The organism is Corallococcus sp. CA053C (genome assembly GCF_003611675.1).
Lineage (GTDB): Bacteria > Myxococcota > Myxococcia > Myxococcales > Myxococcaceae > Corallococcus.
In genome coordinates this window covers 1-57671 of record NZ_RAWA01000017.1, presented here as the reverse complement: position 1 = coordinate 57671, position 57671 = coordinate 1, and the positions used below count along the sequence as shown (strand labels likewise).

Sequence of the window (57671 nt, the reverse complement as noted above, 5' to 3'; positions counted from 1 at the left end):
GCCCCTCCGACAGGATGAGCGTCAGGTCCGACAGCGTGGTGCCCCACTGCACCGGCGTGCCGGGCACCTCTACGATGGAGGTGCGCACGCCCATCGTGTCCTGCGAGTCGACGCTGGAGACAGCGTTGCTGTGGTAGACGAAGACGGTGTCGGCCATGCGGTCGCGGCCGATGTCCTTGCCCGGGACGAGCTGCTCCACCAGGTACTCGAACGGCACGTCCGGGCGCGCCTGCGCGTCCGCCACTTCCTGGCGCACGCGCTCCAGCAGCTCACGGAAGGTCGGGTCGCCCGCGAGGCTGGTGCGGAACGCCGCCGAGTGCGCCACGTAGCCGATGAGCGACAGCAGCTCCGGCCGCGTGCGGTTGGCGATGGGCGTCCCGACGATGATGTCCGTCTGCCCCGTGTAGCGGTGCAGGAGCACGTTCCATGCGGCGAGCACCGTCATGTAGCCGGTGAAGCCCTCGCGCTTGCCGAAGGACACCAGCTCCCGGGCGAGCGCCTGCGGGAACGCCACGCTCATGCGCTCCGACGTCAGCGGGCACTTCTCCGGACGCGGCCGGTCCGTGGGCACGCCCAGCTGGCGCGGCATGCCCGCGAGCCGGGTGCGCCACCACTGCTCCTGCTCCGGCACCAGGTGCTCGGCGATGGTGCGGCGCTGCCACGCGCCGAAGTCCGCGTACTGCACCGTCAGCGGCGCCAGCGGCGAAGGCTTGCCCTGGCGGAAGGCGCCATAGAGCTGGCTCAGCTCGTGGATGAAGATGGCGATGGACAGCGTGTCGCAGACGACGTGGTGGATGCAGACGAGCAGCAGGTGCACGTTCTCCGCCTGCCGCAGCAGCGTCGTGCGCAGCACGGGTCCGTTCACCAGATCGAAGGGCCGCGCCGCGTCCTCACGGGCCAGTCGCAGGGCTTCGGCTTCGCGCTCCTCGGGCGTGCCGGTGAGCTCCACGCGCTCCAGCGGGATGCGCACGTGCGCGTGGAATCGCTGCACGGGGCGACCGTCCACGAGGTCGTAGGTGGTCCGCAGCGCTTCGTGGCGGCGGACGATCTCCTGGATGGCGCGCTCCAGGGGCTCCAGGGCCGCGTCGCCTTCCAGCTTGAGGACGACGGGGATGTTGTAGGCGGAGAGGCCGGGCAGGTGCTGCTCCAGCCGCCACACGCGCTCCTGCACGAAGGACAGGGGCAGCTCGCCCGTGCGCGGCAGGGCCTCCAGGGGCAGCTCGCGTGTCTGCGTCGCTGCGGGTGCCTGGCTCAACATCGGCTCGATGCGCGCGGCGATGCCGGCCACCGTGGGGGCTTCGAACAGGGCCGCGAGGGGAACCTGCACGCCGAAGGTGTCGCGCAGCTGGTTGAGGAGCTGCGCGGCCATCAGCGAGTTGCCGCCAATCTCCAGGAAGTTGTCATCGCGGCCGACGAACTCCAGCGCCAGACGCTCGCGCCAGAGCGCGGCCACGCGCTCCTCGATGTCACCTCGCGGCGCGTCCGCACGCGCGGGGGCGCCCGATGCGGCGGGGAGGCTCACGGGGACCAGGGCCGCCGGTGCCTGCGCGGGGACCACCGTGCGCGCGGACACCTCTCCCACGGGAGCGGCGAGGGTGCCCTGCGAAGACGGTGAGACGGTGACGATGGGGGCCGCCGCCACCTGCGCCTGCCCGGGCGCATGCGGTGGCGCCGTCCGCGCCTGTGCAGGCGGGTTTGCCCCGGGGACCGAGCCTTGTGCTTGGGCCGCGGTCCACGCGGACGTGGACGCGGGAGCGGACAGGGCTCCCTGCGCCTGGGGCGGGAGCGGCGCGGCGGCCGGTGCGATGGCCGTGGGCGCAGCGGTGCGCGAGGCCTCCACCCAGACGCGCTTGCGCTGGAACGGGTACGTGGGCAGGTGGATTCGCAGGCGCTGCTCGTGGGCGTAGAACGCCTTCCAGTCCAGCGCGAGGCCGGTGGTCCACAGCTCGCCCATCGACGCCATCAGCCCCGCGTGTTCGGGCGTGGTGCTTCCGCGCTTGAGCGAGGGCACGGCCTTCACGCGGTCCTTGTCCTGGCCCAGGCACGCACGCATCAGCGGGGTGAGGTCCTGTCCCGGCCCCACCTCCAGCAGCACGCTGCAACCCTCTTCCAGCAGCGCGCCCACGGAGTCGGTGAAGCGCACCGGCTGGCGCATCTGATCCGCCCAGTAGCGCGGCGCGTTCAGCTCGCCCGGGCGGACCCAGGTGCCGGTGAGTCCGGAGACGTAGCGCACCGTCGGCTCGGCGCGGCCCATCGAGCCCACCACCTTCGCCAGCTCGGGCATCAGCGGTTCCACGTCCGACGAGTGGAACGCATGCGGCGCGGGCATGCGCACCGAACCCGCGTTGCGGCGCTTCAGCTCCTCTTGCAGCCGCTCGATCTCCTCCACCGGCCCGGAGACGACGCACCGGTCCGGAGAGTTGTGGGCGGCCAGCGTCAGGCGGCCCGTCAAGAGCGGCACCACCTGTGCCTCGGACAGCGCGACCGCGAGCATCGCGCCCGGCGGCATGCTGTGCATCAGCGCCCCGCGAGTCACCGCGAGCTTCAGCGCGTCCTCCAGCGACAGCACGCCGGCCACGCACGCGGCCGCGTACTCACCGAAGCTGTGACCCATGACGGCGTAGGGCCTCACGCCCCAGTCCATCCACATCCGCGCCAGTGACACTTCCACGGCGAAGAGGGCGGGCAGCGCGACGCGCGTATCCGCCAGCAGCGCGGACTCCGGAGCCTGCGGGCCGGGAGTGGCCTGGAGCAGGGTGGTGACGCGCTCGCGCAGCGGGGCCTCCAGGAGCGCGAGGCACGCGTCCAGGTGCTTGCGGAAGGCGGGCTCGGCTTCGTACAGCTCGCGGCCCATGCCCACCTGCTGGGCACCCTGGCCGGGGAACACGAACGCCACGCGGCGACGGCGCGCGGCCTCCGCGTCCTTCACCGTCACCGGCGTGTACGGCTTGCGCAGCTGCTTCGCGAGGTCCGCCGCGTCACGTGCCACCACGGTGCGCCGGTGGTCGAACCCCTTGCGGCCCACCGCGTGCGTGAAGGCCACGTCCGCCATGGACAGGTCCGCGCGGGCTTCCGCGTGCGACGCGAGCCGCTGGGACGCCGCCTCCAGCGCCTCGGGCGTGCGCGCCGAGAGCAGGACGACCTGGTGGGACCGCGTGGTGGAACCGCTGTGCGACATGGGTGCTTCCTCGAGCACGGCGTGGGCGTTGGTGCCGCCGACGCCGAAGGAGCTGACGGCGGCGCGACGCGGGGTCTCGCCCGCCGGCCAGGGCCGAAGGGTGGTGTTGACGAAGAAGGGGCCCGCGTCGAAGTCGATCTGCGGGTTGGCCTTCTCGAAGTGCAGGCTGGGGGGAATCTCCCCGTGGTGCAGCGCGAGCGCGGCCTTCATCAGGCCCGCGAGCCCGGCCACCGTGTCCAGGTGGCCCATGTTGGTCTTCAGCGACGCGAGCGCGATGGTGCCCTTGTGCTCCGGGCCCAGGCCGTAGGCGCGCTGGAGCGCCGCGACCTCAATCGGGTCTCCCAGCGGCGTGGCCGTGCCGTGCGCCTCCACGTAGCCGATGTCCTTCGGCTGCACGCCCGCGCGCGACAGCGCCTGCGTGATGACGGAGGACTGGCCCTGCACGCTCGGCGCGGTGAAGCCGGACTTGTCGCGCCCGTCGTTGTTCGTCGCCGTGGCGCGGATGACGGCGTAGATGGAGTCGCCGTCCCGCACCGCGTCGTCCAGCCGCTTGAGCACCACCGCGGCCACGCCGTTGCCGGAGATGGTGCCCTTCGCCTTCGCGTCGAACGCGCGGCAGTGTCCGTCCGGAGAGAAGATCAACCCCTCCTGATAGACGTAGCCCGTGCGCTGGGCCGCGCTCAGGCGCGTGGCGCCCGCGATGGCCACGTCCGACAGCCCCGCCAGCAGGTTCTGGCAGGCGAGGTGCGCCGCCACGAGCCCCGTGGAGCACGCGGTGTACACGAGCGTGCTCTCACCTCGCAGGCCCAGCTTCCAGGACGTCTTCTGCGCGAGGCTCTGGTGCGTCGCGGTGCCGTACAGCTCGAAGAACGCGGCCCCGTCCAGCGGCATGTTCTGCTGCACCGCCTGCGCATAGCCGGAGTCGTTCGCGCCCGCGTACAGCGAGATGTCCCCGGGGAACTGCTCCGGTTCGATGCCCGCGTCTTCAAGGGCCGCCCAGGTGCACTGGAGGAAGAGGCGCTGCTGCGGATCCGTCCACTGCGCCTCGCGCAGGGACATATCGAAGAAGGCGTGGTCGAACTGATCGATGTCGTCGAGCACGCCGCCCGCGGGGACGAAGCCCGGGTGCTGCCACAGCTCCATGCCCTCGGGCAGGCCGGGCAGGTGCTCCAGCTCCTCCGGCGTGAAGCGGGAGATGGACTCCACGCCCTCGCGCAGGTTCTTCCAGAAGTCCTCCACGGAGCCCGCGCCGGGGAAGCGGCCCGCCATGCCGATGATGGCGATGTCGGACGACCCGGACGCCTGCGGTGCGCGCGTGCGCGGAGGGGCCACGGGCGCGGACGGCGCGGGCGTGGCGGCGTTGGTGCGGCCGAGCGCACCGCCCGACTCGCGCTCCAGGCGCAGGGCGAGGCCGTGGACGGTGGGGTGCTCGAAGAGCCACACCACGGGCAGCTCGTGGTTCAGCTCCTGCCGCAGGCGCGTGGAGACGCGCACCACGGAGAGGGACGTGCCGGCCAGGTCCTCGAAGAAGTGGTCGTGCACGCCGACGCGTTCGAGGCCGAGTTCTCGGGCCCAGATGGCCGCGATCTTCTCCTCCAGTGGGTTTCCGGGCTCCACGAAGCGGCCCGTGCCGCCGGACGCGGTGGCGGTGGGCGCGGGCAGGGCCTTGCGGTCCACCTTGCCGTTGGGGTTCAGCGGCAGCGCGGACAGCACGACGAAGGCCGACGGCACCATGAACTCGGGCAGCCGCTGGCGCAGGTGCTCGCGCAGGTCCGTGGACGCGAGCGAAGTCGCGGGCGTCGCGGGGACGGCGTAGGCGACGAGCCGCTTGTCGCCGGGCACGTCCTCGCGCACCAGGACGATGGCCTCGCGCACGCCGGGCGTGGACATCACGGCGGCTTCGACCTCGGAGAGTTCGATGCGGAAGCCGCGCACCTTCACCTGCGTGTCGATGCGGCCCAGGAAGTCCACCGCGCCATCGGGGCGCCAGCGCGCCAGGTCGCCCGTGCGGTAGAGCCGCTCTCCGGGCCGGCCGCTGAACGGATCCGGCACGAAGCGCTCGGCCGACAGGTCCGGGCGCGACAGGTAGCCTCGCGCGAGGCCGTCGCCGCCGATGCACAGCTCGCCGGGCACGCCCACCGGCACCGGACGCAGGTGCGCATCCAGGATGTACACCTGCGTGTTGGAGATGGGCGGGCCAATGGGGACGCTCGTGCCCACGTCCTCCGCCCGCGTCACGCGCAGGCAGTTGGCGAAGACGGTGCCCTCGGTGGGGCCGTAGCCGTTGGTGACGGGGATGCCCAGCGTGTCGATGACCTTGCGCGTGTGCGTGGGCGAGAGGATGTCGCCAGCGGCGATCACCTGCCGCACGCCGCGCAGCATCTCCAGCCCCACGTCCACCACCTGCGAGAACAGGCCCGTGGACAGGTAGAGCGTCGTGACGCCGTGGCGCCGCAGCACGCTGCCCAAGAGCTCCAGGTCCGTGGGCGGCTGGGGCGGGAAGACGGCGAGCTTGCTGCCGGTCAGCAGCGCGGCCCAGACCTCCATGGTGGAGATGTCGAAGGAGATGGGCGCCATGAGGAGGAGCGTCTCCTGGGGTCCCATGTCCACGTACTTCGCGCCGTACATCAGGCGCAGCACGCCCCGGTGTTCCACCGCCACGCCCTTGGGTCGGCCGGTGCTGCCCGACGTGAAGTCCACGTAGGCCAGGTTGCGCGGGAGCGGCCGGACGCCCGTGGGCGACGTGGGCTGTCCGTCCAGGCGCAGCTCCTCCACGAACAGGCAGGGCACCGCGTCGGACACCGGCAGGCTGGGACGCAGCGCCCGCGTGGTGAGCAACAGCCGGGGCGGTGCGTCCTCCAGCATGTACGTCAACCGCTGCGTCGGGTACGCGGCATCCAGCGGCACGTAGGCGCCACCGGCCTTGAGGATGGCCAGCAGCGACACCACGATCTCGGTGGACCGCTCCAGGCACACGCCCACCAGCGAATCCAACCCGATGCCGTTGTCGCGCAGCAGGTGGGCGAGCTGGTTCGCACGCGCATCGAGCTGTGCGTAGGTCAGGCGCTCGTCCGCGAACTCGAGCGCGATGGCGTCCGGACGCAGGGCGACCTGGTGCTCGAACAGCTCCGGGATGGAACCCTCGCGCGGGTAGTCCACGTCGGTGGCGTTCCAGTCCACCAGGAGCTGCTGACGCTCGGGCGGCGTGAGCCACTCCAGCGTGGACAGCGGTGCCTCCGGCGCGGAGACGATGGACTCCAGCAACCGGCGCAGGTGGCCCGCCATGCGGACCGCCGTGGCGTGCTCGAACAAGTCGGTGCTGTATTCGAGGACGCCGCGCAGGCCGTCGGGAGACTCGGAGAGCAACAGCCCCAGGTCGAAGCGGGCCGTGGCGTTCTCCACCTCCACCGGGCGCAGCGTGAGGCCCGGGGCCTTCAGCTCGCCCTGCGGCGCGTTCTGCAGCGCGAGGATGACCTGCACCAGCGGGTTGCGGCTCAGGTCGCGCTGGGGCTGGAGCTCCTCGACGAGCTTCTCGAACGGGAGGTCCTGGTGCTCGTAGGCCGCGAGCGTGGTGTCGCGCACCTGGGAGAGCAGCGCGCGGAAGGAGTCCTTCGCGTGGACGCGCCCGCGCAGCACCAGCGTGTTGACGAAGAAGCCGACCAGCCCCTCCAGCTCACCGTGGCGACGGCCCGCGACGGGCGACCCGACGAGCAGCTCTTCCTGGCGCGTGTACCGGGACAGGAGCACCTGCCACGCGGCGAGCAGCGCCATGAACGGCGTGGCGTTCTCCTGCCGCGCGAGTGACAGCAGCCGCTGCGTCAGCTCCAGCGGCAGGTGCACGGGCAGCAGTCCACCGCGCGAGGAGCGCAGGGCTGGACGGGGCTTGTCGGTGAGCAGCTCCAGGACGCGCGGCGCCCCGGCGAGGTGCTCCTTCCACCACGTCACCTCCTGGGCGAGCACGTCGCCCTGGAGCCACTGGCGCTGCCACGCGGCGAAGTCGGCGTACTGCACCGGCAGCGGCGGCAGCGACGGCGTCGTCCCGGTGGAGAAGGCCGCGTAGCCGGTGGCCACCTCGCGCACGAGCACGCCCATGGACCAGCCGTCGGAGACGACGTGGTGCATGTTGAGCAGCAGGACGTGGAGCTTCGCGTCCAGGCGCAAGAGGCGCGTGCGCAGCAGCGGGCCCGTGCCCAGGTCGAACGCCGCGCCGGCTTCCTCCGCGGACACGCGGTGCGCCTCGGCCTCGCGGTCCCCGGACGGCAGCGACTCCAAGTCGGTGAGGGGGAGCGTCCACGTGGAGGCCGGGTGGACGCGCTGGATGGGCTGGCCGTCCTTCAGCGCGAAGGTGGTGCGCAGGGACTCGTGGCGCGCGACCAGGTGCTCCAGGGCGCGGCGGAGGGACTCGACGTCCAGCGTGCCTTCCAGCCGGACCGCGACGGGAATGTTGTACTGGCTGCCGCCGGGCTGGAGCTGATCCACCACCCACAGCCGCTGCTGGGAGAAGGACAGGGGCAGGTCCGCGTCGCGGCGCACCGGGCGCAGCGGCGGAAGCTGGGACGTCGTCGCGCGGGAGAGCAGCAGCGCCTCCACGTGCCCGGTGAGGCGGGCGACGGTGGACGCGTCGAAGAGCGTGCGCAGCGGCAGCTCCACGCCGAAGGTGGAGCGCACGCGCGAGACGAGCTGCGTGGCCAGCAGCGAGTGGCCTCCCAGCGCGAAGAAGTCGTCGTGCAGCCCCACGCGCTCCACGTTCAGCAGCTCGCTGAAGAGGGCGGCGATGCGCTGCTGGAAGAGGGTCAGGCTCTCCGGCGCGGCGGGCGTGGACGCGGTGGCGAGGGCGCGGGCATCCGGTGCCGGCAGCGCGTGGCGATCCAGCTTCCCGTTGGGCGTCAACGGCAGCGCGGGCAGCGACACGAAGGCCGACGGCACCATGTGCGCGGGCAGCCGTTCGCTGAGGAAGGCGCGCAGCGCCGCGGTGTCCGGTTCCGGAGCCGTGGGCACCACGTAGGCCACGAGGCGGTGGTCGCCCGGGGACTGCTCGCGCACCAGCACCACGGCTTCACGCACCTGCGGGTGCTGGAGGAGGAAGGCCTCCACCTCCGCCGGTTCAATGCGGAAGCCGCGCAGCTTCACCTGCGCATCCACGCGGCCCACGAAGTCGAGCGTGCCGTGGGCATTCCAACGTGCGCGGTCACCCGTGCGGTAGAGCCGCGCTCCGGGCACGTTGCTGAAGGCGTCGGGCACGAAGCGCTCGGCCGTCAGGGCGGGCTGCCCCAGGTAGCCTCGCGCGAGTCCGACGCCGCCCAGGTACAGCTCCCCGGGGACGCCGGTGGGGACGGGCTGGCCGTGGGCATCCAGCACGTAGGCGCGCATGCGCGTCAGCGGGCCGCCGATGGGGATGGAGGTGGCATCGGCCGGCAGGCCCGCGACCTCCTGCGACGTGGAGCAGACGGTGGCCTCGGTGGGGCCGTAGAGGTTCACCAGATGCTGGGGACCCTGCGCGCCAACCACCTGGAGCGCCGCGCGTGCATCCGCCTTCTCTCCGCCGAAGAAGAGGTAGCGCATGCCCGCGAAGGCGGACGGCACCTCGCGCGCGACCTGGTGGAAGAGGGCCGTGGTGAGCAGGGCCGTGGTGACGCCCTGGTCCTTCAGGCGCTTCGCCAGCGCTCGCGGCGACAGCGTCACGTCGCGCGGGATGACGGCCAGCCTTGCGCCATTGAGCAGCGCGCCCCAGATTTCAAAGGTGGCCGCGTCGAACGACGGCGTGCCCACCTGGGCCATGCAGTCCGTGGGGCGCAGGTCCACGTAGTCCGTGTCCCGCACGAGGTGGACGATGGACCGGTGGGTGATGCCCACGCCCTTCGGCAGGCCGGTGGAGCCGGAGGTGTAGAGGACGTAGGCGAGCTGATCCGCCGCGACGCGAGGACCCTGGGGCACCTGCGTGGACAGACGTGCGAGCACCGGCGCGTCCGAGTCCAGGCACACCGTGGGGAGCGTGTGCTCCGGCAGCGAGTCGCGCAGGGACTGCTGCGTCACCACCGCCGACACGGCGGAGTCCTGGAACATGAAGGCCAGGCGCTGCCGGGGATAGGCGGGCTCCAGCGGCACGTAGCAGCCGCCGGCCTTGAGGATGCCCAGCAGACCGACCATCAGGTCCAGCCCGCGCTCCACGCACAGCCCGACGCGCGCCTCCGGCGGGAGGCCGAGCGAGCGAAGGTGGTTCGCGAGCTGGTTGGCGCGTGCGTCCAGCGCCGCGTACGTGAGGGTCTGGCCCTCGTGCTCGACGGCCACGGCGTCCGGGGCGCGGCGGGCGTGCGACTCGAAGAGGCTCGGGAGGGTGTCCTCCACGGGGACGGTGGAGCGCGTCGCGTTCCACTCCACGAGCACGCGCTGACGCTCCGCGCCCGCGAGGAGCGAGAGCGTGGACACCGGCGCGTCCGGACGGGCGCAGAGCGCGTCGAGCAGGACGCCGTAGTGCTCCATCATCCGGCGGACGGTGGACGCGTCGAACAGGTCGGTGCCGTAGCCGACGGAGCCGGTGAAGCCCTCGGCCGTCTCCTGGAAGTTGAGGTCCAGGTCGAACTTCGCGGTGGTGGCCTCGGCTTCACGCAGCTTGAGGCTCAGGCCGGGCAGCTCCAGCGCGCCCACGTGCGCGTTCTGCAGCGCGAAGGACACCTGGAACAAGGGCGAGCGGCTGGCGTCGCGTTGCGGCTGGAGCGCTTCGACGAGCTTCTCGAAGGGGACGTCCTGGTGCTCGTACGCGGCGAGGGTGGACCGCTTCACCTGACGCAGCAGGGTGCGGAAGGAAGCGCGGGAATCAATGCGCGCGCGCAGGACGAGCGAGTTGACGAAGAAGCCGATGAGGCCTTCGGTCTCCGCGCGGTTGCGATTGGCGATGGGTGCGCCAACCGAGACGTCCTGCTGGCCGGAGTAGCGCGAGAGCAGGAGCTGGAAGGAGGCCAGCAGCACCATGAAGGGCGTGGCGCCTTCCTGCTGCGCCAGGGTCTTGAGGGTGCTGGAGACAGACGAAGACAGCGAGACCGGGAGCGACGCGCCCCGGAAGGACTGCACCGCGGGACGGGGCCGGTCGGTGGGCAGCTCCAGCGCGGCGGGCGCACCGGCAAGCTGCTGGCGCCAGAAGTCGAGCTGCGCTTCGAGCACGTCCCCCTGGAGCCACTGTCGCTGCCAGACCGCGAAGTCGGCGTACTGCACCGGCAACGCGGGGAGGTTCGGAGTCTGACCCGTGGTGAACGCGCGGTAGAGCGCGGCGAACTCGCGCACCATGACGCCCACGGACCAACCGTCCGAGGCGATGTGGTGGGTGAGCACCACCAGCACGTGCTGCTTCGCCTCCAGGCGCACGAGCACGGCGCGGAAGAGCGGACCCCGCGACAGGTCGAACGGACGCGACGCATGCTCGGCGATGAGGCTGCGCAGGCGGAGCTCACGCTCGGACGCCGACAGGGACCCCAGGTCGATGCGTTCGAAGGCGCACGGAGCAGGCGGCGCGATGCGCTGTACGGGGCCGCTCGGGCCCGGAGCGAAGGTCGTGCGAAGCACCTCGTGACGGCGCACCAGCGCATCCAACGCCTGCTGGAGCGCGGCGGCGTCGAGGTCTCCCTCCAGGTGGAGGACACCCGGGACGTTGTAGACGGTGCTGCCGGGTTCGAGCTGATCCAGGAACCACAGCCGCTGCTGCGCGAAGGAGAGCGGCAGGGCGCCATCGCGCGACACCGGCACCATCGGCGGAGCCCGTGGCGCGAGGGACTGCGTGCGCACGGCATCGATGCGTCCGGCGAGCGCTTCGAGCGTGGGAGCCTCGAAGAGCGCGCGCAGGGGCAGCTCCACGCCGAAGGCAGCGCGGAGGCGGGAGACGAGCTGCGTGGCCAGGAGCGAGTGGCCACCCAATGCGAAGAAGTCGTCTCCGGCGCCCACCGAGTCGAGCTTCAGCACGTCGGCCCAGAGGGTCGCGAGCTGGCGTTCGGTGTCCGTCTCGAGCGCACGCGACGCGGCGCGCACCACGGAGCCGGCGTCGGGCGCGGGCAGGGCCTTGCGGTCCACCTTGTTGTTGGCGTTGAGCGGCAGCGCGTCCATGAGGACGAAGGCCGCGGGCACCATGTACTCGGGCAGGTGCTGCTTGAGCGTGGTGCGCAGCGTGTCCGGCGTGGGCGCTTCAGTGCCCTGTGTGAGCGGAGCCGGGACCACGTACGCGACGAGGCGCTTGTCTCCAGGGCTGTCCTCGCGCACGAGGACGATGGCTTCGCGGACGCCGGGCACCTGGCGCAGGACGGTTTCAATCTCGCCCGGCTCGATGCGGAAGCCGCGCAGCTTCACCTGGAAGTCGGTGCGGCCCAGGAAGTCGAGCGCCCCGTCGGCCAGCCAGCGCACCTTGTCGCCGGTGCGGTAGAGGCGCGCGCCGGGAGTGGTGCCGAAGGGATCCGGCAGGAAGCGTTCGGCCGTGAGCGCCGGCTGCTGGAGGTAGCCCCACGCGAGCCCTTCGCCACCGACGTACAGCTCGCCGGGCACGCCCACGGGTACGGGTTGCAGCTCCGGATCCAGCACGTAGGCCGTGGAGTTGGAGATGGACCGGCCGATGGGCAGCGAACCGCCGACGGGCGTTCCGGGCTCCAGGGGCTGGCTGGTGGAGAACGTGGTGTTCTCCGTGGGCCCGTAGACGTGGAAGAAGCGCGTGCCCGGGCGCATGTGCAGCAGGTGCTCGCGAGCGCGCGCGAGGGGCATGGCTTCGCCGCCGGCCATGAGCTGGGACACGTTCGCCAGGGCTTCGGGCTCGTGCTGCACCAGTTGGGCGAAGAGGGCGGTCGTGATGAAGAGGGAGGAGACGCGGTGGTGCCGCAGCAGCTCGGCGACCTCTTCGAGCGACAGCGCGTGCGGAGGCGGCAGCACCAGCCGCGCGCCGTGGAGCAGCGGACCCCACAGCTCCAGGGTGGAGGCGTCGAAGGCGACGGGGGCCAACTGGAGGAAGACCTCTTGCGGCCCGAAGCGCAGGAAGGTGTTGTCACGCACCAGCCGCGTGACGGCGCGCTGGGGAATGCAGACACCCTTCGGCCGGCCCGTGGAGCCGGACGTGAACATCACGTAGGCCAGGCTGTCGCCGCCCACGCCCGGGACGTCCAGCGCGGAGTACGCCTTCGACGCGAGCCGCGCGCGCCAATCCGCGTCGAAGCAGAACGTCGAGCGGAAGAGGGGCGACAGGGACGCGGTGAACCGCTCCTGCGTGAGGAGCAGGTTGGCGCCGACGTCCTGGATCATCAGGGCCAGGCGCTCATGCGGGAGGGACGCGTCCAGCGGGACGTAGGCGCCCCCCGCCTTGAGGATGGCCAGGATGGAGACGACCAGCTCGAACGAACGCTCCAGCGAGAGGGCAACGCTGGAGCCATGCCCGACACCGAGGCTCCGGAGCTGATGCCCGAGCTGGTTCGAGAGCGAGTCGAGCTGCGAGTACGTCAGCTCGCGGTTGCCCTGCACGAGGGCGATGGCGTCCGGGCTGAGCGAGGCCTGCCGTGAGAAGAGGGCAGCCAGGGACGGCTCGCGCGGATAGTCGCGGGCCGTGGCGTTCCAGTCCACGAGCACGCGCTGGCGCTCATCGCCGGTCAGCAGCGAGAGCGTGGACAGCGGCGCGTCCGGCCGGGCGCAGAGCGCGGCCAGCAACACGCCGTAGTGCTCCATCATCCGGCGAACGGTGGACGCGTCGAACAGGTCGGTGCTGTAGCCGATGGAGCCGGCGAGGCCCTCGGTCGTCTCCTGGAAGTTGAGGTCCAGGTCGAACTTCGCGGTGGCCGTCTCCGGCTCGCGCAGGCTCAGGCGCAGGCCGGGCAGCTCCATCACGCCCATGGGCGCGTTCTGCAGCGCGAAGATGACCTGGAACAGCGGTGAACGGCTCAGGTCGCGCTGGGGCTGGAGCGCTTCGACGAGCTTCTCGAAGGGGACGTCCTGGTGCTCATAGGCGGCGAGCGTGGACTGCTTCACCTGACGCAGCAGGGCCCGGAAGGAAGCGCGGGAATCAATGCGCGCACGCAGGACGAGCGAGTTGACGAAGAATCCGATGAGGCCTTCGGTCTCCGCGCGGTTGCGATTGGCGATGGGCGCGCCAACAGAGACATCCTGCTGGCCGGAGTAGCGCGAGAGCAGGAGCTGGAACGAGGCCAGCAGCACCATGAACGGCGTGGCGCCTTCCTGCTGCGCCAGGGCCTGCACCGGATCCACGACGGCGCGGGGCAGGAGGACCGGAAGCGACGCGCCCCGGAAGGACTGCACCGCGGGACGGGGCCGGTCGGTGGGCAACTCCAAGGCCGCGGGCGCACCCGCGAGCTGCTGGCGCCAGAAGTCGAGCTGCGCTTCGAGCGCGTCCCCCTGCAACCACTGTCGCTGCCACACCGCGAAGTCGGCGTACTGCACCGGCAGCGGGGGCAGGTTCGGGGCCTGTTCGGTGAAGAACGCGCGGTAGAGCGCGGCCAGCTCGCGCACCATCACGCCGAGGGACCAACCGTCCGACACGATGTGGTGCAGCGTCACGAGCAGCGCATGCCGCGTGGGCTCCAGCCGCAGCAGGGTGGCCCGCAGCACGGGGCCGTTCTTCAGGTCGAACGGGCGCAGGGCCTCTTTGGTGGCGAGGCGCCGGGCCTCGGTCTCGCGCGCTTCGGGGGACAGGTGCGCGAGGTCGATGACGGGCAGCTCCGTCAGCCCCGTGGCGTGGATGACCTGGACGGGGGAGTCGCCGTCGGGCGGGAAGGTGGTGCGCAGGACTTCGTGGCGTTCCACCAGGGCACGCAGGCTCTGTTCGAGCGCCTTCGGGTCAAGCTCTCCCTCCAGCCACACCACGCCGGGCACGTTGTAGAAGGCGCTGTCGGGCTGGAGCTGATCCAGGAACCACAGGCGCTGCTGCGAGAACGACAGCGGCAGGGCGCCCTCACGCGACACCCGCACCAGGGGCGGTGCCTGCTTCGTGGCGTCGGTGTTGGCGGAGTCCAGGCGCGCGGCCAGGGCGGCGAGGGTCGGGGCCTCGAAGACCGCGCGCAGCGGCAGCTCCACGTCGAAGACGGCGCGCACGCGGGAGACGAGCTGGGTGACCCGCAGCGAGTGGCCACCGAGCGCGAAGAAGTCGTCCTCCGCGTTCACCGCGCCCAGGTTCAGCACCTCCGTCCAGAGCCCGGCGAGACGGCGCTCGGTGTCGGTGGAGGGCGGGCGCGAGGGGACGCGCACCACGGCGCTCGCGTCGGGCGTGGGCAGGGCCCTGCGGTCCACCTTGCCGTTGGCGTTGAGCGGCAGCGCCTCCAGCAGCATGAAGGCCGCGGGCACCATGTACTCGGGGACCCGCTGGCGCAGGTGCTCCCGAAGCTCGGACGGGGAGGGGTGGGTGGTATCCGGCCCGGCCGGGACCACGTACGCGACGAGGCGCTTGTCGCCAGGGACATCCTCGCGCACGAGGACGATGGCTTCGCGGACGCCGGGCACCTGGCGCACGGCGGCTTCGACCTCGCCGGGCTCGATGCGGAAGCCGCGCAGCTTCACCTGGAAGTCGGTGCGGCCCAGGAAGTCCAACGTGCCGTCGGCACGCCAGCGCACCGAGTCTCCCGTGCGGTAGAGGCGCGCGCCCGGCGTGGTACTGAAGGGATGCGGGACGAAGCGTTCGGCCGTCAGCGTCGGTTGGTGCAGGTAGCCCCACGCGAGGCCTTCGCCGCCGACGTACAGCTCGCCGGGCACGCCCACGGGCACGGGCCGCAGCGTCGCGTCCAGCACATACGCCGTGGAGTTGGCGATGGGACGACCGATGGGCACCGCGGCCGCCAGCGTGTCCGTGGGCCGCACGGTGTGGGTCGTGGAGAACGTCGTGTTCTCCGTGGGGCCGTAGCCGTTGATCAGCACGGCCTGGGCGGGAACCCGAGCCAGGTGCTCACGCACCCGGAGGACAGGCAGCACGTCACCGCCCGCGAGCACCTGGGGCACGGTCGCCAGGGCGTCGGGGTGGTGCAGGACCATCTGCTCGAAGAGGGCCGCCGTCAGCCAGAGGGTGGTGACGTGGTGGTGGCGCAGCAGCTCCGCCACCTCGGACAGCGAGAGGTCCTGCGCGGGCGCGAGCACCAGGTGGGCGCCGTGCAGCAGCGCGCCCCACAGCTCCAGCGTGGAAGCGTCGAACGCGGCGGGGGCCAGCTGGAGGAAGACCTCCTTCGGCCCGAAGCGCATGAAGCCGTTGCCGCGCACCAGGCGCACGACGGCGCGGTGGGGCACGCACACGCCCTTGGGGCGGCCCGTGGAGCCGGACGTGAACATCACGTAGGCGAGGCTGTCGCCGCCCACGCCCGGGACGTCCAGCGCGGAGTCCGGCCGCGAGGCGAGCTGTGCACGCCAGTCCGCGTCCAGGCAGAGTGTCGCAGGGACGAGCGGGGAGAGCGTGTCCGCGAATCGCTCGCGGGTGATCAGCAGACGTGCCCCGACATCCTGGAGCATCAGCGCCAGACGCTCGCGCGGATGCGAGACCTCCAGCGGGACATAGGCCGCGCCCGCCTTGAGGATGGCGAGCAGGGACACCACCAGTTCGAAGGAGCGCTCCAGGCCCAGGACGACGAAGTCACCGGGGCGGACTCCCAGCTCCTGGATCCGCCGGGCCAGCTGGTTGGAGAGCGCATCGAGCTGCGCGTAGGTGAGCGACTGCCCCTGGAAGGAGAGGGCGATGGCGTCGGGCGTCCCGCGGGCCTGGGCCTCGAAGAGCGAGGGGAGGCTCTCCGACGCCGGGAACTCCGCGCGGGTGTCGTTCCAGGCGTGCAGGACCTGCTGCCGCTCCTCGGGCGTGAGCAGCGTGACGTCCGCGAGCCGCGCCTCCGGTGCTCCGACGATGGACTCCAGCAACGTGGCGACGTGGCCCAGCATCCGCTGGACCGTGGCCGCGTCGAAGCGGGCCTTGTCGTAGGTGAGTTGCAACTCCAGGTCCGTGGCGTCCGGCAGCACCACGAAACTCAACGGATAGCCGGTGCGCGCGTGCGTGCGCGAGAAGCCGTCCACCGGCAGCCGCGCCGTCATCTCCGGCGCGAGCCCGCGACGCGGCAGGTTCTCGAAGATGACCAGGCTCTCGAAGAGCGGCTGGCCGCGGGGCACGTCGCTCCAGCCCTGCACGTCCACCAGCGACACGTATTCGTAGTCACGCGCGGCGAACTGCTCCGCTTGCAGCGCCTTCAGCCACGACAGCACCGACGCGTCCGAAGGCAGCCGCACGCGGCTCACCTGCGTGTTGATGAACGTGCCCAGCATGCTGTCCACGCCGGGCAGCGAGGGCGGACGTCCGGACACGACCGTGCCGAAGGCCACGTCGTCCTGTCCGCTGTACCGGCCCAACGTCAGCGCCCACGCGCCCTGCACCAGCGTGCTCAACGTCACCTGGTACTGGCGCGTGAACGTCGCCAGCCGACCGCTCAGCCCCGCACCGGGACGCAGGGACTGGGTGCCGTACGCCTCCACCTCCGTGCCGGGCGCGGACGGACGGTCCACCGCGAGCGGCGTGGCGGCGCGGAAGCCCCCCAGCCGTTCACGCCAGAAGCGCTCCGCCTGTCCCCGGTCCTGCTTCGACAACCAGCCGATGTAGTCGCGGTAGGGACGTGCCGGCTCCAGCTTCGGCTCCTCGCCCCGGCTGAGCGCGTCGTAGGTGAGGAACAGCTCCCGCATGCACACGGGCAGCGACCAGCCATCCATCACCAGGTGGTGGTAGCTGAGCATGCACCGCGTGAGCGCGGGCCCGCAGCGCACCAGCGTGAAGCGCAGGAGCGGCGCCGCGGACAGGTTGAAGCCCTCGCGCTGATCCTGCTCCAGGCGGGCCGCGAAGCGCGCTTCCTGCGCCTCGGGCGGCACCTGGGTCCAGTCCTCCAGACGCCACGTCGGCTCGATGAGTCGGCGCACCGCCTGGAGGGGTTCCTTCATGCCTTCCCAGAAGAACGCCGTGCGCAGGGGCGTGTGGCGCCCCACCATCCGCTGCCACGCCTGTTGGAGCGTGGGCACGTCCAGCTCACCGCGCCAGGACCAGTAGACCTGTTCCACGTAGGTGCCCGGCGCGCCGAGCGTGTGGAACAGCAGGCCCTGCTGCATGGGCGAGAGACGGTAGATGTCGTCGACGTTCTTCATGGTGTTGCCTCAGCCCTCCGACCCGTCCGCATCGTTGATGAGCGCCGCGAGCGCCCCCAGCTGTGAGTCATCCAGTCCCGCCAGGGGGAAGTCGACGGATGACAGCGCCGCGCGGGTGTCCTGCTCCTCGCTGCCCAGCGTGCGCAGCGCACCGAGGACGTCCTCCGCGAGCTTCGACGCCGTGGCCTGCGTGTACGTCCCGTCGTCGTAGGCGCAGCGCACGTGCAGGCGCCCGCCGGACAGGAACGTCTCCACTTCCAACGCGTACCCACCCGTCGAACGGTGGGCCCCCGGCACCAGACCCGCACTGAAGGGCACCGCGTCCTCCGCGGGCTCCACCGGTCCCAGGTGCCGTACGAGCACCTCAGCCCGGGGCAGGCGGCGCAGACGCTCGGACAGCTCGCCATGCGCCCCGTCTCGCAGCAGGCCGAAGCCGATGCCCCGGCGCGGCACACGGCGCATGCGCTCCTTCGCGGCCTTGAGGGCGTCGCTGGCCCCCTGTCCGCGCTCCAGCTCCAGCAGCAGCGGCCAGGTGACGTCGAAGCAGCCCACGGTGCGCGAGAAGTCCTGGCCGTCGAACGCGTCGCGTCCGTCCGTCACGACATCCACGCGCAGCCGGCCTCCACCCGTCCAGGCCGCCAGGGCCTGACCGAGCGCCGCGAGCGCGCCCTCCGCCACGTCCGCGCGCCACGTCCCGGTGAGCTTCTCGTGGAGCCGCCGCGTCTCGTCCTCAGACAGCGACACCTCCACGACCCGCGCCGCCCCCGAGGCGCTTCCCGTGCGCTCCACCGGCAGCTTCGTGGTGCCTTCTCCCAGGGCACCCGTCCACACCGACTCCTCCTTGCGCAGCGACTCGGAGGCGGCTTCTTCCGCCAGCCGCTCCGCCCAGCGCTTGAAGGACGCCGTCTTCGCGCGGAGGCCCGGTCCACCGCGCGCATGGCGCACGGCCGCGGACAGGTCCTCCACCAGGAGCCGCCACGAGGCTCCGTCCACCGCCAGCCCATGCGCCGCGATCAGCAACTGGCTGCCCGCGCCGCCCTCCAACCGCAACCACGCGGCCGACACGAGCGGGCCCGCGCCCACGTCCAGCTTCGCGCGGAGCTTCTCCTCCTCGCCGTGCAACGCCGCTTCGTGTTCAGCGGCCGGCAGCGCGCGCAGGTCCACCTCCGCGAAGGGCACCTCCGCGCCCGGAGCCGCGCCCGCCTGCTGCCATCCGGACACGCCGCGCGTGAAGCGCAGGCGCAGGGCGTCGTGGTGCGACAGCACCGTGCCCAGGGCCTGGGACAGCGCGGACGCGTCCACCGACCCGCGCACCGCCACCCGAGCCACCCGGGTGGAGGCCGCGACGGGCGCCTCCAACAGCCGACGCTGCTCGGGGGTGAGCGGGGCAGGGCCCACCACCGGGCCCTGTTCGGCCTGCTTCGCCACGATGCCGGCGATCATCGCCGCCAGCTCCGCGATGGTGGAGTACTGGAAGAACTGCTGCGGGCTCAACTGCAAGCCGGACTGGCTGCCGCGCGCGATGATCTGGATGGCCTGTACGGAGTCGCCGCCCAGCTCGAAGAAGTTGTCGTTCACGCCCACCTTGTCGATGCCGAGCACCGCCTGCCAGGCCTCGGCGATGCGCTGCTCGATGTCGTTGCGCGGCGCCACGTACTCCGTCTTCAGCTTGGGGCGGGCCTGCTGCTCGCCAGGGGCACGTGTCTCGCCCACCGCCTGCAGCACGCGCTCGCGGACGACCTCGTCGGTGTGGGCGATGGTCGCGTGCAGGTCGCGCACGGACACCACCACCTGGGACGCCACCGCCGAAGCGAGGATGCGCTCCAGCGCCGTCACGCCCTCGCTCGGAGCGATCTCCTTGCGCTCGTCGGTGGGGAGCACCTTCGCCAGCGCGGACTCGCGGGCGGCGGCGGCCAGGGCGCGCAGCTCGGCGGCGGGATCGTTGACGCGCTTCTGCGTCAGCCGCTCCACCTCCACCAGGACGCGGCCCTGCTCGTCCATCATCGTGAGGTCGAAGGCGAGCGTCTCGTCGCCATTGGACGACTCGTTGGCCCGGAAGCGCGCGTGGCTGTACACGCGGCGCGGCAGCTCTCCGTGCAGACGCAGGACCTTGTAGCCGAAGGGCAGGTAGTAGCCGTGCTCCGCGAGGAAGCTCTTGGCGATGCCCGACGTGCGGTCGATGAGCGACGGGTGGAAGAGGAGCTGCTCGAAGTCGCCGGTGAACTCCGGCATCAGCTCCAGCACCATCAAGAGCTCGTTCTCACCCGGGAGGATGGCCTGGACGCTGCGCCAGCGCGGCCCCAGCTCCTGCTCGTACTCGGCCTCCAGCGACTGCGGGCGCGGCTTGTCGCAGCGCTTGCGGATGGCCTCCAGGTCCTCGACGCGCGCCACGCGGGGCCCGCCGAAGCGCACCCGGCCCGCCGAGTGATCCGTGCCCTTGCCCACGCCACCCGGCGGCAGGCTCTTCACGCCCCAGCGGTAGCCGTCTCCGTCCTTCTCCAGGGTGAGGCGCACCTCGCGCGTCTCGTTCTCCGGCACGCGCAGCGGCGCGAGGAAGTAGTTGTCCAAGAGCTCGATGGTGCGGCCCTTCGCCTCGTCCGCCACGGCGGCGCGCACCATCTCGAAGTACGTCACGCCCGGCACCGTGGGGTTGCCGAGGATGCGGTGCTCGTCCGTCACCCACTGCGAGCGCGGCTCGCCGAAGGTGCCGGAGAAGACCTTGCGCTGCGGCGTGTCCAAGAGGCAGCGGTGGACGAACGGGTGGGGGATGGCGCGGCCCTCGCCCGTCTGCGTCGCCGGCCTCGCGGCCATGCCGACCTCGTCCCACGCGCCCCAGTTGATGGACACCGCGTAGGTGCCCGTGCGCGCCTGGAACGCGCGGGTGAAGGCGTCCAGGTACGCATTGGCCGCCGTGTAGTCCACCTGGCCGAAGCGCCCGACCACCGTGGTGAGCGACGAGCAGGCCGCGAAGAAGTCCAGCCGCTCGCCCTCCAGCACCGCCGCCAGCACCTGCGTGCCCGTCACCTTGGGCGCGAGCACCGCCGTCGCCGCCTCGCGCGTCTTGAGCTGGAGCAGGCCGCCGCCCGGCACGCCCGCCGCGTGGATGACGCCATGGAGCGCGCCGAAGCGCTCGCGCGCGGTGGCCACCACCGCCCGCATGCGCTCCAGGTCCGTCACGTCCGCGCTGAGCGCCAGCACCTTCGCGCCCTTCTCCTCCAGGCGCTGCACGGCCTGGATGCGTCGGCGCGTCGCCTCATCGCCGGACTCCAGGTGCTTCGCCCACTCCTCACGCGGAGGCACCACCGCGCGCCCGACGAGCACGAGCCGCGCGTGGAACTTCTCCGCCAGCGCCTCGGCGAAGGACAGGCCGATGCCGCCCAGGCCGCCGGTGATGAGGTACACGCCGCCTTCACGCAGCGGCACCGCCGATTCGGGGCCTGCCTCCAGGCGCACCTCCTCGAAGTCGCGCACCCAGCGACGGCCGCCACGGAAGGCCGCCACGGGCTCCTCCGCGTCCGACGCCAGCTCCGCGGCCAGCAGCTCCACCAGCCGTCCGGCCTGGAAGCTGCCCGCGGGCGGCAGGGTGACGTCCACGCTGCGGCAGTGCACGTGGGGCAGCTCGCGCGGGATGACGTTGGTGGGCCCCAGCGCCACCGCCTGCTCCGGCGACACGAGGTCCCCACCGATGACCTCCTGCATGCCGTTGGACACCAGCGTCAGGCGCACCGGCTTGCCCGCCGCGTGCGCGCCCAGCGCCTGCGCGAGGTGCAGCGGGCTGAAGAAGGACCGCTCGACGACGTCCTCCGTCGACGCGCCCGAGCCCTCGGCCGTGATGCCCGTGAGGTGGACGATGCGCTCCGGCAGCCGTCCATCCGCGGCCAGCTCCGACAGCAGCGCGGCGTAGTCCTCGCGGCGGCCGGGGTTCAGCTCATACGCGTCCGCGCCCGTGCGGCGGAACTCGCGGCCCTGCGTGACTTCCACCAACGCGTGGCCCTGGTGGCGCAGCTTCGCGGCCAGCTTCGAGCCCAGGCCCGCACGGTCGTGCAACAGCAGCCACGGCGCGGCCTTCGCATCAGCCGCAGCAAGGGCCCCGACGGCGGCCACCTTCGGCGCGGACTCCTTCCACACGGGCAGCCAGAACCAGCCCGCGACGTCCTGGCGCTTCTCCAGCGAACCGCCGCGCTTCGCACCCTGTGCGCCCGCGGAGGCGCGCAGGTCCACCCAGTAGCGCTGACGCTCGAAGGGGTAGGTGGGCAGCAGCTCGCGGCGGCGCGTCTCGCCGTCGAAGTACCCCGGTGCGTCCACGCCCAGCAGCCACAGGTAGCCCAGCGTGCGCAGCAGGAACTCCGCTTCCGGCGTGGGCTCGCCCACCGTCGGCAGCGTGGTGTGCATGGACTGGGTCGGCTTCTTGCGCGGGTGCCAGCGCGCGAGCGACTGGAGCGCCTTGCCCGGGCCCACCTCCAGCAACACCGCCTCGGACTCCTTCAGCAGCTCATCCAGGCCGTCCGCGAAGCGCACCGGCTGGCGCAGGTGCTTCGCCCAGTAGTCCGGTGACGTCGCCTGCTCGGCGGTGATCCACGTCCCCGTCACGTTGGAGATGAAGCGCAGCTTCGGCGCGGACGGCTTCGCCTTCGCCACCGCGTCGCGGAAGGCGCCGACGATGGGGTCCATCATCGCGGAGTGGAACGCGTGCGAGGTGCGCAGCCGACGGGCCAGCACGTCCTTCGCCGCGAGCCGCTTCTCCAGCGCTTCAATCGCCGCCGGAGTGCCCGCGACGACGCACGAGCCCGGCGCGTTGGCGGCGGCGACCTCCAGCCCGTCAGCCAGCAGCGGCCGCACGTCGGCCTCCGCGAGCTGCACGGACAGCATGGCGCCCGGAGGGCACGACTGCATCAGCCGGCCGCGCGTGGCCACCAGCTCCAGCGCGTCCTCCAGGGTGAAGACGCCGGCCAGGCAGGCCGCGACGTACTCGCCCACGCTGTGGCCGATCATCGCCGACGGCTCCAGGCCCCACGACAGCAGCAGCTTCGCGAGCGCGTACTCCACGACGAAGAGCGCGGGCTGCGTGAGCGCCGTCTGCTCCAGCTTCGAGGCGGCCTGCGCGTCCTGGGTGTCCGAGCCGAACACCAGCGGCTTCAGGTCCAGGCCGTGGCGCTTCGACAGCAGCTCCAGGCAGCGGTCCGCCTCCTGCTTGAACACGGCCTCCGTGCGGTACAGCGACGCGGCCATGCCCGGGTGCTGCGAGCCCTGGCCGGGGAACATGAACACCACGGGCCGGGTGACGCGCTCCTGCGTGCGGGTGATGACGCGGTCCGGGGACAGCGTCGCCAGCGCCTGCGCGGCCTCCTCCACGGTGCGCACCACGACGAAGCGGCGGTGCTCGAAGGCCTTGCGGCCCACCTGGAGCGTGAACGCCACGTCCGCGAGGTTCAGGTCCGGGTGCGCCTTGAGGTGCTCCGCCAGCCGCGTCGTCGCCGTCTCCAGCGCCGCGTCCGAGCGGGCGGACACCACCAGCAACTGGTACTCGCGCGAGGGGCCGGACGGCTTGCGCTCCGGTGCCTCCTCCACGACGACGTGGGCGTTGGTGCCGCCCAGGCCGAACGCGCTCACGCCCGCGCGACGGGGCGCGGGGGCGTTCCAGTCCTGGAGCTTCGCGTTGACGTAGAAGGGGCTGTTCGCGAAGTCGATCTCCGGGTTGGGCCGCTCGAAGCCGAGGCTGGGCGGAAGCTGCCGGTGCTTCAGCGTCAGCGCCGTCTTGATGAGGCCCGCGATTCCGGCCGCCGTGTCCAGGTGGCCCACGTTGCTCTTCACGGAGCCCAGGCCGCAGTAGCCGTTGCGCGTGGCGCCGCCGCCGCGGAACGCCTTCGTCAGCGCCTTCACTTCAATCGGGTCGCCCATGGGCGTGCCCGTGCCGTGGGCTTCGACGTAGGTGATGGTGTCCGGGTCCACGCCGGAGAGCGCATGCGCCATGCCGATGACCTCGGCCTGGCCGTTCACGCTGGGCGCGGTGTAGCCGACCTTGTCGGTGCCGTCGTTGTTGAGCGCGCCGCCGCGGATCACCGCGTGGATGACGTCACCGTCGGCAATCGCATCCGACAGGCGCTTGAGGACGACGACACCCGCGCCGCTGCCGCCCACGGTGCCCTGCGCGTTCGCGTCGAACGGGCGGCAGTGCCCGTCCGGGGAACCGATGCCGCGCTCGGTGTAGAGGTAGCCCGTCTTCTGCGGGACGCTGACCGTCACGCCGCCCGCAAGGGCCGTGTCGCACTGGAGGCTCAGCAGGCTCTGGCACGCGTGGTAGACGGCCACGAGCGACGTGGAGCACGCGGTCTGCACCGTCACCGCCGGCCCCTTGAGGTCCAGCTTGTAGGCGACGCGCGTGGCCAGGTGGTCGTTCTTGTTGTGGATGACGGCCTGGAACGCGTTCACCGTGCCCATCAGGTGCCCGGCCGACGACAGGTTGTAGAGCAGGTAGCCGTTGGCGCCCGCGCCCGCGTAGATGCCAATGGGACCCTTCGCGCGAGCGGGGTCATGGCCCGCGGACTCCAGGGCCTCCCAGGCGCACTCCATGAAGAGGCGCTGCTGCGGATCGGTGATCTCCGCCTCGCGCGGGGACAGCTCGAAGAAGCGCGCGTCGAACTGCTCGATGCCGTCCAGCGTGGCCCGGGCCTTGACGTACTTCGGATCCTTCAGCTCCGCGGGATCGATGGCGGCGCGGTCCAGCTCCTCGTCCTTGAAGAAGGTGATGGACTCCACGCCCTCCTGGAGGTTCTTCCAGAACGCCTCGGGGGTGCTGGCTCCGGGGAACCGGCACGCCATGCCCACGATCGCCACGCCTTCCATCGAAGGAGCGTCCTGCTCGATGTCGCTGCTCATCGCTTACCCCTGGCCTTCATCAAGAGGGCCTGTTGCTGCATCGCCTGAAGTTGTTTCTTCGCGCGCTCATCACGCGCCTGTTGCTGCCGGGATTCCTGGGCCGGATTCGCCTGCGCCTGTCCCAGGTACTTCGCCAGCGAGGCCACGGTGGGGTGCTGGAACAGCTCCACCATGGAGAGGCGCCGGCCCATCAACACCGAAAGCTTTTCGTGCACCTGCACCATGAGGAGCGAGTGGCCCCCCAGGTCGAAGAAGCTGCTGTGCAGGCCCACCCGCTCCACCTTGAGGGTCTCCTGCCAGATGGCCGCGATGCGCTGCTCCAGCTCGGTGACGGGCGCCTCGTAGGGCACCGCCTCCTGCTGCACCGGGGTCGGCTCCGGCAGCGCGCCCCGGTCCACCTTGCCGTTGCGGTTGAGCGGCAGTCGCGCCAGCGGCACGAAGAGGGAGGGGAGCATGAACTCGGGCACGAACTCGCGCAGGAAGCCGCGCAGCTCCAGCGCGAGCTGCGCTGACGCTGACTCACTGCCCGCGGGCATGCCGCGACGGGGGACGAAGTACGCCACCAGTCGCGCGTCCTCCTTCTCTCCGCGCACGACGACGACGGCCTCGCCCACCTCCGGGTGCGTGCGCATCAGCGCTTCGAGCTCGCCGGGCTCGATGCGGTAGCCCCGCACCTTCACCTGGAAGTCGGCGCGGCCGTGGAAGTCGATGCGGCCGTCGTCGCGGTAGCGGCCCACGTCGCCCGTGCGGTACAGGCGCGCGCCCGGCACGGGGCTGAACGGATCCGGCACGAAGCGCTCGGCGGTGAGGTCCGGTCGGCCCTCGTAGCCCCGGGCCACGCCCGCGCCGCCGATGAACAACTCTCCAGGGACGCCAAGGGGAAGCGCCCGCAGGCCCGTGTCCAACACGTGCACGCGCACGTTGCCCAGCGGCCCGCCGATGCTCGGCTGCGCGGAGTCCGCGATGGGGCACGCCGTGGCGTTCACGGTGCACTCGGTGGGGCCGTACATATTGACGAAGCGCGTGCGGGTGAGCGGGGTGAGCTCCGCCCAGGTGCGCGCGTCGATGGCCTCTCCGCCCACCAGCACGAGGGCCGGGGAGAAGTCCGCGTCGCGTCCCAGCCCCTGCGTCAGCATGGGTCCCAGCAGGGACGGGGTGCAGTCCACGACGTCCACGGCGTGGCGCTGCACCCACGCGCGCATGCGCACCGCGTCCGGCCGTACCTCTTCCGGGACGATGTGCAGCGAGTGGCCGTTGAGGAGCTGGAGCCACTGCTTCACGGAGGCGTCGAAGACGAGCGGCGCGTTGACGCTCACCCGCAGGCCGGGGCCCCGGCCCTGGTAGACGACGTCGCGCAGCGTGGCCGCGAGGTTGAGCGCGGAGCGGTGCGGGATCATCACGCCCTTGGGGCGCCCCGTGGAGCCGGAGGTGAAGATGACGTAGGCGGCGTTCTCCGGCGCCAGCGTCACGTCGGGCGCGTGGGTCGACGCGGTGGCCAGGGTGTCCGCCTCCTGGTCCAGGCAGACGAAGGCGTGCGTGCCCTCGGGCAGCGACGCGCGCAGGTGGGAGCGGGTGACGACGAGCGGGGCGCCGGACTGCTGGATGACGTAGGCCAGACGCTCACGCGGGTAGGTCGGATCCAACGGCACGAAGGTGCCCCCGGCCTTGAGGATGCCGAGCAGCACCACGAGCTGCTCCACCGACCGCTCCAGGCACACCGCGACGCGGGTCTCCGCCCCGACGCCCTTCGAGCGCAGGTGCCAGGCGAGTCGGTTGGCGCGCTCGGACAGCGCGGCGAAGGTGAGCTGTTCGTCCTCGAAGGCGACGGCCACGGCGTCTGGACGGGAGCGGGCCACGGCCTCGAAGCGCGCGGGCAGCGTGTCCTGCGTGTCGTGATCGCGGGCGGTGCGGTTGAAGTCCGCCAGCCGCTCCAGCTCACGCGGGCCCACCCAGGGAAGGGCTTCCAGCGCGCGCTCGGGCGAGGCCACCGCCGAGGCGAGCAGGGTCTCCACACGCTCCAGCAGCCGGGCCGCCTCAACGGGCGCGTACGCGGCTTCGTCGTGGTGCAGCTCCAGGGTCAGCGGCCCCCGCCCGCGCACCAGCACCAGGGTCAGCTCGGCACGCTCGCCGCGAGCGTCCAACTGGGTGAACGACAGCGTCAGCCCCCCTGCGCGAACGGGCTCCGGCCACGCGAGGTCCTCGAAGGCGAAGGACCGGGAGGGCGGGATGCCACCGATGGCGGGGAAGGCGCTCAGCGCGTCGAAGTCGTCCTGCCACGCGGCGGTTTCACGAACGGCCCGAGCCATGTCGCGCACGAGCGCTTCGAAGCTCGCGCCGCGAAGCTCGGGCGAGGTGCGCACGGGCAGCCAGCGCTCGAAGAGGCCGAGCGCCGCGTCCAGTCCGTCGTAGCCACGGCCCTCGACACGCACGGAGATGCACGCGTCGGCGTTGCCACCCATGCGTGCCAGCAAACGCGACCAGCCCGCGAGCACGACGTCCGCGACCGGGACTCCCAGTCGGTTGGCGAGATCCTCCAGGGCTTTGGCCGTCTCGGGGGCCAGCGCGCGCGCCTCGCGGTGGGTGCGCAGGCCATGCGAGCCCGGGCCCGTGCGGCGCGTGGGCAGCGTCGCACCGGTGGCACCCGTGAGGTCACGGCCCTTCCAGAAGCGCCGACCGTCCGCGCCGTCGTCGGACTCGAGGATCTGGTGGAAGACCTCCGCGACGTCCGCGTACTGCGGAGGCGGCTCGTCATCCGAGGTCGCCGAAGCGCTCGCCGAAGCATCCAGCGCACGTCCGAGTTCGCGTGCGATCACAGCGAACGTCTGGCGGTCCGCGGAGAGCGCGGGCAGGTCCAGGATCAACGCATGCCGACCCTGACCGAGCACCACGAGCCGTGCCGGCGTCAGCACCTCCAGCGATGCCTCCGCGTGCAGCGCACCGAACCGCGCGGTCGTCTCCGTCTCGGAGAGGGTGCTCCAGTCGAGCACCTCCAGGACGGTCGCCGGTACGTCACCGGGCAGCTGCACCGCGGCGGTCGTCCCGGCGAGATGGCGATACGTCGTGCGCAGCACCTCGTGCGCGGCGCACAGCTCGCGCACGGCGCGCTCCAGGCGCTGCACGTCGAGCGGTCCTTCCAGTGACAGCACGGCCCGGGCGCGCGAGGGCGCTCCTGGAACGGCGGCGAGGAGGGACCAGAGTCTTGCCTGCTGGGGGGAGAGCCGGAATCCGGTGGTCTGCGTCAAGCTGAGGGCTCCTGGGGACAGGGGCGGGCGCGAGGCCCGCGGAGTTCAGGCGTTCAGCCTGGCGGGGGATCGCGGGGCGCATCCGTGACCGGCGCGACCTCGCTCCATGGGAAGGGTCGGGCCATGCCGGCCAGCACGCGCCGGGGCCCCACGAAGGACGAGCGCGCGTGGGCGGCGAGCAGGTTGTCGATGACGAGCAGGTCCCCGCGCTCCCACGGGAACATCACCTGTTCGGCCTCGTAGGCGGCGCGCAGCGTCTCCATCACCTGGGGCTCGATGGGGCTGCCGTCGCCGTAATACGTGTGGTTCGGCAACGCTTCCTCGCCCAGGTCCGCCAGCAGCGCGGAGGCCACCGGCGCGGGCAGGGTGGAGACGTGGAAGAACGTGGCGTGGTTGAACCAGACGGGTTCGCCCGTGACGGGGTGCAGCCCCGCCGCTCTGCGCACCTGCCGCGTGCGCAGGCGGTTGCCGTCGCGCCACTCGACCTGGATGCCGCTGCGCTGGCAGTACGCCTCCACCTCGGCGCGGTCCTCCGTCTGGAACGCCGTCTGCCAGCTCAACCCCAGCTGGTGGCCGAAGTTGCGGACGTACGTGTAGCCCTGTTCCAGGAAGCGCGCGCGCACCTCGGCCGGCAGGCGCTGGAAGATGCGCCGCGTGTCCGCGAGCGGCGTTTCGCCACCCTGTTGCGACGGCAACACGCAGGCGAAGAAGAGGCGCGCTGGGAAGGTCTGGTTGTAGGACTGCTCGTTGTGCAGGAAGATCCGCTCGGACGGCGGGTGGTCCGTGGACGTGTAGATGTTCCCGCTCACCTGCGAGCGTGGCGAAGAGCGCTCCTCGTAGGCCAGCGCCTCGTCCGCCAACGCCCGGATGACCCCATCCATGGCCTCGGGCGTCACCACGTCGAAGCCGCGGAAGAGCACGGCGCCGTGACGATGGAGTTGCTCATCCACGCGCGCGCGGTGCGTGCGGCACCACTCGGCCAGTTCGACGCCCGGCAGGGAAGGGCGGCCCACCACGGGCAGGTGCAGTCCGGGCCGCAGCTCCTCGAAGCGCACGAAGTCCTGACCGGAGCCGTCCACCTCGCGCCTGCGCAGCTTCGGGAGTGCGCGCTTCGGCTGACCATCCGTCATGACTCGCTCCCACCGCGACGGCGCACGCCGCGGAACAGTTCCTTGCGTGAGGACTGGAGCGCTTGCGCCCGCTCCTGCTGCCGCTGACGCTCGCGCTCCACGAGCACCCCGTGCAGCTCCTCCAAAGTCGCGTCCGGCCGGGCCACCGCCGCCGCCAGCGTGGCCTCGTAGTCCTCCGCCAACCGCGCGATGGTGGCCGCGTCGAAGAGGGCGGTGGCGAAGCGCAGCACGCCCTGGAAGCGACCCTCGGACTCGGCCAACAGCACGGACAGGTCGAACGGTGAACCGCCGTCGTCGATCTCCAGCTGGCGCAGCTTCAGCCCAGGCAGGCGCAGCGCGGGCAGCGGCGCGTTCTCCAGGACGAACATCACCTGGAAGAGCGGGTTGTAGCGGGCGTCGCGCGGCGGGCGCAGCGCCTCCACCAGCTTGTCGAAGGGAACGTGCGGATGCGCCTGTCCACCCAGCGCCACCTCGCGCACGCGCCCGAGCACCTGCCGGAAGGTGGGGTTGCCCTCCAGGCCCACGCGAAGCACGAGCTGGTTGACGAACAGGCCAATGAGGTTCTGCGTGCGCGCGTGCTCACGGCTGGCCACGTCCGTGCCCACCACCAGGTCCGCGCGGCCGGTGCGCGAGTGCAGCACCACGAGGAAGCCCGCCAGCAGCGACATGAAGGGCGTGGTGCCCTCGGCCCGGCCGAGCTGCCGCAGCCCTTCGCTGAGCGCGGCGGAGAGCGCCACCGGCTGCCGGGCACCCTCGAAGTGCTGGCGCTCCGGACGGGGGCGGTCCAGCGGCAGCTCCAGGAGCGGCGGTGCGCTCATCAGGCGCTCCTTCCACCACGCGAGCTCTTCCTCCAGCAGGCCACCCTCCAACCGACGCCGCAGCCACGCCGCATGATCCGCGTACTGCACGGGCAGCTCCGGCAACGGCGACGGCCGCCCCTGCGCGAAGGCCGCGTAGAGCGCGCCCAGCTCCCGCACCACCACGCCCATGCTCCAGCCGTCCGACACCACGTGGTGCAGCGTGAGCAGCAACCGATGCCGCTCCTCCGACAGCTTCAGGAGCTTCGCGCGCACTGGCAGCTCGCGCTCCAGGTCGAAGGGCCCGCGTGCCTCCTCGGCGGTGAGGCGCTCCGTCTCCGCGGCCTGTCGTTCCTGCGGCAGTCCGCTCAGGTCCACCACCGCACCGGGGCGTGCCAGCGGTCCGCCCGCCGGGACTTCCGAAGACGGGAGGATGTCCTGCACGCGGCGGCCCTGGACGCGGGGGAAGCGTGTGCGCAGGGCCTCATGCCGGTGGACGATGGCCTCCAGGCTGCGTGTGAGCACCGCGACGTCCAGGCGTCCCTCCAGCTCCACCGCCGCCGGGATGTTGTAGGCCGCGCTGCCCGCCGCGAGCTGATCCAGGAACAGCAGCCGCTCCTGCCCCGGCGACAGCGGCGCGTCCCCACGAGCCCCCGCGACCAACGGCGGCGGCGCGGCGGTGGGATGCCGCAGCTCCGCGAGCGCCCGCGCGGTGAGCGCCTCCAGGTGCACGCCGTCCAGCAGCAGCGCCACCGGGAGGTGAAGCTCCAGTTCCTCCTCCAGCGCGGCCTTCAGCTCGACGGCATGGATGGAGTCCAGGCCCAGCGCGGTGAGGGGACGGGTCGCTTCGAGCGCCGACAGCGGCACGGACAGCGCTCGCGACAGGTGCTGTCGCAGATACGTGCCCAGCAGCTCCGCGCGCTCCGTCTCGGACGCGGAAAGGAGTGCCCCACGGGTCAGCCGGGGTTCCTCCGGCGCGACGGTTCCGGGAGCCTCGGGTGCATCTCCCGTCTCGGCGAGGACCTCCTGCGCGAGGATCTCCAGCTCGTTCGCCAGGAACTGCGTGCGGCATGCGCGCCGCTGCACCTTGCCGCTGGACGTCTTGGGCAGCCCCCCCGCGGGGATGAGCACCACCGTGTCCACGGCCACCTCGTGCGCCTGAGCGATGGCGCGCCGGAGGGCGTCGATGGCGGTGGCGGGCTCACCCAGCAGCTTGCGATCCACCTCCAGCACCACGACGAGCTTCTCCTCGCCGCCCCGGTCCACGGAGAACGCGGCCGAGCAGCCCGGACGCATCGCCGGGTGGCTCGACTCCGCCGTCAGCTCCAGGTCCTGCGGGTAGTGGTTGCGCCCGCGCAGGATGATCAGGTCCTTGATGCGGCCCGCGACGAACAGCTCCGTGCCGGACAGGAAGCCCAGGTCGCCCGTGCGCAGGTAGGGGCCTTCACCGGTGTCGGCGCGGCGCGCCCGGAACGTGGCCTCGCTCTCCTCGGGCCGCTCCCAGTAGCTGCCCGCGACGCTCGGGCCGCGCAGCCAGATCTCCCCCAGCCGGCCCTCGGGCACGGGCATGCGGGACTCGGGCTCCACGACGATCAGCTCCTGCCCGGGGATGCTCGCGCCACTGCCCACCAGCGTGCGCGCCTCGGTCGGATCCGTCACGTCACCCGGGGACAGCTTCTCGGCGCGGCCCTGCTGGAGCGCCTCCTGCCGATACACCTGCTCCACCGGCGGCGCGGCCTTGCGCCCTCCGGAGGCGATGAGCGTCGTCTCCGCGAGCCCGTAGCACGGGTAGAAGGCCTCCTTGCGGAAGCCGGAGTCCGCGAACGCCCGCGTGAAGCGCTCCAGCGTCTCCGCGCGCACCGGCTCCGCGCCGTTGAAGGCCACGTCCCACGAACTCAGGTCCAGCGCCGCCCGCTGCTCGGGCGTCGTCTTGCGCACGCACAGGTCGAACGCGAAGTTGGGGCCGCCGCTCGTCGTCGCCCGATAGCGCGAGATGGCCTCCAGCCAGCGCGCGGGCCGCTTGAGGAAGTCCAGCGGCGACAGCAGCACCACGGGGAAGCCTCCGCACAGCGGCTGCAGCACCCCGCCGATGAGGCCCATGTCGTGGTACGGCGGCAGCCAGATGACGCCGCGGCTGTCGTCCGAGTGCTCGAAGCACTGGTGGATGGCCAGCGAGTTCGCCAGCAGGTTGCCGTGGCTGAGCATCACGCCCTTGGGCGTGCCGGTGGAGCCGGAGGTGTACTGGAGGAAGGCCAGCGCCTCGCGCGAGGTGCCCGGGTCCTTCCACGCGCCCGCCTCGCCGTCCTCCACCGCGTCGGTGGCCAGCCACGACAGGCCGGAGAGCGCGGCGGACTGCTCGCCCATCGACTCCATGAAGCCCTGGATGAACCCGGTGGTGAGCGCGAACCGCGCCCGCGCGTCCTGGATCACCGCCTCCAGCCGGGGCAGCGTGCGCGCCAGCCGCATCGGATCCGGCGGGTAGGCCGGCACCGCCACCGCGCCCGCGTAGAGACAACCCACGAAGGCGGCCACGTACTCAAGACCCGGAGGGTAGAGCAGCAACACCCGCTCGCCCCGCGCCCCGCGCGCCTGGAGCGCCGCGCCGATGGCTCGCGCCCGCTGATCCAGCTCGCCGTAGGTGAGGTGCGCTTCCTCCGAGTCACCATCCACGAGGAACGTGTAGGCGAGCTGATCCGGGCGCTGCTCCGCCCTGAGACGTGAGAGCTCCACCAACGTGGAGACTTCCAGCAACAACCCTGGCGGACGCATGCGTTGGGCCGAACGAGACGTATCAATCCCAGGGCGCCCCCAAGCACTCCGGGGGCGTCACGAAACCGATACAGTGTTAGCGGAATCTTTCTCGAAAAACGAGCAGTACTGTTAACACGGCACGTTACAAACTGTCCATGTACGCAGGCATTTCCTGCTCAGGCCCCTTGATACATCAGGGCCCTGACACCGCTTCCCGTTTGGGGATCAGCGGGTGAAGCCCGGATGCTCGGCGGACAAGCTGTCGGACAGTCGGACCGACAGGTCGGGACACGCGCCGGGCAGTCGCTCCGCGAGGTACCCGGTGAGCACGCGCTCCATGCGCAGGGACTCGTCCTGCACCAGTCGCTTGAGCTCGGCCAGGTGCGTGAGGCTCTGGAGGACCGCGTCGGTGCCGACGCCGAAGTCGATGAGACACGCCACCTCGTCCACGTCGCCGGCCAGCAGCTTGTCCACCATGGGGAGGCAGGACGTCACGGTGCCGATGAGCGCGCCGGAGCGGTAGTAGCGCTCGAAGGCGTACGAGGCCAGGTAGTCCGCCCACTTGGGCTCGTTGATGTCCACCTGGAGGTCCAGGCTCTTCACCATCGTCTGCATCAGCGCCACGTGCGCGCGCAGGTACGCGGTGAGCGGGCCCCGCACCGTGTCCAGCACGTCGTCCACGTCCTGGCCGACGAAGGTGTGCATCATCAGCGTGGCGGTGCGAGCGCTGCGTGCGTGGCCGGCCTTGTCCGCCGCCGCGTGGTAGAGGCCGATCTTCTCCAGTGCCTCCTCCAGCGGCTGGCCCAGGAGCGACGTGAGGACGTTGTAGCCGCCGGTGCCGGTGCGCTCGAAGAGGGCGGGGTCCGTGGCGCACGTCACCCACGTGGGCAGGCGGGGCTGGATGGGGCGGGGGAAGACCTTCAGCTCCACCTCCTTGCCCGCGCCGTCGCGCGCGGTCACGGACTCGCCGCGCCACAGCCGTTCGACCTTCTCCAGGTTCTCCCACATGACGTCGCGCTTGCGGGCGAAGTGCTCCGGATAGAGGGCGAAATCGTTGGGCACCCAGCCGGAGGCGATGGAGATGCCGGCGCGGCCTCCGGAGAGGTTGTCGACGATGGACCACTCCTCCGCGACGCGGAAGGGGCTCTGCAGGGGGAGCACGACGCTGCCCGCGCGCAGGCCGATGTTCTTCGTCATCGTGGCGATGCCCGCGGCGAGCAGCGACGGGTTGGGGTAGATGCCGCCGTGTTCGTGGAAGTGGCGCTCCGGCGTGGAGACGGAAGAGAAGCCGTGCGCGTCCCCGAACTTCGCGGCCTCCAGCAGCAGGCGGTACTTGTCGGTGGTGCCCGCGTCCTCGTCCGCGAAGAAGAACAGGCCGAAGTCGAGCTTCCTCGCGCGACGGCGCGTGGGCACCACGTGCGCCACCAGTCGGGAGCCCTCGACGCGGACGTCCACCGAGCGCACCTCGGGATGCCACGCCAGGAGGGCGCGCAGCTCCTCCGGACCCACGGAGGTGCTCGCGGTGGCGGGGCTGCGCGTCGTACCGCCCGCGGAGTCCAGCACCTCGCCCAGCGAGGACAGCTCGCGGTCCGGCTGCGTGACGAGCACGTCCAGCAGCGCAGACAGCTGCCCCGCGAGGCGGATCACATCCAGGGGCGCGAAGCGGTTCGCGTCATGGTGCAGCCGCAGCGCCAGCCGTTCACCGGCCACGGCTTCGACCGACAGCGGGCAGGGCGGAGGGGCCGCGACGTGCCGGAAGGAGCCCAGGCCCAGGCCGCGCGCCAGCGGCTTGAGCGAGTCCTCCTCGGGCGGCTCCCACACGGTGACGGCGCTCTGGAAGAGCGGAGTGTCCTCCGGCAGCTTCAGCCACGGGCGCACCTGGCCCGCCGAGGCGTGCTCGTGGCGCTGGGATTCGGACAGCTCGGCCTGGAGCGCGCGCAGCCAGCGCAGGGGCGTGCCCTGGGCCGGGACGACGAACCGGCGCGGCAACAGGTGCGCGAAGCGGCCCACGAGTGGACGACCCTGGGCCAGCGCGGCGGTGCGGCCGGGCACCTGGGCTCCGAAGACGACCTCTGTGTTGCCGGTGTGGTGGCGCAGCATGAGCGCCCACGCGGCCTGGATCAGCGTGCCCAGCCCCAGCTTGTGCTTGCGCAGGAACGCGAGCACGTTGCCCGACTCCGCCGACGGCAGCAGCAGCTGTTGCAGGCCGCGCACGGGCGAGGTGCCTGGCGCTGAACGCTCGGGCAACAGGGTGGGGCGCGGATCCTTCAGCGTGTCCCGCACCCACGCCTCCGCGTCGCTTGAGCCCTGGGCCTCCATCCAAGCGAGGTACTCGCGGAACGGACGCGCTTTCTCCAGGCCGGCGTCCGTCTTGCCCAAAGCGGCTTGATACAGGCGCAGCAGCTCTTCCACGCAGAGTCGCGCGGCGCCCGCGTCCAGCGCCGCGGAGTGCCAGGCGAACACGAGGAAGGAGGACGCCGGAGGGGTGCGCACGAGCGAGAGTCGCACCAGCGGTGCGGCCGTCAGGCCCATGGAGCGCTGGCGATCCGCTTCGAGCCAGGCCTCCAGTCCCTGCGGCGCGTCCGTCTTCTCCAGCGAGGGCGACACCTTCTCGCGGACCACCTGCATCGGCTCCGGCATGCCCTGGAGGAAGAACGCGGTGCGCAGCGCGGTGTGACGGCGGACCAGCTCCCGCAGTGCCTCCTCCAGCAGGGCTTCGTCCAGGGGGCCTCGCGCTTCCGCGACGAGGTGCTCGATGGGCGCTTCCGGACCGGGCGGCGGTGGCGTCAGCAGCTCCCGCTGGGCAGGAGTGAGCCGGTAGACGTCCTCGACGTTCTTCATGGTGACAGAGACTCCTCGGCGGCCCGGGTCCGTCTGGAGCTGACGGGAACTCCGGGCACGGTGTGCTGGCAAGGAGTCGAAGGTATTACGGACCGTGCCGTCGCGGGAATGCCCCAGGGGCCAGCCGCTTCCGTGGCATAGACTGCACCCAGGAGGTAGCCAGCAATGTCGTTCATGGTGTTGGTACAGCAGGTGGGGTCGCGGCCGAGGACGGAGGACGAGCGCCGGGTCGCCGCCGAGCGGATGGAGCGCATGCAGCGCTATGGCGCGGACCTCCAGGCCCGCGGCCTGCTCCTGGCCGCTGATTCCCTCAAGTCCGATGAAGACGGTGTCCGGATTGCCGTTCGCGGCGGGAAGCGCAGCTTCAGCGACGGTCCCTTCACGGAGTCGAAGGAGATCATCGGGGGCTTCTTCCTCATTGATGTCCGCACCCGGGAAGAGGCGGTGGAGATCGCCAGCCAGTGCCCCGCGGCGGAGTGGTCCACCGTCGAGGTCCGCCAGAGCGGTCCCTGTTACGACGCGTGAGCCCGGACATTCAGGGCCCCGCCACCAACTCCCAGCGCGCCGTGCACGGCCGCTTGGGAGCTGATGGCCTACCGTCCCAGGTCGGAATCTTCCGAGCGGCCCGCTTCTGGTCCGAGATGAGGATCAAACCCTCCCTGCTCCAGCCAGGCCCGGTCACCAGGATCGGGAATGCCCGTCCAGCGGAGCACTCCGCCATCGAGACTCGCCTCCACCACAGGCACCTCCTGGGCCTGCTGGAAAATGTCCTGGCCATAGCGGTCCGTAAGGAAGACGAACTCCTGATTGGTGCTGCCGTGCCACCCGCGTCCGTCGTTGGCGAGGCGCTGGACGAATGGGCCGGCGATGAGCAGGTCGGTGCTGGCCAGGAGCGCCTGTACCGCGGGTAGGGAGGACCTGCGCAGGAAGGCCCAGGTGTACCCGCTGTACGTCACGACGGAGAGGCCCCGCTCGCGGGCCCGTCCCGCCAGTCGGGAGCAGGCCTCAGCCTGCTCGAAGGGTTCTCCTCCCAGAATGCTGAGTCCCTCGACCGCCTCCACGTCGAGGCTGTCGGCGAGCGCCAGCGGCTCCACGAGATGCCGACGCTCGTGGGCATGGGTGTCCGGGTTGAAGCAGCCCGCACACCGCAGGGTACAGCCCTGGACCCAGACGGCGGCACGCCAGCCAGGGCCGTTGACGCGCGAGCGGCGCATCAAACGCGTGACATTGAGCAGCATTCAGTCCTCCAGATCGAATTCAAGGCTCGGGCCTTCGCAGGTCACCGTGACGGTCCGCCCCTTGCGCAGCTGGTGGTGGCGCTTGAAGAGGAAGAGCGACAGGGGATTCACCAACTCTCGCTCCATGGCGTTCAACAGGCCGCGTCCGCCATGGTCCATCCGCGCGTTTTGGACAAGCCGTGCCTCCACCTTGGCATCGAGCCGAAGCTCCACGCTCCATCGTTCGCGAAGGTGCTCTCGCAGCGGCTCGAGCTTCCGCTCGAGGATCCCTCGGCGGAGGGCCTCATCCTGGATGGGGTGGAACACGACGATGTTGTCACCGAGCCGGTTGAGCAACTCCGGCCTCTTCAACTCCTGGACGAAGTGCTTTTCGACCGCATCCTGGAAGTGGCGTTCCCGTGTCTGGAAATCCTCGTCGGGGCCCGGGGCATTCGCAGCCCCGAGGTTGCTCGTGAAGATGATGACCGTTTCGCTGAACCACGCTGTCTCACCGCGCCCGTCCGTAAGACGACCGTCCTCCAGCACCTGGAGGAACTTGTCGAGGACCCGCCCGTGGGCCTTCTCGACTTCATCGAAAAGCAGCACTGAGAAGGGGCGCCGGCTGACGGCGTTGGTGAGCTGCCCGCCTTCCTCGAAGCCCACGTAGCCCGGGGGCGCTCCCACGAGTCGTTGATCGCTGTGCTCGTGGTTGTACTCGCTCATGTCGAACCGGATGCAGGCGCTCTCGTCGCCGAAGAGGAAGGCCGCGCAGGCCTTGGCCAGCTCGGTCTTGCCAACGCCTGTAGGCCCCACGAAGAAGAGCGTGCCCTTGGGCTTGCTGCGACGGGCCGAGTGCTGAAGGCCCGCGAGGCCGAGCCACGCGCGAATGATCAGGGTGGACAGGTGGCGGATCGCTCCGTCCTGCCCTACCACCCTCCGCCGCAGCTCTGCCTCGACGCCCTGGAGCTTCTCGGCGGACAGCTCCTCCCAGGGCGAGCGCTGGTCGCCGAGCTGGTAGAGATTGAGCAGTCGGTCCGGTGGCAGGGGCGTGGCGGTGGTTCGGGAGAGCGAGAGCACCTGTCGCAGATCCGCGGTGGCGAGTTGCTCCGTCAGCTCCGACAGGGGCTCGGCTGCTGACGTACGGTTCGTGGTGGCCTCGGCCCCGGGCGGAAGGCGCGGCCTTGCGCAGTGGAGTTCGTCCGCGTGGCGGAGGAAGAAGTCCCGCCGCTCGGACCGGCTGGGCGCGGGAATGTCAATCAGCCGGATCCGAGGTTCTCCCTGGTAGAGGCTGGGAGGAAGGGCTCCGAGGCTGGCGGAGATCAACACAAGAAGGCCCGTGCCCCGCTTCAGTCGATCACTGTCGAGCGGTTGAACGGCGTCTCCCACCAGCGCCTTGCCCAGGCTGAGCATCCATTCGCGTTCCTCCGTGCCCGGGTGGGCTGGCTGCGTGACGAGCAGGTGCGACCAGTCCACCACCAGGAGTGGGCACTCCGAGGCGTCCAACAGCACCTGACGAAAGGCCGAAAGCAGCTCCCGCAGCGGCAGCGTGGTTCCCTGCCTCCTCCCGCCGCGTACCGGGACCTCTTGCGCTCCGACGTCGTAGGCCGTCCCCTGGTCCGCGCCTCCACCCATGCGGCGTCGCAGCGCCGCATCCCACCGCCCTGATTGGTCGGAGGAGCCAAACCGGAGTCCGTCGGCCTGGTCCCAGACGGCGGAGAGCGTGAACCGGCTGGAAGGTTCGTGTCCAAGGTGGCGTGACACCCATTCGGCGAGGGTCACGTAGTCCCGGCTCCGGGCATCGAAGAACACGTCGCGGGTGTTTCCGTAGAGCACGAGGCCTGAGCGGATCTTCGCTTCGCGCAGGAGTGCCTGTTGCCAGGGAGGAAGGGGGGATGCCTCGGTCGTCATGCGCGCCTCCTATCGACCTCCCCGGGAGCGATGGCCCCCGGGGAGGTCCAGTGCGCTCTGGGAAAGCCGGTCTGGGTTCGTCCACTCCACCTGGGGTGGGCCCATCATCACCCCGAAGTGGTCGCGCATTGCTGTCTCGACCTTCTCCATCTCCTGGGCGCAGGTGCGTCCTTCATAGCCATCCAGGTCGAAGCTCAACTGGCCGTTGACCTTCACCTCGAAGCGGGCCCGGCGCCCTGAAGGCAGTCGCCCCTCCAGGAACACGATGTCCTCTGAGAGTCGTGGGCCGACGACGACGAAGCCCATGTCCTTCAACGTCGTGAGCAGTCCGCGCACCACTTCCTTGCGGACCTTCTCGTCGAGGCTCGCGGTCCGCGCCGCGTCCAGCGTGCGCTCCGCCTCGTCGAGGTGCTGGAGCGCTTCCGCCTCCGCGCCACGTCCTGCGTCGCGTCGTGCGTCCTGCATCAATCCACGGGCCTTCTCGAGCCCGTGTCCGGGGTTCTGGCCGGCCGACACCGCTTCGATGCTGCCCGACAGGGCCTCAAGTCGGGCCTGCGTCCGGACTTGCGCCTCCGACCAGGACCGGGCGCGAGCCTGGGCTTCGGTCAGGACGGAGGTGAGCCGCTGTTGGATTCCCCGGAGTTGCTCCAGCGCCGCTTCGGGAGCTTCCCGCAGGCGACCCTCCGTGTCGCGGAGGGCGACGACGAGCTCGCCCAGCCCCGCGGCGGCGTACTGTTGTGTGGCCGCATCCTGCACTCCGGCGATCCGCCTCTCGCAGACCGACACGAGGGCCCGGCCTTCGCTCCGCAGGTGCTCCAGCCGCAGCGCCTCCATCCGCTCACGTTCGAGTCGCAACTCCCGCTCCCCCCGAATGCTCATCGCTTCCTTCGCTTTCTGTCGTTGCGCCTCGGTGGATCCGCCGGTGTCGCGACGACGGAGGGTTCAATCAAGGCTTCGAGTGACGCCGGCTCCAGCCCCAGGCCCTTCCAGGCGTCGTTGACCTGCTCCCAGAGGACGGACGCCTGCTGGCGCGCATCCCGGAGGGCTCCCGCATGCCGGCGGGGGGCCACGCTCGCGGTGCGCAGGAGCTCCGGCCCCAGGGCCGCGGCTACGGCCTGGAGGGACTCCAGCCACCAGGTCATGCCCTCCGCGCGGACCGGCGGAGGCAGGGTTATCACGAGGGCGTGGGCCCACTCCCGCACCACCGCGTCGGCTCCGGGCCAGCTCTGGAACCGATGCGTGAGCTCCGCGATGAGCGAACCGTGCACCTCGATGGCGTCGTCCTGGCGCGGGACGATCCAGAGCGCTCGCAGGTGCTGATTCCACGCTCCGTCATCCGGAGCTCCCCGAGGCCACACGGTCCGGCACGCGCTCCTCACGAGGATGAACCACTGGGCCCGTTGAAGGAGATCCGCGGTGACGGGAATCGCCAACAGGCACGCGACCGCATCGGTTGCCGGCAGGAGGCCCTGCACCCTTCGCAACTGCTCGGCCAGGACGGCTTCGGTGCGCCCGGGCTCCGCCGCGACCAGCGACTTCCACCGAGCGGCATGATGGGAACTCAGTGCGGGACCGAGCAGCGGCTCCAGGGGCTCGTGGAGTCCCCTCCACCCATCGAAGTCCTGGAGGTGGTGGGGCTCCGGTCCGAGCGCCACCATGGCCCAGGCCCATCGGACCGCCCGGTCCGCAGGAGCGACGCTTGCGACAAGCCGCACGAGCCCTGCGCGGTCCTGGCCCTCCATCCGCGCGGTCGAAACCTCCAGCCCGCGTTCCAGGGCCGCGCTGAAGCCCGGACAGCGCGGCGCGGCCCCCTTCCAGCGCTCGTCGATGAGCGTGCGCAGCCGTCCCAGCAGGCTCAGGGCGTCGGTGGGCGAGAGGCGTCGCTCCAAAGGGAGCCATGCTCCGACCAGGGCCTCGACGACCGTCTCCGGTGTCGTCTCTCCGGGCGCGAGCCGGATGAGCGCCCGCAGCACGTCGTCCGGGACGTCCTGGGAGTCCAGGCCGAGGACGGCCTTCTGGAGGCCCTGCCAGGCCAGCGCCCCGGCCTCGCGCCACGGCGCCGGACTGGCATCCGGGATCAACTGGCTCGTGACGCTGGCCACCTGCTGGAGGGCATCGACCCGCGCCGTGCCCTGGTATTCGGACGACAACCACGACACGATTTCGGACCAGCCTGAAGCCGTGGGATGCAGCGCCAGACGGGCAAGGCCCATGCGCAGCGAGGGCTCGTCCAGCGGCGTTGGCGAACCGATGCCGGGCAGCGGGCGCTCGCGGAGGTCGAATGCCGGGACGAGGCCCCTGGGAAGAGCGGGCAGGGACTCCAGGACCGCCTGACGAAGCTGCGCGCCGAGCGTCATGGCGTTGGTGCGGAACATGCCCACGACCTCGAAGGACTCCCTTCCCAGGTCTTCCACCTCGGCCCTCACTTCATCCAGGAGCAGGGCCACGCCGCCGTCGACCACGAGGGCTCCAGGCGCGAGGCTCGCCGCGCTTGCCTCGATGATGAAGCCTGGCGGCCGCTGCTTCGCCGTGGACCACGCCCTGATGCTAGCGGTGGCGGTCCCCAGCACATAGACGGCCACGCCGCGATTGGCGGCGGCGGCGAGACAGTCCGCGAGGCCTGGAGCAGCGGCCCATGCGGCATGGAGCAGCACCTCCCGGCGTGCGGTGTCGAGAAGGCGCTTTGCCTCCTGAAGTGCGAGCGAGACTGGGATGAGTCTCTCGGCCAGGCTGCTCCACATGGCCAGGGGCTGTCCCCCGCGATGGAAGGGCGGGTGGGGCGCCCACTGTCGGGTGACGGCTCGCGCGGGCGTGCTCCATGGGCGCACGGGGGTCGCCAGGAGCCACTCGCGCTGAGCCGCTGTGAGTGACGGGGTGTGAAGGGTGAACCTCCCATCTGGATGGGCGATCCATGCGAGGGGATGCGTTACCCATTGGACGCCGGAGCGCAGCTTGGATGCCTCGCCTGGCGTGAGCACTCGCACGCTCCGGATGAGAGCGTCGCTGCCTCCCACGGGCGGACCCAGACTCTTGACGAGTGCGCGGAGTCGCTCCAGGCCCACTTCCGACCGGGGCACGGAAAGCCTGGAGGGGTCGATGGCGGGACACCGGGGCTCGGACCTCCCCTCGGTGGTCGCCGGGAGGGCTTCGTCCGTGAGCGCGTCGAAGCACAACGGATGGCCGAGGGTCTTGGGCTCCGCGTCCACCTGGCCCTTGTGAAACAACTCCCGCCCACGTTCGGTGAACTGGACGTCGACCAGCCGGGGAGGGGTGCTCGCATCAGCGCGCGTCTGGAGGGCCTCCAGCGACAGGAGGGTCTGCAGCACGTCCATGAGGAAACGTGGCTCACCGAGCCCCAGCTCCTCCGTCATCTCCTCCATGGAGGGAGGCGCGTCAGCAAAGGCTTCCAGCACCCGGAGCACGGCCCACTCCAGGGTGGTGAGCCGGCGCGGCTCGACCACCTGGAGCTGGCAGGGGACATGCTCGACCGGCCAATCCAGCGGAAGCTCCCACCAGGGGGACGACTCAGGAGAGGACTTGCCTTGCATGGCGCCGCCCTCCCGCGCGTGTCGCGATGCCGAGGATGCGCTCGTAGACGGCCTTCTGTTCGGGCGCTACCTGCGCCCCAGCCTGTTCCAAGGGGGGCAGCTCGATGAGCGCGCGCTTGAAGGTGTCCGCGGCGCCGACGATGACCAACAGCTCCTGGGCGCGGGAGAACCCCACGTTGATGCGCTGGAACTGACGAACGAACTCACCCAGGTTGCCCCGCGCCGAGCGGACGAGGCTCGCGATGATGATGGGGCGTTCCATGCCCTGGAACCGGTCGACCGTGTTGGCCCGCACCTCAAGCGCATCAAGCTCACTCCGCTTGCGATCAATGGCCTCGCGGAGCGCCTTGAGCTGGGCGCCGTAGAAGGTGATGACTCCGATCTGCCGACGGGCGTCCACATTGACGAGGTCCCCCCGTTGGACGGAGTCCTCCGGCTTCCGCGAACGCCCCTGGATGCGGATCCGCTTCTCCGCGAAGAGATCGTCGAGCGTGGCCTCGTGTGGACGGGCCAGTCGGTACCGGACGAAGTCGCGCAGGGGCATGCCAGCATCCGGAGGTTCAACTCGTAGCTCGACGCATTGGCCGTAGCCCCGTTCCAGGAGCGCATCGTTGAGGCGACGGAGGGTTGCCATCACCAGCTCCACCTCGAGACGATTCACCTTGGAGGTTCCGCGTTGCTCCTCCCAGTGGGGGCGGTCTCGCGCATCCTTCGAGGAGTCCACCCACAACAGGTGCTGGTGGGGCTCCAGGAACAGGCCGCCGTGATCATCCGGGATGCGCAGGTGGTGCTGGCGCTGCCTGTCGAGTGTCTGCCGTGGATTCGCATCTCCCGGACTCGCGCCGGGTTGGAGCCTTCCCCCATAGAATTCGTTGACCGCGTCCATCACCTGGGGATGCATGCGGTACTGCACCCAGAGCATGGCCCTGAGCTCAGGGGGCGCGGCTTCGAACAGCTCCTGGAAGAGGCTCGCCGTCACCAGTCGCTGGTACTTCCGGAAGATGGCGGGTTCTATCCCCCCTTCGGCCTGGGCTTCCGCGAAGCTTGCTTCTCTCTCCCGGAACATGGGCGGGAGCTGACGGTGGTCTCCCACGAGCACGACCTTGCGGCCCAGCATCATGGGCATGATGAGCTCGGTCGGCGTGGCCTTGCTCACCTCGTCGATGATGACCATGTCGAACGGCCGGAAGTCAGGAGCCTGGAAGTGCTGCTTCTTGCCAGCCTCGTTGCACGTCATCCCCACGACGTTGGCGTGCCGGACGTAGAGCGATTGAAGCTGGTCGCGGTCCGAATCCGAAGCCTGACCCAGTCGCTCTCGCCACTCGTGTTGGACCTCGTGCCATTGCTTGCGTCGCAAGAGGTGGGGCGCTGCCGCTTGTTGGGCCGTCCGCACCTGCTGGGCCGCGGCCTCGAAGGCCGTGGATGATGGCACCGGCGGGGGAGGGTCCATCGCGGGGTGCAGGGCGCGCCAGGCTTCACTCCAGCGCTCGCGCGCCGCATCAACCTCCTGCTGACGTGCGCGTTGGTCATCCCGCAGCCCCTTGGATTCCGCTTGGAGATGCCCGCGCGCGACCTCGGCCGTCCGCAGCGCACGCACCGCCTCCTCCGCGCGTGCCACGGCTTCACCGCTCCGCGTGCCAAGGACCGACGACAGCGTCCGCCGTGCCTGCTGGCTCCGCGCGCAGGCCGCCTCGGTGTGGGCGATGAGACGCTCGAGCGCATCGAGCTGCTGCAGCAGCTGGACGTTCGGCCGGAGCGCATCGGTCAGGTGTTGTACGCAGAGGGGAATCGGGGCCCCCCAGCAGCGGAGGGCGAGCAGGTCGAGTTGCTTCGTGAACCCGGCCCATTCCTCTCCCTGGAGCTGCTTGATCCTCCGATTCAATGCGGGGAGCTGGAGGGTCTCTGCCTCGTCCTCGGACCGGGCGAGCCGATCTCGTTGAGCTCGCAGGGCCGTCAGCTCGTCCTGGGCAGCTCCAGGAACGCCCTCTTCACAAAGCCGCCGCCCTTCCGCCATCAGGCGCCGCAGTGGCTCCAGCGTTCCATCGCGACTCCCGACAGCGTCCAGAAGCTGCAGTCCTCCCCGCGTCCTGACCGGATCCTCCGGTGAAAGGTCGGCGCGCACTTCACGCACGAGCTCGTCGAGCTCCGGAAGTGAGAAGGTCTCCGGGACGGTGGGAGGGCCCCCACTTCCATCTGCCCAGGCCTGGAGGGACCGCAGCAGCTCCGCATGGTGATGGGTGGCGTCCCGCTGTTCCTGCGCCCTCTGCACCTGGCGGTAGGCCGCGCCCTGGCTGTGTCTCGCCTCGGTGAGCCGCTCTTCCAGCCGCGTCCATGCCGCATGGGAGGCCTCATGGTCCTTCAAGGAATGGCGGAGCTGTTCCAATCCCTGACGGGTACGAACTTGCGCGGACTCAAGCCGGTCGGTTTCATCGATCCGCTCCGTGCAGGCTTCGGCGATGGTGGCGAACCAACGGTCCACCACGTGTTCGGCCAGGAAGTCCTTGAAGTCCTCGTCGACCTTGTCGGCATTCCCCAGGCGCAGGCGACGGATGTTCGGGCGATCCGCGAGCCGGCTGAGTGCATTGTCCACCGCGAGGTTGGTCTGGGAGGCCACGAGGACGCGACCTCCCTCGGCGGTCACCCGCAGGCACAGCTCCGCGATGACCGTGGTCTTGCCCGTTCCCGGCGGCCCCTGGATGAGACAGAGGTCCGGTGCGGCCAGGGCCTTTGTCACGGCCTCCACCTGTCCCTGGTTCAGCGCTCGGGTCCCGGGCAGGGCGACCCATTCAGGAGCAGGAGCCGTGGGCACGCTCGCGCTCGTGGCGGTGAAGAGGAAGTCCGCGAGCCGGGGACAGAAGCCCTGGCTGTTCTGGAGCCGTTGGATGGCCTGTCGCTGATTGAGAAGCGGCGCGAGGTCCCCTCCGAGGGAGGAAACGAGAACCCCTTGCTCGGGGATCAGTCCTTCCTTTTGTTGGAGGCGCTCCGCGACGTCTTCATCCAGCAGAAGGATGAGCTGACCTTGCGGTGCATTGTCCTTCCGTACGCCTTCCCAGCGCTGGAGCGCAGGCGTGTTGTACGTGGAAAGGGGGCCGACCTTCTCCACCTCTCCCAACGCCACTGCGTCGGCACTGCGCCGGCGCGACTTCCTGGCGGGGTCAACGACACCGGTGTCCTCCTTCTCCTCCGGTGGAGTCGCGCCGAGCTCCTGGCCGACGAGGCCCCGAGGGCCTGGAACCGGGCCCTTGATGAAGAAGACCAACCGGTGGGTGTCCACCCAGGACCATGCCAGGTAGGGCACCTTGATCTGCTGCTCCTTGACGAGCTTCTCCTTCCATTGAAGGTACTCACGCCAGAGCTCAAGCCGGCGGCGTGTCTTCTCGCGATGAAAGGGCATCTGCCCGAGCGCCTTCAGATCCTCGGCTTGCATCCACTGCTCCTGGGGGTTCCAGAGCATGGGTGCGGTGAAGACCTGTTCGTGGCCTCGTGGAAGCACGTGTGGCGTTACTTCGAAGCGTGTCACCACGAGTCGGCCCTGACGGCGGCAGACCTCCATGCCAAGCGTCTGATGCGCGGAGGCATGGCTTGAAGCAAGGGGGCCCCAACTCACGGGGCGCAGCAGCCAATTGTGGGGCTGGCGGTCGTCGCCAATGTTGGAGGCGATGAGGGTGGCGGGGACTCCGTTGGGCCACACCCGCTGAAGGAACCGGGACAGCAGGGAGCCTTCTCCGTGGTTCAGGCCCAGCGCCTCCTGGTGCCGCTGGAGGAAGTCGTTCGCTGCCGCGGACTTTTCGGACGCGGCCTCATCGAACTCAAGGCAGAAGCGTGTGAAGGCGCGTGGCGAGGTCGTGTCCTGGCCTGACGCTGCGCCCGTTGAAGCAACCTCCAAGTCGTGAGTGCGAAACAGGAAGTCGTCCATGAGTGCCATGCGTCCCCCTCGCGAGGATGTGATTCTGGCCGCAAAGCCTCATCGCCAGGCAAGCCCTCGCTGGAGTTCATGCAATGGTTTCCCTGGGGCCGATTCGACGCCCCAGAGTCATTTCGGAATGGCTGAGGGTTCTTCGAGCCCCTCCTGCTTCTTCCCGGTGGGGAGGTTCCAGGTCCACTTGTTGTTGGCCACATCCAGCTTCAGCACGCGCAGCGAGTCGGGCGGGTTCGTCGCCCACACGGTGCCGTCGGAGGAGACGGAGAGGGTGCTGACGGTGCCGGCCTTCTTCTCCCAGGCCAGTCCGTTCCACTTCCAGGGGAAGCCCCCTGTATCCAGCCCTCAGACGGCGTTGGCGCTGCCCACCGAGACCTGCTTCAGCGTGGCGCCCACGGGCCCCGCCACCAGCACCAGCACCAGCTCCCAGCGCGGCGTCACGGGCGGCGCGACCGGCGGGAACAGGTCGCTCCACTTCACGGTGAGCTTCGCGTCCGACTGACCGGCGAGGATCACGTTCCTGCCAGTGGGGTCCACGGCAATGGCATACACGTAGCGCGCGCCCGGCTTCTCCCACTGCGCGACGACCTTGCCCGCCGCGTCGTAGGCCACGATGCCCATGGAGACGCGGTTGTCCCCATAGCTGAAGGCCCAGTAGGTGTAGCCGCCCCATTGGATCACGGGTCAGGTGGGGGACGCGGCCCCCGTGCCGGGCCCCGGCGTGCACGTCACCTTCGTCCCCGCGGGAATGGCGGGCGGCGCATTCGACGGGACCTGCGCGGCCGTGGGCGTCAGCTGCGCTTCGGCGCGCGGTGCGGCCACCAGCACCAGCAAGCCCAGCGCGAGCGCCGCGACGCTCAGGGGTTTCGATTAGGTCTTCATGTGCTTCAGGTCCTCTTCCGGTAGGGGGTCTGCTTCATGACGCGGACCGCCCAAGAGCACGCCGCATGCCAGCGACCGTGCGCCGTCATACCAAGTATAATGGGGGATAATTGATTACCTGGAACCGTTGCTGATACGCCCGGTGTGCCTCTCCCCTCGAAAGGTGCACCCATGCAGCGTCGTTCCCGAACCGTCTCCCGTCGCCTGTTCTCCCCATGGCTCGCCGCTTCGGCCTTCGCCCTCGGCTGTGGGCCCGTCGCTGATGAGCCCGCCGCTCCACCCGTCGCGCCCGAAGCGGTGGCGCAGCCGCTGGCCGTGGGCGGCTTCGCGGAGATGCACCACCACATGTTCGCCGAGGAGGCCTTTGGCGGCGGCTGGTTCCATGGCGGTCACACCGGCACGCTCGCGAGCTGTGACGGCGGGGAGCCGGAGAGCGACCATGCCCGTGTCCGCATGGACCTGCGCGACATGCTCAACCTCTGTCCCAACTCGGGCAGCGTGAACCTGAGCGGCGTGCCCGTCCTGTCGGACATCTTCGGCGTCGGCGGCGCGGTGGCCTCGGAGGTCATCGGCCAGGCGGAGGGCACCGAGGGCGACACCGGCCTGCACCTGGGCCGCAAGGACGTGCCCACGCAGTGGCCCCGCTGGGACACCATCGCGCATCAGCAGGCGTGGGAGGGCTGGCTCCAGCAGGCGAAGCAGGGCGGCATGTCCCTGGTGATGGTGTCGCTCGTCAGCAACGAGTTCCTCTGCAAGGCGCTGCCGTACCAGAACCTCAAGCGGCCCTGCGACGAGATGACGGACGTGGACGTGCAGCTCCAGATGGCCCGCGACTTCGACGCGCGCACGGACTGGGCGGAGATCGCGCTGTCGCCCGCGCACGCCCGGCAGATCATCGCCGCCGGCAAGCTCGCCATGGTGCTGTCCATTGAATCGTCCAAGCTGTTCGGCTCCAAGGACTGGCGCGCGGAGCTCAACCGCGTCCACTCGCTGGGCGTGCGCTCGCTGCAGCCCGTGCACCAGCTGGACAACCGCTTCGGTGGCGCGGCGCCGCACAACGCCATCTTCCAGGTCGCCCAGTTCCTGGAGAACTGCCACATCGACACCGACTGCGGCATCACCGGCCCCGGCTTCACGCTCGGCTTCGACGTGGACGCGAACTGCCGCAACACCAAGGGCCTCACCGCGGACGGCAAGGCGCTGGTCCAGGAGATGATGGGCAAGGGGATGCTCATCGACATGGCCCATATGTCCGAGAAGAGCGTGCAGGACGCGTTCGCCGTGTCGCAGGCGAACACCTACTACCCGCTGTTCATCTCCCACGGCCACTTCCGCGAGGTGATGAACCCGGACCTCGCCGCCAACGAGAAGACGACGCCCTCCTGGGTGGTGCGCTACGTGCGCCAGACGGGCGGCATGTTCGGCCTGCGCACCGCGCATGACGAGACGCGCGCCTACACCCGCACGACCGTGGCCAACACCTGCCAGGGCTCCACGCGCTCGCTCGCGCAGGCGTACGAGTTCGGCCGCCAGGGCCTCAAGGTCAACATGGGCTTCGGCGCGGACCTGAACGGCTTCATCCAGCAGACGCGGCCGCGCTTCGGTGACTTCGGCGCCTGCTCCGCCGGCTTCCGCGCGGAGGCCGACACCCAGCGCGAGCAGCAGCGCGTGTCCGGGCCCGCGCGCCTGGGCACCGACTTCGACATCTACGGCCTCGCGCACGTGGGCCTGCTGCCGGACGTGGTGCGCGACCTGAAGCAGCTCGGCGTCAACACCACCGGCCTGGAGGGCTCCGCGGAGAACTTCATCCGGATGTGGGAGCGCGCGAACACCGCCCGCTCCGGCATGGCGGACGCGGCGGCGGACATCGACACCGGAGGGGTCGCGGCCTACGTCCCCAAGTCCACCCGTGAAGCGGCCTACCCGCAGATCTGCGGCAAGGCGTACGCGCCCGCCACGAAGTTCGTCTCCGAGACCTGCCGCTTCGACCAGGAGTGCCGCAGCGGCTCGTGCAACGCGCTCGACGACTGCGGCGACATCCCGGGCAGCTGCATCTGCACCACCGACACGCACTGCGCCACCGGCCAGTTCTGCGGCTGGGGGCTCAACTCCGGCAAGTGCGTGGACAAGCGGGCCCGGGGCTCCATCTGCTCCACCGGCCGCGAGTGCCAGTCGGGCAAGTGCTCCTGGTTGATGTGCACCTGATGCGGTGACGCGGAGGGGTGTCCTCCAGCCCACCCGGGCCCTCCCTCGAAGGCACGTTCGTGGCTCCGGGGGCATGACCATCCTTGCCCCCCTCCTTCGACCCCGCGTCGAAGGGGGGGAACAGGGGTGGAGAGATGAAGAGCGGCGGCTTCAGCGCATGGGGCCTCATCACGGCGCTCCTCGTGGTGGCGGGCTGTGGTGGGTTCCACGAGTCCAGCACCGAAGGCGGGGAGGAGGTCCCGGGCTCCGACCCGAAGTCCTCCGAGGGGCGGCAGCACGGCTCCAGCGGTGAAACCCGGGTCGTGCTTCAATCCCTTGGCTTCGACGACGAGAGCCCCTCCGCCGTCGCTGTCGACCGCGAGCGGAACATCGTCGTGCTCGCGAGCTTCCGGAACGTGGCCGACTTCGGCACCGGGCCGCTGATCGCCCCAAGCCCCGAGGCGTTCAACCTGGCCCTCGTGAAGTACCGCTGGGATGGCACGGCCCTGTGGGCGAGGGCCTTCGGCACGGCCCCGGGCATCACTGGAGACGTCTACGCCCGCTCGCTGGCGGTGGACCGCGACGGCGGCATCGTCTTCGCGGGCCGGAACCTGAACCCCATCGACTTTGGCGGCGGGCCCATCTCCGCGGGGGGCTTCCTGGTGAAGCTGGACGCCGGGGGACAGCACGTCTGGTCGCGGCCACTCCACGTCGACCCCAACCTCTTCGACAGCGCGCTGGCCATCGACGGATCCGGGCACATCGCCCTGGCGGGCAGCTTTGAAGGGGTCCTCGACTTCGGCACGGGTCCGCTCTCCTCGGCGAGCTGGCCGGATGGGGGGCCGGCCAGCAGCGCGTTCCTCGCCCGGTTTGATTCGCGAGGCCGGACGCGCTGGGTCTACGTGAATCCCACCCCGAGCGAGGGCCTGGGCCTGGCCCTGGAGGACGACGGAGATCTCCTCCTGTCGGGCTGGGAGGCCGTGGGGCCGCGCCTCTTCGGCACGCCCATGGTCCTCAAGTTCAATCCACCGGGCAGGCAGCTGTGGGCGCGGCGCCTGACGGGCGCACAGGGGTTCGCGCGCGAGGTGGCGGTGCAGGGCGGCACCGTCGTGGCGCTCGGCCACTTCTCGCATCCGTTCCGGTTCGCGGGCCGGTGGGTGAAGCCCCGGGGCGCGGGGATGTTCCTCGCCGCGTTCTCCAACGGGGACGGCGACGACCGCTGGGCGAGGAGCCACGACGCCGACGGCCGGGGCCTCTCCATGAACGACAACGGCGTGTTCGTGACGGGCGCGTACGAGGACGGCGCCAGCCTGGGGCAGGGACCGCTCGAAGGCGATCCGGGCTCGCCGTACAACGTCTTCGCCGCCCGGTACGACCGCCTCACGGGCAGGCCGCGGTGGACGCGAGGGGGCATCGCCACGGGCATCGCCGAGGTGGCGGACCTCGCCACGACGCCGTCCGGGCAGAGCGTCGTCGTCGGCTCGTTCCGCGAGGGCACGGTCGACTTCGGCACCGGCCCGCTCGTGCCTGAAAGCCGCGATCTGTTCCTCTTCACGCTGACCCGGTGAGGGGCCTGGGCCCGTCCATGGGCGTCGGCGGTCCAGCCCGGTCCGCGCGCCGCCAGGGCGAGCGCAGCGATCGCTTGAACCGGCCTCCCACGCTTCCGCGCTCGCGACGGACGGGCAGGGCGCGGGGCGCTCCACCGCCCGGGCCGCGACGCCAGGGCTCGCGGTGCCTACCTGGAAGAGACATGCACGACCCACGCGACTGGCGCCAGCGGTACGCCGACAAGGTGGTCACGGCCGAGGAGGCGGCGGAGCCGGTGACGCGGGTGCGGGCCCTGGTGGAGGAGGGCCGCGCGGACTTCATGCACGAGAGCGGCCTGTCCATCCGCACCCACCGCGAGGGGAGCGTTCTCCACCTGGAGCCGCGCTTCGCCACGGAATGAGTGACGGGACGCTGAAGCCCACCGAGGTGCACATCCAGGCCGAGTCCCTGACGCGCTTCGCCCCGGTGCTGGGCGAAGCGCGTTGGAGCGCGCTCCAGGCGCACGGGGAGCAGGCCCGCGCCCGGATGGCGGGCCGCACGTTCTGGAACGTGAACTCCACGGCGCGGGGCGGAGGCGTGGCGGAGATGCTGCCCCGGCTGCTCGCCTACGCGCGCGGTGCCGGCGTGGACGCACGCTGGCTGGTGCTGGAGGGCACGCCCGACTTCTTCCACGTCACCAAGCGGTTGCACCACGCCCTGCATGGCTCGCGCGGCGACGGCTCCGCGCTGGGCGGAAGCGAGCGCGCGCTCTACGACGAGGTGCTCCGCGACAACGCGGAGGAGCTGCTCGTCCTGGTGCGCCCGGGGGACGTGGTGCTGCTGCATGATCCGCAGACCGCGGGCCTGGCGCCGGCGCTCGCCGCGGTGGGCGCCCTCGTGGTGTGGCGCTGCCACGTGGGCTGTGACACCCCCAACGCGGAGGTGGAGCGGGCCTGGGAGTTCCTCGCGCCGGGGCTCGCCGCCGCGCGGCTCACCGTCTTCAGCCGGGCGGCCTACGTGCCACCCCAGTGCGCGGACCGCGCCATCATCATCCAGCCCTCCATCGACATCTTCGCGGTGAAGAACCAGCCCATGGCGCCGGAGATCTCTCGCGCCATCCTCGCCCATACGGGGCTTCTGCTGTCGGAGCCCGACGCTCCCGAGCCCCTCTTCACCCGGGCAGACGGCGTGCCCGCCCGGGTGTCGCGCCGGGCGGACATCGTCGGGCTGGGCGCCGCGTCCGCGCCCGACACGCCGCTGGTGGTGCAGGTGTCGCGTTGGGATCCGCTGAAGGATCCCGCGGGCGTGCTGCGGGGGTTCGCGCGGCTGGCGCGCGACCATCCGGGCCTGCGCGCGGACCTGGTCCTGGCGGGACCGTCGGTGGCGTCCGTCGCGGACGATCCGGAGGCCGCGACCACCCTCAACGGGGTCATCAAGGTCTGGCGGGAGCAAACGCACGCCCTGCGCCAGCGCGTCCACCTGGTGTGCCTGCCCATGGCGGACCGGGAGGAGAACGCGGCCATCGTCAACGCGCTCCAGCGCCACGCGACGGTGGTGGTGCAGAAGAGCCTCCAGGAGGGCTTCGGGCTCACCGTCACCGAGGCCATGTGGAAGTCGCGCCCCGTGGTCGCGAGCGCGGTGGGCGGCATCCAGGACCAGGTCGTCTCCGGGGTGAATGGCCTGCTCGTGAGCGTCCCCGGCGACGTGGCGGAGTTCGCGGACGCGGTGCGCTCGCTGCTGGAGGACCCCGTGCTGGCGGAGCGCCTGGGGGCCCAGGCCCACCAGGACGCGCTCGCCCACTTCACCGGCGCCCGCCACCTCACCGCCTTCGTGCACCTGCTCGAAGCGCTGGATGCGCGCACGGTCACCCGCTGAGTGCGCCCCCGGGGGCGGTCCGCCGGTAGAAGACCTTCTTCGCCTGCTCCACGGCCACGACGTAGAGGCCGGTGATGACGACGACACCTGCCAGCAGCATGCCCGGAGGCCGCACGAACCCGAGCGCTCCGGCGAACGGGAGGAAGGGCAGCAGGAACGTGAGCGCGGTGATGGCGCAGGTGGAGACGAGCAGGAGCGTGCCGGGCCGGCTGCGGTAGAAGGGCCGTCGCGTGCGCACCACCAGCGCGACCACCAGCTCCGTCAGGAGCGATTCGATGAACCAACCCGTGCGGAACAGCGCCGGGCCCGCGTGGAACAGCAGCAGGAGCGCTCCGAAGGTGAGGAAGTCGAAGACGGCGCTCAGCAGCCCGAAGGCCACCATGAAGCGCGCGAGGAAGCGCATGCTCCAGCGCTGGGGCGTGTCCACCAGCTCTGGATCCACGCTGTCTCCCGCGAGCCCCACGGCCGGGATGTCGGACAGGAAGTTGTTGAGGAGGATCTGCCCCGCCAGCAGCGGGAGGAAGGGCAGCAGCAGCGTGGCCGCCGCCATGCTGAGCATGTTGCCCAGGTTCGCGCTCGTCGTGGTCAGGATGTACTTGAGCGTGTTGGCGAACGTCCTGCGCCCCTCCTCGATGCCGCGCCGGACGACGTCCAGGTGCTGCTCCAGGAGGACGAAGTCCGCGGCCTCGCGGGCCACGTCCGCGGCGTGCTGCACGGAGAGGCTCGCGTCGGCCGCGTGCATGGCCGGCGCGTCGTTCACCCCGTCCCCGAGGAAGCCCACCACGTGCCCCTGCTTCTTCAGCGCCAGGATGATGCGCTCCTTCTGCGTCGGATCCACCTCCACGAAGAGCTCCACCCGTTCGGCCTGGTGCCACAGCGCTTCGTCGCTCACCTCCTGCAGCTGGCGGCCCGTGAGCACGCGCTCCGTGCCCAGGCCCACCTGCCGGGCCACGTGCTCCGCGACCCGCTGGCTGTCGCCGGTGATGAGCTTGAGGGCCACGCCCATGCGCGACAGTTCGAGGATGGCCTCGCGGGCTCCCTCCTTCGGCCGGTCGAGGAAGGCGAGGAACCCCTCGAACGTCAACGCGTGCTCGTCCTCCCGCGCGTAGCCGTCCCGGACCTCGATGGGCCGGGTGGCCAGCGCCAGGATGCGGATGCCCTGCTGGCCCCAGGCGTCCACGCGGCGCTGGAGCTCCGCCCGGAGCGGCGCGTCCAGCGGGGCGCCTCCCGCCACGCGGGTGCACGTCTCCACGACCCGCGTGAACGCCCCCTTCATGACGAGCCGCGCGACGTCGCCCTGGCGCACGATGACGGAGAGGCGCTTGCGCACGAAGTCGTAGGGGATCTCGCCCAGCTTCGCGGTGGGGGGAGCCCCGGTCCGGCGTGCCTGGAGGAGGGCTTCATCGAGCGGGTTCGACTGGCCCGTCTGGTAGGTGGCGTTGAGGACCGCCAGGTCCAGGACGTCCCCGGACCGCTCGCCGGAAGCGTCATAGGCCCCTTCCAGACTGACGACGCCCTCCGTCAGGGTCCCCGTCTTGTCGGTGCACAGGATGTCCATGCTGCCCAGGTTCTCGATGGCGCTGAGCCTGCGCACCAGGACGCCCCGCGCGGCCATCGCCTGGGAGCCGGCGGAGAGGTTCACGTTGAGGATGGCGGGCAGCAACTCCGGGCTCAGCCCCACCGCGAGCGCCAGGGAGAACAGGAGCGTCTCCACCGGTGGCCGCTCCAGCAGGGTGTTGGCGCCGATGACCACCAGCACCATCACCCCCATGGTGGTGAGCAGCACATAGCCGAAGTGCCGGATGCCCCGGTCGAACTCCGTCTCCGGTGCGCGCAGGGTGAGGCGCCGGGCGATGTCACCGAAGGACGTGTCCCGTCCGGTCGCCACCACCAGGCACATCCCGCTGCCGTTGCGCACGGAGGTGCCCCGGAAGACGCAGTTGTCGCGCTCGATGAGCGAGGCGTCGGGCGCGGCCACCCCGGGCCGCTTCTCCACCGGGAAGCTCTCTCCGGTCAGCACCGCCTGGCTGACGAACAGGTCCTTCGCTTCGAGCACCCGTGCGTCCGCGGGCACCGTGCTCCCCGCGGACAGGAGCACGAGGTCGCCCGGGACGACGTGGGGGAGGGGCAGGGTGGCCACGCCGCCCTCACGCAGCACCCTCACGCCGGTGACGACGCGCTCCCGCAGCCGCGCGATGGTGACCTGCGCCTTGTACTCACGGGAGTAGCCCAGCAGCACGCTGCCCAGGACGATGGCCAGCACGATGGCCGCGTCGGTCCAGTTGCCCGTGAGCGCGGAGATGACCGCCGCGATGATGAGCAGGAGGACCAGCGGGCTCTTGACCTGCCGCCAGAGGACGCGCAGGCGCGAGGGCCGCTGGGAGGCTTCCAGTTCGTTCGGGCCGTGGGACTCCAGCCGCCGTGCGGCTTCGGCTTCCGCGAGCCCGTCCGGCGTCGTGCGCAAGGCGTCGAACAGCGCCTGGGCCGGGCGACTCCAATACCGTTCCGGCGTCCGGACCCGCTCCGTGCCCTGACGTCGCCGACGCCCGAACGGGAGCCCGCCTACGGCGCGGACGGGCGCGTCGGTGGACACCGTCGCTCCTCCGCGCGCGCCGCCCCCTCCCTCATGCTCCATGCTCCAGAGGCAGGCCCTGGCCCCGCGCCCGTGCCCGCGCCAGCAGGTCCACCACGTCCGCGTCGGGGACCTGGGGGAAGTCGACGTACGCCTGCCCCACGGCCTCCAGATCCGGCATGGGAAGGACGCACACCAGGTCCTCCACCAGCGGCTGGAGCTCCTCGAGGACGTCATCCCCGGCCAACGGCACGGCGAGGACGATGCGGCCGGGACGCCGGGACCGGAGCGACTGGAGGGCCGCCCGCACGGTGCCTCCCGTCGCGATGCCGTCGTCCACGAGGATGACCGTCCTGCCCTGGAGCTCGGGTGGCGCGGCCCCGCCCCGGAAGCGGGCCACGCGCTCCTTCACCTCGGCGGCCTTGCGCAGGACGATCCTCCGCGCGACGGGCTCCGCGACGCCCACGCGCCGCATCAGGTCCCGGTCGAGGTAGGCGATGCCTCCTTCCGCCACCGCGCCCAGGCCCAGCTCCTCGTGGTGCGGCGTGCCCACCTTGCGCACCACCCAGACGTCCAGCGGAGCGCCCAGCGCCTCCGCGACCTCGGACGCCACGGGGACGCCTCCCCGTGGCAGGCCCAGGACGATGGTGTCCTCTCCCGTATACCCGCGCGCGAGCAGCAACCGGGCGAGCCGCCGGCCCGCGTCGATACGGTCCTCGAAGTACATGGTGCCCCTCCCGGAGTCTCCCCTCGAACGATGGGGCGCGCGCGTGCCATGTGCCATGGACATGGACCCGCATCGCGGACCTCCCTGGCGACTGGCACTGCAATGCGTGGGATGCCCCCGGCATCCCGGCAAGGGCCACCAGCCGGGCGCGCCTTCCGTTCGCCCGCACCGCCCGGGGGCGTTCGCATTGCCGGTCGCGGCGCGGGACTCCAAGTTCTTCACGGTCCCCGCTCATGCGAATCTCCGTGCCCGTCAGCCGCCTGACTTGTCCCGTGGCCGCGGTGAGAGGCCTGGATGCGGCCGAGGTCGCCCGCCAACGCGCGCGCTACGGCCGCAACGACGTGACCGACAGGCCGCGCCGCTCCGCGCTCCAGACGGTGCGCGAGAGCCTGCGCGACCCGATGCTCTGGTTCCTCGTGGGCACGGGCGCGCTCTACTTCTCGCTGGGCGAGCGCTCCGAGGGGTGGGTGATGGTGCTGGCCATCGCCCCGCTGCTGGGCATGGACGCCTTCCTGCACCGTCGCACGCAGGTCTCCACCGAAGGCCTGCGCACCCGCCTGGCCGCGCGCGCCACGGTGCTGCGTGAAGGGCGCGAGGAGGACGTGCCCGCCGAGGACGTGGTGGTGGGGGACCTGGCGCGCGTGGAGGCAGGCAGCCACTTTCCGGCGGATGGCCTGGTGGTGCGCGGCGAGGGCCTGCAGACGGAGGAGTCCTCGCTCACCGGCGAATCGCTGCCCGTGCGCAAGCGGCCCCTGGCACGCCTCCCTCCCGGAGCGGAGCCGCCGGTGGAGGGCGCGCATTGGGGCCTCGCGGGGACCCGGCTCCTCACCGGGACGGCCTGGGTGCGCATCGTCTACACGGGCCCGGACACGCGCTATGGGAGCATCGTCCGCTCGGCGGCGGGGGACTCGCGGGCGCGCACGCCCCTCCAGGTCGCGGTGGCCCACCTGGTGGCGGTGCTGGTGAGCGTGGCCGCCCTCCTGTGCGCCGTCCTCGCCTTCGTGCGCTGGCGCCAGGGCTTCGGGTGGATGGACGCGCTCCTGAGCGCGGCGACGCTGGGCGTGGCGGCCCTGCCGGAGGAGTTCCCGCTGGCGCTCACGTTCTTCCTGGGCGCGGGGGTGTACCGCCTGGCGCGGAGGCAGGCCCTGGTGCGGCGTGCCGTCTCCGTGGAGAACATCGGCCGCGTCACCTGCATCTGCTCGGACAAGACGGGCACGCTGACGGAAGGCCGGCTCCGGGTGGCGCGCGTGCTGCCCGCGGCGGAGGCCTCCCCGGCCCAGGTGCTGCGCGCCGCGGCGCTGGCGTCGCGGGAGGAGGGGAGGGATCCGCTGGACGCGGCGCTGCTCGAAGCGGCCGCCGGGGCCTCGGCGCTCCCCACCGGGATGACGCCCGAGGCCACCTTCCCCTTCACCGAGGAGCGCCAGCGCGAGACGGCGGTGGTGCGCGACGGGCCCGGGGGGCTCTTGGTCGTCGTGAAGGGCGCGCCGGAGCGGGTGCTGGACCTGTGCACGCTGGAGCCCGCCGCGCGCACGGAGTGGGCGCACCGCGTGGAGGCGCTCGCGCGCGAGGGGAGCAAGGTCATCGCGTGCGCGAGCCAGGGCCTGGAGGCCGCGTCCTGGCGGGGCGGGGAGCCGCAGCGGGGCTTCCACTTCCTGGGGCTCGTGGGGTGCGAGGACCCGGTGCGCCCGGGCGTGGCGGAGGCGGTGCGCGAGTGCCGCGACGCGGGCCTGCGCACGGTGATGGTGACGGGCGACCACCCGGAGACGGCGCGCGCGGTGGCCAGGCGGTTGGGGCTGGGCGGGGAGCAACCCCGGGTGCTCACGGGCGATGCGCTGGAGGCGCGGCTGGAGGACACAGGGAGGGTGCCGCCCGTGGACGTGGTGGCCCGCGCGGTGCCGGCGCAGAAGTACGCGCTGGTGAAGGCGCTGCGAAGGGAGGGCGAGGTGGTGGCCGCCACGGGCGACGGGGTGAACGACGTCCCGGCGCTCCAGGCCGCCGACGTGGGCATCGCCATGGGGGAGCGGGGGACCCGGAGCGCTCGCGAGGCGGCCTCCATCGTGCTGCTGGACGACGACTTCGGCACGCTGGTGCGGGCCATCGCGGAGGGCCGGCAGCTCTTCCGCAACCTGCGACGCTGCTTCCTCTACCTGCTGCTCATCCACCTGCCGCTGGTGAGCACCGCGGCGCTGCTGCCGCTGGCGGGCTATCCGCTGCTGTACCTGCCCATCCACATCGTGTGGCTGGAGTTGATCATCCACCCCACCGCGATGCTTGCCTTCCAGGAGGCCGCGCGGCCGGGCCGGCTGTCGCCCCTGCACGGACGGGGACCCGCGCGCTTCTTCTCCCGGGGGGAGTGGGCCACGCTCGCGCTGG

21 protein-coding genes (1 of these 21 running past the window's edge) are annotated in these 57671 nt (G+C 71.2%); 6 read left to right on the top strand and 15 right to left on the bottom strand.

Annotated elements, in window-relative coordinates:
* From D7V97_RS03945 to D7V97_RS03920, 6 genes are all read right to left on the bottom strand, one after another.
* Positions 1-17302: part of a non-ribosomal peptide synthase/polyketide synthase coding region (locus tag D7V97_RS03945; protein ID WP_120609239.1), annotated on the bottom strand (this coding region is incomplete at its 3' end). Its footprint begins 192 nt before the window's first position; the window shows 17302 of its 17494 annotated nt.
* 9 nt (positions 17303-17311) lie between these two features.
* Positions 17312-24178, bottom strand: a complete 6867-nt coding sequence (locus D7V97_RS03940; RefSeq protein ID WP_120609238.1) for a type I polyketide synthase — start codon at positions 24176-24178, stop codon at positions 17312-17314.
* The gene (locus D7V97_RS03935) at positions 24175-27420 is read right to left on the bottom strand and encodes a non-ribosomal peptide synthetase (RefSeq protein WP_120609237.1); all 3246 of its coding nucleotides are present in this window, start codon (positions 27418-27420) and stop codon (positions 24175-24177) included. The genes D7V97_RS03940 and D7V97_RS03935 overlap by 4 nt, the downstream gene beginning before the upstream one ends.
* A 53-nt stretch (positions 27421-27473) precedes the next feature.
* The gene (locus D7V97_RS03930) at positions 27474-28550 is read right to left on the bottom strand and encodes a TauD/TfdA family dioxygenase (RefSeq protein WP_120609236.1); all 1077 of its coding nucleotides are present in this window, start codon (positions 28548-28550) and stop codon (positions 27474-27476) included.
* Positions 28547-32116, bottom strand: a complete 3570-nt coding sequence (locus tag D7V97_RS03925; protein ID WP_120609235.1) for a condensation domain-containing protein — start codon at positions 32114-32116, stop codon at positions 28547-28549. The genes D7V97_RS03930 and D7V97_RS03925 overlap by 4 nt, the downstream gene beginning before the upstream one ends.
* A gap of 207 nt (positions 32117-32323) precedes the next feature.
* On the bottom strand, positions 32324-34939 hold the full coding sequence (locus D7V97_RS03920) for a MupA/Atu3671 family FMN-dependent luciferase-like monooxygenase (protein WP_120609234.1): 2616 nt from the start codon (positions 34937-34939) through the stop codon (positions 32324-32326).
* Positions 34940-35104: 165 nt separating this feature from the next.
* Between D7V97_RS03920 and D7V97_RS03915 the strand changes: the two genes are divergently transcribed.
* Positions 35105-35464 (top strand): YciI family protein, encoded by a 360-nt coding sequence (locus D7V97_RS03915; protein WP_120609233.1) that lies wholly within the window; start codon positions 35105-35107, stop codon positions 35462-35464.
* Between the two features lie 68 nt (positions 35465-35532).
* Here the strand turns inward: D7V97_RS03915 and D7V97_RS03910 are convergent, their stop codons facing one another.
* The 7 genes from D7V97_RS03910 to D7V97_RS44495 form a co-directional block, all read right to left on the bottom strand.
* Positions 35533-36177, bottom strand: coding sequence for a 4Fe-4S single cluster domain-containing protein (locus tag D7V97_RS03910; RefSeq protein ID WP_120609232.1), 645 nt, complete (start codon positions 36175-36177; stop codon positions 35533-35535).
* Positions 36178-38064, bottom strand: coding sequence for an AAA family ATPase (locus tag D7V97_RS03905; protein ID WP_120609231.1), 1887 nt, complete (start codon positions 38062-38064; stop codon positions 36178-36180).
* Between the two features lie 9 nt (positions 38065-38073).
* Positions 38074-38943, bottom strand: a complete 870-nt coding sequence (locus D7V97_RS03900) for a hypothetical protein (RefSeq protein ID WP_120609230.1) — start codon at positions 38941-38943, stop codon at positions 38074-38076.
* Positions 38940-41612 (bottom strand): hypothetical protein, encoded by a 2673-nt coding sequence (locus D7V97_RS03895; protein WP_120609229.1) that lies wholly within the window; start codon positions 41610-41612, stop codon positions 38940-38942. Before D7V97_RS03895 ends, D7V97_RS03900 begins: the two co-directional genes overlap by 4 nt.
* Entirely contained in the window at positions 41590-45039 is a 3450-nt protein-coding gene (locus tag D7V97_RS03890; RefSeq protein ID WP_199728697.1) for an ATP-binding protein, read from the bottom strand. Before D7V97_RS03890 ends, D7V97_RS03895 begins: the two co-directional genes overlap by 23 nt.
* An 837-nt stretch (positions 45040-45876) precedes the next feature.
* Positions 45877-46212 (bottom strand): hypothetical protein, encoded by a 336-nt coding sequence (locus D7V97_RS03880; protein WP_120609226.1) that lies wholly within the window; start codon positions 46210-46212, stop codon positions 45877-45879.
* A gap of 3 nt (positions 46213-46215) precedes the next feature.
* Entirely contained in the window at positions 46216-46365 is a 150-nt protein-coding gene (locus tag D7V97_RS44495; protein WP_158623261.1) for a hypothetical protein, read from the bottom strand.
* A gap of 219 nt (positions 46366-46584) precedes the next feature.
* Between D7V97_RS44495 and D7V97_RS03875 the strand changes: the two genes are divergently transcribed.
* The 4 genes from D7V97_RS03875 to D7V97_RS03860 all read left to right on the top strand — a co-directional run bounded on the left by D7V97_RS03875 (position 46585) and on the right by D7V97_RS03860 (position 51999).
* Positions 46585-48618, top strand: coding sequence for a membrane dipeptidase (locus tag D7V97_RS03875; protein WP_120609225.1), 2034 nt, complete (start codon positions 46585-46587; stop codon positions 48616-48618).
* 134 nt (positions 48619-48752) lie between these two features.
* Complete coding sequence (locus tag D7V97_RS03870; RefSeq protein ID WP_120609224.1) at positions 48753-50165, top strand: hypothetical protein; 1413 nt, start codon at positions 48753-48755, stop codon at positions 50163-50165.
* 182 nt (positions 50166-50347) lie between these two features.
* Entirely contained in the window at positions 50348-50545 is a 198-nt protein-coding gene (locus D7V97_RS03865; RefSeq protein WP_120609223.1) for a hypothetical protein, read from the top strand.
* On the top strand, positions 50542-51999 hold the full coding sequence (locus tag D7V97_RS03860; protein WP_120609222.1) for a glycosyltransferase: 1458 nt from the start codon (positions 50542-50544) through the stop codon (positions 51997-51999). Before D7V97_RS03865 ends, D7V97_RS03860 begins: the two co-directional genes overlap by 4 nt.
* Here the strand turns inward: D7V97_RS03860 and mgtA are convergent.
* Together mgtA and D7V97_RS03850 are read right to left on the bottom strand one after the other, a co-directional pair.
* Positions 51989-54592 (bottom strand): magnesium-translocating P-type ATPase, encoded by a 2604-nt coding sequence (mgtA, locus tag D7V97_RS03855; RefSeq protein ID WP_199728696.1) that lies wholly within the window; start codon positions 54590-54592, stop codon positions 51989-51991. The two genes, D7V97_RS03860 and mgtA, sit on opposite strands and share 11 nt — an antisense overlap.
* A 31-nt stretch (positions 54593-54623) precedes the next feature.
* Entirely contained in the window at positions 54624-55298 is a 675-nt protein-coding gene (locus tag D7V97_RS03850; RefSeq protein ID WP_120609220.1) for a phosphoribosyltransferase, read from the bottom strand.
* A 272-nt stretch (positions 55299-55570) separates the two neighbouring features.
* Here D7V97_RS03850 and D7V97_RS03845 point away from each other — a divergent pair.
* On the top strand, positions 55571-57671 hold a 2101-nt coding region (locus D7V97_RS03845), incomplete at its 3' end, for a cation-transporting P-type ATPase (protein ID WP_199728695.1).

What these genes read in the sequence shown, in the direction of transcription:
- D7V97_RS03895 (WP_120609229.1), bottom strand. Translation starts at nt 41,612, where the DNA reads ATGCAAGGCAAGTCCTCTCCTGAGTCGTCCCCCTGGTGGGAGCTTCCG.
- D7V97_RS03890 (WP_199728697.1), bottom strand. Translation starts at nt 45,039, where the DNA reads ATGCAAGCCGAGGATCTGAAGGCGCTCGGGCAGATGCCCTTTCATCGC.
- D7V97_RS03850 (WP_120609220.1), bottom strand. Translation starts at nt 55,298, where the DNA reads ATGTACTTCGAGGACCGTATCGACGCGGGCCGGCGGCTCGCCCGGTTG.
- D7V97_RS03910 (WP_120609232.1), bottom strand. Translation starts at nt 36,177, where the DNA reads ATGCTGCTCAATGTCACGCGTTTGATGCGCCGCTCGCGCGTCAACGGC.
- D7V97_RS03865 (WP_120609223.1), top strand. Translation starts at nt 50,348, where the DNA reads ATGCACGACCCACGCGACTGGCGCCAGCGGTACGCCGACAAGGTGGTC.
- D7V97_RS03875 (WP_120609225.1), top strand. Translation starts at nt 46,585, where the DNA reads ATGCAGCGTCGTTCCCGAACCGTCTCCCGTCGCCTGTTCTCCCCATGG.
- D7V97_RS03915 (WP_120609233.1), top strand. Translation starts at nt 35,105, where the DNA reads ATGTCGTTCATGGTGTTGGTACAGCAGGTGGGGTCGCGGCCGAGGACG.
- D7V97_RS03925 (WP_120609235.1), bottom strand. Translation starts at nt 32,116, where the DNA reads ATGCGTCCGCCAGGGTTGTTGCTGGAAGTCTCCACGTTGGTGGAGCTC.
- D7V97_RS03905 (WP_120609231.1), bottom strand. Translation starts at nt 38,064, where the DNA reads ATGACGACCGAGGCATCCCCCCTTCCTCCCTGGCAACAGGCACTCCTG.
- D7V97_RS03930 (WP_120609236.1), bottom strand. Translation starts at nt 28,550, where the DNA reads ATGACGGATGGTCAGCCGAAGCGCGCACTCCCGAAGCTGCGCAGGCGC.
- D7V97_RS03900 (WP_120609230.1), bottom strand. Translation starts at nt 38,943, where the DNA reads ATGAGCATTCGGGGGGAGCGGGAGTTGCGACTCGAACGTGAGCGGATG.
- D7V97_RS03940 (WP_120609238.1), bottom strand. Translation starts at nt 24,178, where the DNA reads ATGAGCAGCGACATCGAGCAGGACGCTCCTTCGATGGAAGGCGTGGCG.
- D7V97_RS03920 (WP_120609234.1), bottom strand. Translation starts at nt 34,939, where the DNA reads ATGAAGAACGTCGAGGACGTCTACCGGCTCACTCCTGCCCAGCGGGAG.
- D7V97_RS03860 (WP_120609222.1), top strand. Translation starts at nt 50,542, where the DNA reads ATGAGTGACGGGACGCTGAAGCCCACCGAGGTGCACATCCAGGCCGAG.
- D7V97_RS03870 (WP_120609224.1), top strand. Translation starts at nt 48,753, where the DNA reads ATGAAGAGCGGCGGCTTCAGCGCATGGGGCCTCATCACGGCGCTCCTC.